The sequence below is a fragment of the bacterium genome (assembly GCA_024226335.1).
GTDB lineage: Bacteria > Myxococcota_A > UBA9160 > SZUA-336 > SZUA-336 > JAAELY01.
Window position 1 is genome coordinate 1 of sequence record JAAELY010000105.1, and the last position, 57,671, is coordinate 57,671.

52 protein-coding genes, 1 tRNA gene, 1 pseudogene and 1 other annotated feature (1 of these 55 running past the window's edge) are annotated in these 57,671 nt (G+C 60.8%); of the genes and pseudogenes, 31 read left to right on the forward strand and 23 right to left on the reverse strand.

Going from position 1 to position 57,671, the window contains the following annotated elements; translation table 11 throughout:
* From GY725_04415 to GY725_04445, 7 genes are all read left to right on the forward strand, one after another.
* Positions 1-339, forward strand: a 339-nt coding sequence (locus GY725_04415) for a hypothetical protein (protein MCP4003420.1), incomplete at its 5' end; no start/stop codon positions are given.
* 111 nt (positions 340-450) lie between these two features.
* Positions 451-1,623 (forward strand): acyl-CoA dehydrogenase, encoded by a 1,173-nt coding sequence (locus GY725_04420; protein ID MCP4003421.1) that lies wholly within the window; start codon positions 451-453, stop codon positions 1,621-1,623.
* Positions 929-978, reverse strand: a sequence feature (possible 23S ribosomal RNA but 16S or 23S rRNA prediction is too short). Its footprint overlaps the gene before it by 50 nt.
* The gene (locus tag GY725_04425; protein ID MCP4003422.1) at positions 1,623-3,263 is read left to right on the forward strand and encodes a tetratricopeptide repeat protein; all 1,641 of its coding nucleotides are present in this window, start codon (positions 1,623-1,625) and stop codon (positions 3,261-3,263) included. Before GY725_04420 ends, GY725_04425 begins: the two co-directional genes overlap by 1 nt.
* A gap of 182 nt (positions 3,264-3,445) precedes the next feature.
* On the forward strand, positions 3,446-5,020 hold the full coding sequence (locus GY725_04430; protein MCP4003423.1) for a radical SAM protein: 1,575 nt from the start codon (positions 3,446-3,448) through the stop codon (positions 5,018-5,020).
* 39 nt (positions 5,021-5,059) lie between these two features.
* Positions 5,060-5,806 carry a class I SAM-dependent methyltransferase gene (locus GY725_04435; GenBank protein MCP4003424.1) on the forward strand — a complete coding sequence of 249 codons (747 nt, stop codon included), beginning with the start codon at positions 5,060-5,062 and terminating at the stop codon, positions 5,804-5,806.
* A 137-nt stretch (positions 5,807-5,943) separates the two neighbouring features.
* Complete coding sequence (locus GY725_04440; protein MCP4003425.1) at positions 5,944-6,138, forward strand: hypothetical protein; 195 nt, start codon at positions 5,944-5,946, stop codon at positions 6,136-6,138.
* Positions 6,135-6,674 (forward strand): hypothetical protein, encoded by a 540-nt coding sequence (locus GY725_04445; GenBank protein MCP4003426.1) that lies wholly within the window; start codon positions 6,135-6,137, stop codon positions 6,672-6,674. Before GY725_04440 ends, GY725_04445 begins: the two co-directional genes overlap by 4 nt.
* A 173-nt stretch (positions 6,675-6,847) precedes the next feature.
* Here GY725_04445 and GY725_04450 read toward each other — a convergent pair whose 3' ends face one another.
* Both GY725_04450 and GY725_04455 read right to left on the reverse strand, forming a co-directional pair.
* Positions 6,848-7,513: a hypothetical protein gene (locus GY725_04450; GenBank protein ID MCP4003427.1), complete on the reverse strand. Its 666-nt coding sequence runs from the start codon at positions 7,511-7,513 to the stop codon at positions 6,848-6,850.
* Positions 7,514-7,525: 12 nt separating this feature from the next.
* Complete coding sequence (locus tag GY725_04455) at positions 7,526-8,059, reverse strand: hypothetical protein (protein MCP4003428.1); 534 nt, start codon at positions 8,057-8,059, stop codon at positions 7,526-7,528.
* Between the two features lie 183 nt (positions 8,060-8,242).
* Between GY725_04455 and GY725_04460 the strand changes: the two genes are divergently transcribed.
* From GY725_04460 to GY725_04470, 3 genes are read left to right on the forward strand one after another with little or no spacing between them, the layout of a single operon-like run.
* A complete protein-coding gene (locus GY725_04460) occupies positions 8,243-9,031 on the forward strand; it encodes a glutathione S-transferase family protein (protein ID MCP4003429.1) in 789 nt (262 codons plus the stop codon).
* A 40-nt stretch (positions 9,032-9,071) separates the two neighbouring features.
* Positions 9,072-9,836, forward strand: coding sequence for a class I SAM-dependent methyltransferase (locus GY725_04465; GenBank protein MCP4003430.1), 765 nt, complete (start codon positions 9,072-9,074; stop codon positions 9,834-9,836).
* Between the two features lie 9 nt (positions 9,837-9,845).
* Positions 9,846-10,211 (forward strand): DUF4180 domain-containing protein, encoded by a 366-nt coding sequence (locus GY725_04470; protein ID MCP4003431.1) that lies wholly within the window; start codon positions 9,846-9,848, stop codon positions 10,209-10,211.
* Between the two features lie 13 nt (positions 10,212-10,224).
* On the opposite strand, the gene GY725_04475 is transcribed toward GY725_04470, so the two are convergent.
* The gene (locus GY725_04475) at positions 10,225-11,154 is read right to left on the reverse strand and encodes a glycosyltransferase family 2 protein (protein ID MCP4003432.1); all 930 of its coding nucleotides are present in this window, start codon (positions 11,152-11,154) and stop codon (positions 10,225-10,227) included.
* 80 nt (positions 11,155-11,234) lie between these two features.
* Here GY725_04475 and GY725_04480 point away from each other — a divergent pair, with 80 nt between their 5' ends.
* The 3 genes from GY725_04480 (at position 11,235) to GY725_04490 (ending at position 15,643) form a co-directional block, all read left to right on the forward strand.
* Positions 11,235-13,370 (forward strand): hypothetical protein, encoded by a 2,136-nt coding sequence (locus tag GY725_04480; protein MCP4003433.1) that lies wholly within the window; start codon positions 11,235-11,237, stop codon positions 13,368-13,370.
* Positions 13,370-14,287 carry an NAD(P)-dependent oxidoreductase gene (locus tag GY725_04485; protein MCP4003434.1) on the forward strand — a complete coding sequence of 306 codons (918 nt, stop codon included), beginning with the start codon at positions 13,370-13,372 and terminating at the stop codon, positions 14,285-14,287. The genes GY725_04480 and GY725_04485 overlap by 1 nt, the downstream gene beginning before the upstream one ends.
* Before the next feature lie 372 nt (positions 14,288-14,659).
* Positions 14,660-15,643: a hypothetical protein gene (locus tag GY725_04490; protein ID MCP4003435.1), complete on the forward strand. Its 984-nt coding sequence runs from the start codon at positions 14,660-14,662 to the stop codon at positions 15,641-15,643.
* A 13-nt stretch (positions 15,644-15,656) separates the two neighbouring features.
* Here GY725_04490 and GY725_04495 read toward each other — a convergent pair whose 3' ends face one another.
* From GY725_04495 to GY725_04510, 4 genes are all read right to left on the reverse strand, one after another.
* Positions 15,657-17,126, reverse strand: coding sequence for a sodium/solute symporter (locus tag GY725_04495; GenBank protein MCP4003436.1), 1,470 nt, complete (start codon positions 17,124-17,126; stop codon positions 15,657-15,659).
* A 74-nt stretch (positions 17,127-17,200) separates the two neighbouring features.
* Positions 17,201-18,625, reverse strand: a complete 1,425-nt coding sequence (locus GY725_04500; GenBank protein MCP4003437.1) for an HD domain-containing protein — start codon at positions 18,623-18,625, stop codon at positions 17,201-17,203.
* On the reverse strand, positions 18,622-20,109 hold the full coding sequence (locus tag GY725_04505) for a HEAT repeat domain-containing protein (GenBank protein ID MCP4003438.1): 1,488 nt from the start codon (positions 20,107-20,109) through the stop codon (positions 18,622-18,624). Before GY725_04505 ends, GY725_04500 begins: the two co-directional genes overlap by 4 nt.
* Before the next feature lie 422 nt (positions 20,110-20,531).
* Positions 20,532-21,359: a tetratricopeptide repeat protein gene (locus GY725_04510; GenBank protein MCP4003439.1), complete on the reverse strand. Its 828-nt coding sequence runs from the start codon at positions 21,357-21,359 to the stop codon at positions 20,532-20,534.
* 286 nt (positions 21,360-21,645) lie between these two features.
* On the opposite strand from GY725_04510, the gene GY725_04515 reads away from it, so the two are divergent.
* The 7 genes from GY725_04515 to GY725_04545 all read left to right on the forward strand — a co-directional run bounded on the left by GY725_04515 (position 21,646) and on the right by GY725_04545 (position 29,412).
* Positions 21,646-24,048, forward strand: coding sequence for an MMPL family transporter (locus GY725_04515; protein MCP4003440.1), 2,403 nt, complete (start codon positions 21,646-21,648; stop codon positions 24,046-24,048).
* Positions 24,045-24,986, forward strand: a complete 942-nt coding sequence (locus tag GY725_04520; protein MCP4003441.1) for an isoaspartyl peptidase/L-asparaginase — start codon at positions 24,045-24,047, stop codon at positions 24,984-24,986. Before GY725_04515 ends, GY725_04520 begins: the two co-directional genes overlap by 4 nt.
* Positions 24,987-25,021: 35 nt before the next feature.
* Entirely contained in the window at positions 25,022-25,744 is a 723-nt protein-coding gene (locus GY725_04525) for a hypothetical protein (GenBank protein MCP4003442.1), read from the forward strand.
* A gap of 87 nt (positions 25,745-25,831) precedes the next feature.
* The gene (locus GY725_04530; protein ID MCP4003443.1) at positions 25,832-26,407 is read left to right on the forward strand and encodes a hypothetical protein; all 576 of its coding nucleotides are present in this window, start codon (positions 25,832-25,834) and stop codon (positions 26,405-26,407) included.
* Between the two features lie 29 nt (positions 26,408-26,436).
* Positions 26,437-27,309 carry a fumarylacetoacetate hydrolase family protein gene (locus GY725_04535; protein ID MCP4003444.1) on the forward strand — a complete coding sequence of 291 codons (873 nt, stop codon included), beginning with the start codon at positions 26,437-26,439 and terminating at the stop codon, positions 27,307-27,309.
* A 48-nt stretch (positions 27,310-27,357) separates the two neighbouring features.
* Positions 27,358-28,200, forward strand: coding sequence for an enoyl-CoA hydratase (locus GY725_04540; GenBank protein ID MCP4003445.1), 843 nt, complete (start codon positions 27,358-27,360; stop codon positions 28,198-28,200).
* A gap of 3 nt (positions 28,201-28,203) precedes the next feature.
* Positions 28,204-29,412: an alpha/beta hydrolase gene (locus GY725_04545; protein ID MCP4003446.1), complete on the forward strand. Its 1,209-nt coding sequence runs from the start codon at positions 28,204-28,206 to the stop codon at positions 29,410-29,412.
* Positions 29,413-29,573: 161 nt separating this feature from the next.
* Here the strand turns inward: GY725_04545 and GY725_04550 are convergent, their stop codons facing one another.
* The gene (locus tag GY725_04550; GenBank protein MCP4003447.1) at positions 29,574-30,350 is read right to left on the reverse strand and encodes an outer membrane lipoprotein-sorting protein; all 777 of its coding nucleotides are present in this window, start codon (positions 30,348-30,350) and stop codon (positions 29,574-29,576) included.
* Between the two features lie 115 nt (positions 30,351-30,465).
* On the opposite strand from GY725_04550, the gene GY725_04555 reads away from it, so the two are divergent.
* The 6 genes from GY725_04555 (at position 30,466) to GY725_04580 (ending at position 35,533) form a co-directional block, all read left to right on the forward strand.
* On the forward strand, positions 30,466-31,299 hold the full coding sequence (locus tag GY725_04555; GenBank protein ID MCP4003448.1) for an NAD(P)-dependent oxidoreductase: 834 nt from the start codon (positions 30,466-30,468) through the stop codon (positions 31,297-31,299).
* A gap of 45 nt (positions 31,300-31,344) precedes the next feature.
* Positions 31,345-32,025 carry a glutathione S-transferase family protein gene (locus tag GY725_04560; protein MCP4003449.1) on the forward strand — a complete coding sequence of 227 codons (681 nt, stop codon included), beginning with the start codon at positions 31,345-31,347 and terminating at the stop codon, positions 32,023-32,025.
* A gap of 79 nt (positions 32,026-32,104) precedes the next feature.
* Entirely contained in the window at positions 32,105-33,166 is a 1,062-nt protein-coding gene (locus GY725_04565) for a hypothetical protein (protein MCP4003450.1), read from the forward strand.
* Position 33,167: 1 nt separating this feature from the next.
* Positions 33,168-33,977 carry an enoyl-CoA hydratase/isomerase family protein gene (locus tag GY725_04570; protein MCP4003451.1) on the forward strand — a complete coding sequence of 270 codons (810 nt, stop codon included), beginning with the start codon at positions 33,168-33,170 and terminating at the stop codon, positions 33,975-33,977.
* A complete protein-coding gene (locus tag GY725_04575) occupies positions 33,962-34,720 on the forward strand; it encodes a hypothetical protein (GenBank protein MCP4003452.1) in 759 nt (252 codons plus the stop codon). Before GY725_04570 ends, GY725_04575 begins: the two co-directional genes overlap by 16 nt.
* A 39-nt stretch (positions 34,721-34,759) precedes the next feature.
* On the forward strand, positions 34,760-35,533 hold the full coding sequence (locus GY725_04580; protein ID MCP4003453.1) for a hypothetical protein: 774 nt from the start codon (positions 34,760-34,762) through the stop codon (positions 35,531-35,533).
* On the opposite strand, the gene GY725_04585 is transcribed toward GY725_04580, so the two are convergent.
* The 3 genes and pseudogenes from GY725_04585 to GY725_04595 form a co-directional block, all read right to left on the reverse strand.
* The gene (locus GY725_04585; protein ID MCP4003454.1) at positions 35,521-36,774 is read right to left on the reverse strand and encodes an MFS transporter; all 1,254 of its coding nucleotides are present in this window, start codon (positions 36,772-36,774) and stop codon (positions 35,521-35,523) included. The genes GY725_04580 and GY725_04585 overlap by 13 nt on opposite strands.
* Positions 36,775-36,791: 17 nt before the next feature.
* The gene (locus GY725_04590) at positions 36,792-38,285 is read right to left on the reverse strand and encodes a carboxylesterase/lipase family protein (protein ID MCP4003455.1); all 1,494 of its coding nucleotides are present in this window, start codon (positions 38,283-38,285) and stop codon (positions 36,792-36,794) included.
* A 149-nt stretch (positions 38,286-38,434) separates the two neighbouring features.
* Positions 38,435-38,944: pseudogene (locus GY725_04595) on the reverse strand (ABC-F family ATP-binding cassette domain-containing protein).
* A 221-nt stretch (positions 38,945-39,165) separates the two neighbouring features.
* On the opposite strand from GY725_04595, the gene GY725_04600 reads away from it, so the two are divergent.
* Entirely contained in the window at positions 39,166-40,416 is a 1,251-nt protein-coding gene (locus tag GY725_04600) for a sodium:proton antiporter (GenBank protein MCP4003456.1), read from the forward strand.
* Here GY725_04600 and GY725_04605 read toward each other — a convergent pair.
* The 4 genes from GY725_04605 to GY725_04620 are packed head-to-tail and all read right to left on the reverse strand — an operon-like array spanning position 40,398 to position 43,925.
* Positions 40,398-41,525 (reverse strand): mechanosensitive ion channel, encoded by a 1,128-nt coding sequence (locus GY725_04605; GenBank protein ID MCP4003457.1) that lies wholly within the window; start codon positions 41,523-41,525, stop codon positions 40,398-40,400. The genes GY725_04600 and GY725_04605 overlap by 19 nt on opposite strands.
* The gene (locus GY725_04610) at positions 41,516-42,559 is read right to left on the reverse strand and encodes an LLM class flavin-dependent oxidoreductase (protein MCP4003458.1); all 1,044 of its coding nucleotides are present in this window, start codon (positions 42,557-42,559) and stop codon (positions 41,516-41,518) included. Before GY725_04610 ends, GY725_04605 begins: the two co-directional genes overlap by 10 nt.
* Before the next feature lie 38 nt (positions 42,560-42,597).
* A complete protein-coding gene (locus GY725_04615; GenBank protein MCP4003459.1) occupies positions 42,598-43,326 on the reverse strand; it encodes an SDR family oxidoreductase in 729 nt (242 codons plus the stop codon).
* Entirely contained in the window at positions 43,326-43,925 is a 600-nt protein-coding gene (locus GY725_04620) for a 2-hydroxychromene-2-carboxylate isomerase (GenBank protein MCP4003460.1), read from the reverse strand. Before GY725_04620 ends, GY725_04615 begins: the two co-directional genes overlap by 1 nt.
* Before the next feature lie 147 nt (positions 43,926-44,072).
* Here GY725_04620 and GY725_04625 point away from each other — a divergent pair, with 147 nt between their 5' ends.
* A complete protein-coding gene (locus GY725_04625; GenBank protein MCP4003461.1) occupies positions 44,073-44,447 on the forward strand; it encodes a hypothetical protein in 375 nt (124 codons plus the stop codon).
* A 29-nt stretch (positions 44,448-44,476) separates the two neighbouring features.
* On the opposite strand, the gene GY725_04630 is transcribed toward GY725_04625, so the two are convergent.
* Both GY725_04630 and GY725_04635 read right to left on the reverse strand, forming a co-directional pair.
* A complete protein-coding gene (locus GY725_04630; GenBank protein ID MCP4003462.1) occupies positions 44,477-45,355 on the reverse strand; it encodes an SDR family NAD(P)-dependent oxidoreductase in 879 nt (292 codons plus the stop codon).
* A gap of 193 nt (positions 45,356-45,548) precedes the next feature.
* Positions 45,549-46,205, reverse strand: a complete 657-nt coding sequence (locus GY725_04635) for a hypothetical protein (GenBank protein ID MCP4003463.1) — start codon at positions 46,203-46,205, stop codon at positions 45,549-45,551.
* 207 nt (positions 46,206-46,412) lie between these two features.
* On the opposite strand from GY725_04635, the gene GY725_04640 reads away from it, so the two are divergent.
* The gene (locus GY725_04640; GenBank protein MCP4003464.1) at positions 46,413-48,389 is read left to right on the forward strand and encodes an ATP-binding protein; all 1,977 of its coding nucleotides are present in this window, start codon (positions 46,413-46,415) and stop codon (positions 48,387-48,389) included.
* A gap of 23 nt (positions 48,390-48,412) precedes the next feature.
* On the opposite strand, the gene GY725_04645 is transcribed toward GY725_04640, so the two are convergent.
* Together GY725_04645 and GY725_04650 are read right to left on the reverse strand one after the other, a co-directional pair.
* A tRNA-Ser gene (locus tag GY725_04645) sits at positions 48,413-48,502 on the reverse strand.
* 10 nt (positions 48,503-48,512) lie between these two features.
* Complete coding sequence (locus GY725_04650) at positions 48,513-53,246, reverse strand: NAD-glutamate dehydrogenase (protein ID MCP4003465.1); 4,734 nt, start codon at positions 53,244-53,246, stop codon at positions 48,513-48,515.
* 163 nt (positions 53,247-53,409) lie between these two features.
* Between GY725_04650 and GY725_04655 the strand changes: the two genes are divergently transcribed.
* Together GY725_04655 and GY725_04660 are read left to right on the forward strand one after the other, a co-directional pair.
* Positions 53,410-54,351: a hypothetical protein gene (locus GY725_04655; protein MCP4003466.1), complete on the forward strand. Its 942-nt coding sequence runs from the start codon at positions 53,410-53,412 to the stop codon at positions 54,349-54,351.
* Positions 54,351-55,055, forward strand: a complete 705-nt coding sequence (locus GY725_04660; protein MCP4003467.1) for a hypothetical protein — start codon at positions 54,351-54,353, stop codon at positions 55,053-55,055. Before GY725_04655 ends, GY725_04660 begins: the two co-directional genes overlap by 1 nt.
* Positions 55,056-55,067: 12 nt before the next feature.
* On the opposite strand, the gene ilvE is transcribed toward GY725_04660, so the two are convergent.
* The 4 genes from ilvE to GY725_04680 form a co-directional block, all read right to left on the reverse strand.
* Complete coding sequence (ilvE, locus tag GY725_04665) at positions 55,068-55,922, reverse strand: branched-chain-amino-acid transaminase (protein ID MCP4003468.1); 855 nt, start codon at positions 55,920-55,922, stop codon at positions 55,068-55,070.
* Complete coding sequence (locus GY725_04670) at positions 55,919-56,683, reverse strand: IclR family transcriptional regulator (protein MCP4003469.1); 765 nt, start codon at positions 56,681-56,683, stop codon at positions 55,919-55,921. The genes ilvE and GY725_04670 overlap by 4 nt, the downstream gene beginning before the upstream one ends.
* Before the next feature lie 121 nt (positions 56,684-56,804).
* Positions 56,805-57,416 (reverse strand): class I SAM-dependent methyltransferase, encoded by a 612-nt coding sequence (locus GY725_04675; protein ID MCP4003470.1) that lies wholly within the window; start codon positions 57,414-57,416, stop codon positions 56,805-56,807.
* A 22-nt stretch (positions 57,417-57,438) separates the two neighbouring features.
* On the reverse strand, positions 57,439-57,671 hold the 3' end of the coding sequence (locus GY725_04680; protein ID MCP4003471.1) for a hypothetical protein. It continues 1,027 nt past the right edge of the window; 233 of the gene's 1,260 nt are visible here — the last part of the coding sequence; the start codon falls outside the window, past its right edge — the gene reads right to left on this strand; the stop codon is at positions 57,439-57,441.

The following is a 57,671-nucleotide window of genomic DNA, read 5'->3' on the forward strand; positions in this document are numbered from 1 at the left end:
AGCACGAACGGATTTGATCGCTTCAACGACGCTCTCAAGAGTCTCGACGAGCAGCTGACCGAGATGCGCGAGAACTTCGATGACGGTCGCAAGAAGTTCGAGACCCAGATCAACAAGCAGCGAAATCGCGTCGAGACCCGCATCAAGAAGACGGATCTCTACAAGCGCACCAACAAGCTGCGCAAGGACATCGAAGGTCAGGTCGAGAGCGCCCGCGCGCAGGTCTACGACGCCTTCGGAATCGCCAGCAAGACCGAGATCGAGAAGCTCCACCGCAAGCTCAACACCATCTCGCGCAAGCTGAACGAGATCAGCCGAGAGCAGGCGCAGGCTTCCTAGCGCAGCATTGAAGTCCGTTGGCGCGGGCACGTAAGCGCCCGCGCCAACCGGTATGCTTGTCCGGGTCCTTCACTGGAACCCTGACTCCTGGACCCCTGACTTGGAGGCCGCATGCCGTTTGAACCCCTGGACTTCTATCTGATTGAGGACGAGCTCGAAGACGAAGAGCGAATCGTCCGCAATACCGTCCGCGACTTCGTCGAGAAGGAATTCCTGCCGGTCGTGGTGCAACACGTCCGTCAAGACGGTTCCTTTCCCATGGAACTCGTCCCGAAGATGGCGGAGCTGGGGCTCTTTGGGGCCAACATCGAGGGTTACGGCTGCGCCGGGATGAACAACGTGGCGTACGGGCTCGTGATGGAAGAGCTCGAACGCGGCGACTCCGGCATTCGCAGCTTCGCTTCTGTGCAGGGCGGTCTGTGCATGTACCCGATCCACGCGTACGGCACTGAAGAGCAGCGTGAGAAGTGGCTACCGCGCATGGCGAGCGGTGAACTCATCGGTTGCTTCGGCCTGACGGAGCCGGATTACGGTTCGAATCCCGGTGGCATGCTGACCCGCGCAGTGCGCAAGGGAGACACTTGGGTGCTCAATGGCACCAAGCGCTGGATTACCAACGGCTCCATCGCCGATCTGGCGATCGTTTGGGCCAAAACTGACGACGACATCCAGGGCTTCGTCGTGGAGAAGGATCGACCCGGCTTCGAAGCGCGCGACATGAAGGGCAAGTTCTCGTTGCGTGCGTCGGTGACCAGCGAGCTCTACCTGTCGGACGTCGAGATCCCCGAGGAAAATCGACTGCCTAACGTGAAGGGTCTCAAAGGTCCCCTCGGTTGCCTGAATCAGGCGCGCTACGGAATCTCCTGGGGAGTGATAGGGGCCGCGCAGGCCTGCTTCGACGAAGCGCGCCGATATTCGCAGGAGCGAGAGGTCTTTGACCGACCGCTCGGCTCGCTGCAGATTCCGCAGCAGAAGCTCACCTACATGGCTACCGAGATCACCAAGGCGCAACTGCTGTGCTTGCGGTTGGGTCGCCTCAAAGACCAGGGCAAGCTCCACCATTCGATGGTGTCGATGGCCAAGATGAACAACGTCGACATCGCTCTGCAGATCGCACGACTGGCGCGCGACATGCTCGGTGCCAATGGCATCGTCGATGACTACTGCTCCATGCGACACATGATGAACCTGGAGACCGTGCGCACCTACGAGGGCACGCACGACATTCACACTCTGATCATCGGTCGCGAACTCACGGGTCTGGACGCGTTCGGGGCGAACTGATGGCCGCAGCGCGGAGCGCGAGGTTCGCCTCCGTCGCGATCTCCGTACTGGCACTCGTTCTGACCGTCTGGGCCTACGAACCCGCTACACGTGCGCCTTTCTATCTGGACGATGCGCATGTGATCGTGGTGCCCGATGCCATGCACATGAGCGAGTTTTCCGCAGACTCCGTCAGTCGGGTGCTGAGCGAAGTGCGCCCCGTCACTCGTCCCGTGGCGAACCTCAGCCTGGCTCTGAATCATCTGTACGGCGGACTCGATCCGCGTGGCTATCACCTGGTGAACATCGGGATCCACCTGCTCAACGGGTTTGCGCTCGCGTGGTTGATCGCGCTTCTACTGGCTCAGACTCGCGAGTCACGACGCGTTCGCACTCCCGATGTTCTACTGGCAAGTATCTGTGCGAGTGCGTTTCTCCTGCATCCACTGGCCACACAGGCCGTGACGTACACCGTGCAACGCATGACCTCGCTCGCGACCCTGTTTACTCTGCTTTCTCTTTCGAGCTACGTTTTCGCGCGCGCTCCCGATCGCAGCGCTCGTGCCGTCTGGTTCATCGTCAGCGGGCTATTTGCGCTTCTGGGTGCCGGTAGCAAGGAGATTGCGTTCGTCCTGCCCTGGCTGATCGTGCTCTACGAGTTGTGTCGAGCACGTGGATTGCCGGCTTCGTTTCCGCCGATTCTGCTGATCGGGCTCGCTCTTGCGCTGGGCGCATTCGGCGTCGCCATCGAGATCTGGTTCGAACCGGTGCGCGGGCTGTTCCGATTGCACACGACACCCGAACTGGGCTTCGGCCCCGCCGAGCGAGTCCTCACGCAGGCGCGTGTCGTGTTCTTCTACCTGTCGCTATTCCTGTGGCCGGCGCCCTCCCGGCTGAATCTGGAACACGAGTTCAGCCTGTCGACGGGGTTGTTGGATCCGCCTTCTACGCTTCTGGCAATTTTCGGCTGGCTGATGTTCGCGGTCGCGGGCCTCTGGATCGTGCGCAGACACGCGATGCTCGGATTTTCCTGGTTCGCCTTTCTGTCGCTCAATGCAATCGAATCTGGACCGGTTCCACTCGAACAGGTCAACGAACATCGCTTCTATCTGCCGATGGTCGCGATCTTTGCCGCGATCGCTCTAGCTCTGGCGAAGCTCCCAAGCGCACTGCAGACGGCGGGCTCCGCGTTATTGCTCGCACTCTGTGTTCCATTGTCTCTTGCGGCTCATGCGCGCAACCAGACCTGGAGTGATCCTCTGATCTTTCATCGCGACGCAGTCGCCAAGTCGCCGAATCACTTTCGCGCCCGCTATGAGCTGGGGCGCAGCCTATGGGAAGCCGACCGGGATCTCGAAGCCGCCGAGGCCTGGGAGCAGGCGCTCGAGCTCCAGGAGAATTCTCTGGTACACGTGCTGACGGCCACGGCTTTGCTGGAGGCGAAACTGCCGACGCGCGCGCTCACCCACTACAGGCGGGCCGTCGAGATCGATCCAGATTATCCGGAGGCTCTGTACGGCCTGGCCTGGTTGATCGATCTCGGTGGCGGGTTGGACGCGGCTGCGCCTTACTACGAGCGCTATCTGAGCTTGATTCCCTCCACCGATCAGAGCCATCAGATTTCGCATGCGCGCGAGAGGCTCGCCGCGCGGGAAGACTAGTTGACCGCGCTCCCGTTACGCGATGCTTGCGGCCCAACTGCCGGTTGAAGTGTAGACGGCTTCGCCAAATAGGAGCATGGAATCGGCCAGTTGCATCGCCTGGCGCCGAAGACGCGTCAGGAACGCCCTTCGGGCACTGATAACCCTACGCGAACGTTGTGGAATCTGTCAGGATACGGGTGATGGCATTGTCCCCGACACAGCTCAACGAGAATAGTCGCGGCCTGGATTCCGTTTCGAACCCGATCCCCAGGCGAACGCTCTTGATCAGCCCGCCCCGCTTCAACGAACTGATCGGCAAGAATCCGGCGATCGTCGAGAAGCACCGCGGGTACAACCCGCCGCTGGGCGTCTTGATGCTGGCGGGATACCTCGAAAAGCATTCCGTGCACCCGGTCGAGATCATCGACGCGCAGCCGTACGAGTACACGTACGAGCAATTGCGCGAGATTCTGCGGACAAAGCGCTTCGACGTCGTAGGCATCACCGCCATGACCTTCACGCTGGTCGATGTGATCCTCACCTGCAAGTTGGTGCGTCAGGTGAATCCGGAGGCGAAGATCGTCCTGGGTGGACCGCATGTTCACCTGTATCCGAACGAGACGATTCGCCGTCCCGAGGTCGACTTCCTGGTTCAGGGTGAAGGCGAGATCGCTTTCAAAGACCTCCTCGACAAACTCGACCGGCCGGATCTCTGGCCCTCCGTCAAAGGGCTGGTGTATACCGACACTGCTGGGCAGATCGTTAACAATGGCATCGCGCCTTCGACGAATGAACTCGACACACTCGGCATGCCCGCGCGTCACCTGATCGACTATACGAAGTACACATCATTATTGGGACGTTCCGATGTGGTTACCACCATGTTTACCAGTCGCGGCTGCCCATTCCGCTGCACGTTCTGCGATCGTCCCTTCTCGCCCGTTCTTTCTGGATTTCGCTGGCGTTCGGCGAAGCACGTCGCCGACGAAATGGAGATGTGCGCCGAGATGGGTATCCGTGAGGCATTCATCTACGACGATACCTTCACCGTTCGCAAGGACCGAGTGTTCGAGTTATGCGACGAGATCGCCAAGCGCAAACTCGACTTCAGATGGGACGTACGCGCGCACGTCAATACGATTTCCCCGGAGTTACTCAAGGCCATGGCGAATGCCGGTTGCGATCGGATTCACTTCGGTGTGGAGTCGGGCAATGATCGCATGCTGAAAGTGATCAGAAAGAACAGCAACGTCGAGCGGCTGAAGAACGTCTTCAAGTGGACGCAGGATGCCGGAATCGAGACTCTGGCGTACTTCATCATTGGTCAGCAGACCGAGACCGCTTCCGACATCCAGGACTCGATGGCTCTCGCGAAGCAGCTGCATACCAACTACGCGCACTTCACGATCTTCTGTCCCTACCCGGGGACCGAGATCTATCGGAGGGGACTGGAGAGCGGCATCATCAAGGAAGACGTCTGGGGTGCGTTTGCCGAAGATCCACAATCCGGTTTCGAGTTGCCCGTGTGGGAAGAGAACTTCACGCGCGCGGAGCTTCGGGAGATGCTCGTCAAGTGTTACAAGAGTTTCTACCTGCGCCCGTCTTTCGTACTGAAAGGACTCACGCGCATTCGTGGGTTGGGTGAATTGCGCCGCAAACTCCGCGCCGGAATGTCTGTGGTAGCGATGAATCCCGACGACAAGGTCTTCGATGAGAAGATCGCCGAACAGGTCAAAGACGTCGTTCCCGATGCACCAATCGATGTCCACCGCTGAACGCGGTTTGAGAACTCAGCTGATCGGAAGGCTGAACTGATGTCCGGCGGGGTCCTGGACGCCAGCTACGCCGCCGACCGAGTTCGAAAGCCCCACATTGAATTCCGGTACCGTGTGCGCGCGCGTGTTGCTGCGCGGGCCATCGAGCGCTTCCTGCCCGCTGCACGGCGCGATGGACACGTGCTCGAACTCGGATGCGCGGAGGGGCGCACACTGACGGAGCTTCATTCCCAACTCATCGAATCCCATCTCGTAGGTGTCGAGTATTCTGAAGACCTGTTGGCTGTCGCATCGACCGAACTGCCGGAATCAATTGAGCTCCTGCAGGGAGATGCGATGCGACTTCCCGAGACGCTCGAAGCCGGGGGCTTCGATGCGGTGATCGCCCTGGCGGTGCTGGAACACCTGCCCCGGCCGCTGGATGCCGTGCGCGAGGCTGCGCGAATGCTCCGCCCCGGAGGTCTCTTCGTGGCGACCTGTCCCAATCCTCAATGGGATCGGATCGCTGAGCGTATTGGGTTACTGAGCGACGATTCGCACGAGTCCGACATCGATCGCAGCGTCTTACTCGAACTCGTGCGCGGCGCAGGCCTGGAGTTCGTGAGGTTCGAACGTTTCATGTGCGCGCCCGTCGGCTTCCTGCCCTATCTCAAGATCCCCATCCCAGCTGAAGCCGCACTGCGTATTGATGACGTTCTGCGCAAACTGCGGGTATTCGACTGGCTGTTCGTGAATCAGGCATTGGTCGCACGAAAGCCGCAAGGACGGCCTCGAGAATCCGGATGACGGCAATGGGTGGGAGACAGCCCTAAAGACCATCGAGCTTCTTCTCCAACTGGCCCACGTGGAAGCACCACTCTTCAATACCGCATCCATACACACAGAGAAGGCTGCACTCTACTCGTTGAGCGGAGAGGTCTGAGATGCTGAATCTCGAAGCCGATGTCTACGTGTCGCATCCCGGCGGCCAGGTCCAGCAGATCTCGCCTGGGAATGGTCTCTTCTATCAGTCGTGTATCCACCCGATGGATCGCGCGTCGTCTATGGAGGCGCGGCGTCTGGCCTTCCTCGAATCTGGTGTGCCAATACGTCTGGATCGACAGAAGGATTTCCCATGACGTCATCCGATTCGGGTGCGCGCCACCCGGTGTTTTCCTGGGACGGTTCGCGAGTTGCTTTTTCGTCTGACCGGAAATCGCCTGGCGCAAAACAGAGCGTCGAAGACATCACCCCGTTGGGACTGCCAGTGGACGGAGATCTGTTCGTGATCGATGCCTCGGGTGGGCAGAGTGTTCAATTCACCGAAGGTCCGTACCTGGATCAGAGGCCTTGCTTCAGCCCGGATGGTTCGACGATCGTGTTTGTATCCAATCGCGAAGATCGTCTTGGCCTGTGGTCAGTCCCGAGCGATGGCACTGCGGATCCGCAACCGTTGCCGAATACAGGCTTTGTCTATCGGCCCTGGTTTTCGACAGATGGCCGCACGCTCTTCCTTTTCCGCGATGTCGATGGGCGTCACCAGATCTGTCGGATCGGTGTGTCCGATACCGAGTTCGAACCGTTGCGCAACGATGACCGCGGGCGAAGTCACGGCCCCTTCGTCGATCCCAACGGAAAGGTGCTCTTGTTCCACTCGACACGCACCCAGTCGTGAAGCGGAAGCAGGTGGAATCGAGCAAGAGGACCGCATCCGTATCTCGATGCGGGCGGTCACTCCAAGGCAGTATGCTGTCGACCGACTCTGAGCCAACCGGTACGAGAAGCATCCGGGCTCACCTACGCGTATATCGCCGCCCCCGACGGTGTCATTGTCGAATTGACTCAGTACTAGTCGCGCTCGACGCTGTAGAAGGGAAAGATCAGAGAATCGTTCTTCTGTTCCTCGAAGCGCACGTCCGTTCTGCTGTGCAGGTGCTTGCGAACGGCTTCGGTCACCAGCGTCTCTCCACCGCGCGCGGTGTCCTCGCCGAGTTTGCTCGCGCGATTCATCTCGTCACCCATCGCTCGGTTCGGGCCAATCTCGTACACATTTCCGAAACCGATGCCGATGCAGCACCTCGCGTGATCGGGAGTATCGATTTCCAGTTCTCTTCGGACCTGCGAGCGTACGTGAATCTCGAGCGCCGCGTCGAGCGCTGTGCCGGGTTCCGAAAACAGCGCGACGATATCGTCCGCAAAGGTTCGGATGTACGAGGCCTGCAGCTCGCGCAGGACCGGGATGCACGTCTTGTGGGCGTCGAGAATCTGCAGGAAACTCGCAATAGGGCCCCCCTTGATCGTCGTTTCGGTGAAGCCGGTCAGATCGAGTACCAGGATTGCCCGTTCGAAAAGATAGCGGGCATCAAACTCCTGCGGAGTCATCTCGCCCTGTTCGATCGCGAGCAGGTCGCGGTAGACCTCTCCCCGCCAACCGTGGTGCCTGGCCAGCTCGATCGGATCTTCGAGCAGAGGAAACGGTGGGCTGTGTTTCGAGCGCATCTGATGCCTGGCCAAAAGCGACCCTCTCTAGTCTGAATCGGCCGGAGCCATCACGAGCCGCAGAAATACCGTCAGCAACGTTCCCCCGAGACCCAGAAGGCAAAGGCTCGCTCCGGGGATCGCGATGAATTCCAGGGCCTCCTTTGCGGCGTGAGTACTGCCGAGGGATGGAGCGCTGAGTCCGGCCACGAGCCAGAAGATGGAGTACAGAAGAGCACCTCCACCAAAAGACGCCGCAGTGATTCGCTCGATCAGGCCCGGGTCTCCGATGAGGCCGAGGAGGAGGATTGATGCCAGAGCTACCGCACCGATGGCACCCCCGTGAAGATGCGCTCTTTTCAAGTAGCGCCATGACTTGCTGACGACCGCATCCCGCTTTTCCGCATCGCTGTTGTAGACCGTTTCGAAAACGGCATCCGCCGATGAGCGCAGGTGATCTTTGATGGAGCTCTCAATCGCGCCAAAGGAACTCCCGAGAAGAAAGCCGAACGAAATCGCCAGCAGCGCAAGAATGAGACCAGGAGCTAGTGGCTTCAAACTGGATACGGATTGGTTCGACATCTTTTCTCCTACTGGAAATCATTTTCTTTCACGGACTGGTGGCGTCTCTTCGTCCGGGCTCGCCGTTTCAGGCCGGGTGCTATTCTAGCCCAGTCTCTGGATCGTTCGCCCGGTGGACGCAACGCACAATCGGCCCATTCTCCAACTGGATGACGAGCATCTCAAACTGCCCGAGGGTGTTTCGTGCTCACTCTATACGACAATCCGTTCAGCCCCTTTGCCCGAAAAGTCCGCATGGTGCTTCGGTTCAAGGGACTGGAGTATCGATCGATCGACGCCCTGGCTCTGAGCGAGCACGAACGTCTCGCGAGCATCAACCCGCGAGCGGAGGTGCCCGTTCTGGTCGATGGACCGGTCGCGGTGGCCGATTCGGCCGATATCGTCGCCTACCTCGAGGATCGATTCCCCGAACCGACGGTTCTTCCCATCACCCCGGAACTCCGCGCCAAGGCGCGTCGCTGCCAGCGCCTCGCCGATACAGTGCTCGATGCAATCGTTCACGATATTTCCATCTGGGTATGGCCGACTCACCATCGCTCGGATCCGCCCCCCGAGGGTCTGCTCGAGGAGGGCCGCCGGGAGTTGCGAGAGATCATCAACGATCTGGAGGGCACGATCGGAGAATCTGGTTTCTTCTGCGATCGGCTTTCGATCGGCGATTTCTCCCTGTTCCCGCACCTCTCGTCCCTGAAACCACTTGGCGTGCACTTCGATGAGATTGCGCATCCGAAACTCATGAAGTGGAATCGACACATGCGGGCACAGTCCTGCGTGAGGGAGGACCTCGAGTACGTGAAGCGAACGGCCATAGAGAAGTTTGGCTCGGGTTCGTCTCCTTACGAAGCAGAGAAGATCGTCTGGCGAGGGGATCGAATCGAGTGGCTCATGGCCCACGGTTTCCAGGACTGGTTCTACTCGGAACTCACGAACGGTCGCGCCGAAATACCCCGTTCCCTCTCGCGGCGGCCCTGATGCCACTATTCTTCACGACCTCGAGCGAGGTGCACGAGCCGTGAATCTGGAAGTATTGATGGAACTGCATCAGGGCCTGCTGCAGCAGGGCCCGGGTTCGGATGTCGAAACACGTCGTGCGCTGGAGTGCATTCCCCCACTTGATTCCGACGCACGGATCCTGGACGTGGGCTGCGGTCCGGGGCGTCAGACGCTGGTTCTGGCCAGGGAGACCGAAGCGGCGATCGACGCGATCGATCTGATGCCCACCTTTCTGGAACAACTCGAGCAACGGGTCCGGACTGCGGGCTACGCCGATCGGGTTTCTGCACATCTCATGAGTATGAGCGCGCTCGATTTTCCCGAGCGCGTCTTCGATCTCATCTGGAGCGAAGGTGCAATCTATCAAATGGGTTTCTCTCGCGGTCTGGAGTCCTGGAAGCGTCATCTGGTACCCGGCGGGTATCTGGCCGTCACGGAACTCTGCTGGTTGAGCGATGAGCGTCCCGTTGCTGCCGCCGAGTTCTGGGGCGCAGCCTATCCGGCCATGACCCAGGTCGAGACCAATATCGCAACCGCCGAACGGGCCGGCTATGAATGCCTCAACTCATTCAGCCTTCCGGAGTCCGCATGGTGGAACGATTACTACGATCCGATCCGCGCGCGACTTCCAGCGCTCTTCGACAAGTACGCCGGAGATGATGAGGCGCTGAAGCAGTTGCGAGAATCCGCAGAGGAGATCGATCTCTTCGAGCGCTATTCGCAGCAGTTCAACTACGTGTTCTATGTATTTCGCTTGCGCCGCCGTGTAGAGGCAAAAAACTGAAGCTGTCCTTTGGGTTCGTCCCTTACTACACTTGCATTCATGTCAGGAGACTCGACCTTCGTTATCGCATCTGAAGTCGATCTGCGGATCGATTCGGAGTCGGATCTGATGGATGCGATCGGGCATTGCTTCGGAGGGACGGGTCTATTGCTGATCGAGAAGGACGTATCTGCGGACTTTTTCGATCTGCGTACGGGACTCGCCGGAGCGGCCATGCAGAAGTTCATCAACTACCAGGTCCGCGTTGCAATCGTAATCGAGAACCCTGCTCGCTATGGAGAGCGTTTCGAGGAGTTGGCCTACGAGCACTCCGCGCATCCACAGGTACGCATCACGACTTCCCGAACCGAAGCCGAGGCGTGGCTCTCAACCTGAACATTACAGGACGCTAGGGGAGGCGGCGATTGATCACGTCGGCGATCATTCCCAGCGCCAGAAGTTGTACGCCCGTCACGAACAGAAGCACAGTCGTCACGTCCATGAAATGATCCGTAAATACAATACTTCCGACGGCAACGCCTAGCGAAGACAGCATGAACCCCAGCGATACCGGCAACAGTACCCGCATGGGATCGAAAAACATGATCGTGCGAACGATCAGACGCAGGAAATTCAATGTATCGGGAATTGGACGGATCTTGGAGCGGCCTTCGCGCACGCGATACTCGATGGGAATGTACTTGAGACGGTAGCCCGCCGAGAGCAGTGCCAATGTGATGGTGCTTGTGAAGGAGAATCCGTCGGGCATCAGGTTCGCGAAGCGTTCCGCCAGTTCCCGAGGGAAAGTCCGCATCCCCGAGTTCAGATCGACGATCTTCTGACGGCTCAGATACGAAGCCAGCACCTGCAGCGTCCACTTGGCCGGCTTGCGGATCAGTGGGATGTGCGCGTCTTGACCGATGCGCGCGCCGATCACCATCTCGAAGTCCGCACGTTGTTCGAGCAATTCCGGGATGTGACGACACGGATAGGTCCCGTCCGCATCTGTAATCAGAATCCACGGATAGATCGCACTGTGGATGCCCGTCTTCAGCGCTGCTCCATAGCCGCGGTTCTCGTCGTGCGAGATCAGGCGAAGCCGAGGTCCGACAAACGGCTTGATCGCCTCCGCAGTGCCATCAGAAGACCCGTCGTCAACGACTACGATCTCCCAGGGAATTTCCGACTCCAGCCCGTCCATGAACTGGGTTAGTTCGGGGAGGGTGATGCCGACGCCAGCCGCTTCGTTATACGCCGGAATAACGATACTGACACCGGCGGACTTTTCCGACGGCCCAGCGATTTTCGTAGACGGCTCGGGTGTTTCCACAGTTTTCATATCGGAAACAAGGATAACAGACTGTCATCCTGTCGGCGCACTGGTGTAGGATTGCGAGAACCGAGTTAGGAGGGAGAAGAGTGCGATCCTGGCCGAGTTGGCTCTCACTGGCGTTGCTTCTGGTATTCGCTTCGGGTCTCCCCCGACTCTGCTCGGCGCAGGATTTCGATCGCGATGGCATCCCCGACCTGAGCGACAATTGCTCGGCGACCTTCAATCCCGACCAGGCAGACAACGGCGGACTGCTCAGCCTGTCACCGAACGGTCGCGGAGATCGCTGCGAATGCGGGGACGGAAGCAATGACGGAACCGTCGATCTGATCGACTACGTGCGTCTGGCCCAGGGCCTTGCAGGTGCGGAATTGACTGCGGCCGGTTTCGAGAAATGTGGCGTCAATGGCGACTTCGTCTGTAACGGTGCAGACGTGACGCGCCTGCAGGAAATCATCGCGCAGGTTCCAGTTGCGATCGAGCAATCTTGTGAAGGATCGATTCCTCCTGCAATCAACATCACGGATCCACTGCAGGGTGCGTTCACGACTCTTGTCTCGCTTCTCGTTTCTGGAGTCGTGACGAATGCAGCGGCTTCCGGTGCCACGGTTACGATCAACGGGGTTGCTGCGCCGATCCAGCCGGACCTCACATTCTCGGCGACCGTCCCGCTCGACCCGAACCGGATTTTTCAGCCGCTGCGAGCGTTATTGAGCATTCCGTCAACTGGTTTCACTTCGCAGGATTACCAGACTGCGGTCCTGGGTGACTCGATTCTCGATGGCGACTTTTCTCCCATGGGTATCGGGCTTCGGATCACCGACCCGGGCTTCGACCAACTGGAGCCGGTGCTGACCACGATGGTGCCACTAGATGCGAACACCTTGATCCCGCCTGGCACTGTGTTGATCGAAGACTACTGCGCGTTGAGCTTGTTTGGTATATGCACGATGTGGGTCGATGTCGTTGCGACGTCGACCAGTATTGGGTCGTTCGGAATTGATATTGATTCGATGGCCGATTTCGTCGCTGGCGACGTCGTCGTCGACAATCTGGTTCTGAACGCGGATGTGGTCGGAGCTGGCTGCTCTGTGCAATTGAGCGCGGCGACGACCACGATCATCAGTGATTACGATCTGATACCCGATGCGACCGATCCGAACACGATCGACGTCAACGCAGACGGACCGGTTTCTGTGAGCCTGGGTAGTTTCGATGATAGTTACGATTGCGGATTTTTCCTGATCGATCTGCTCGTGGGCCTGATCGTCGGCAACATCGAGTCCCAGGTCGTGCAGGGCTTCGAGGATTTCCTGAACGATCCCGACGGCAGCGGACCGCTCGATGCGCCGATCGCAGAAGCGATCGAAGTCGCATTGGCTGGCATACAGCTAGCCGGTCCGATTGGCGAGGCCATCGGTGTGAATCTAGACACACCGATCTACGACATCTTCGAAGATGTGGACGGAATCACGCTGGACAATGACGCCCGTGTGACGGCATCTCTGCCGGATCCCAATGCACCCGATCTGCTGGCTTCTTATCACGTGAGCGAGTCCTTTCCGGTGTTTGGCCCCCTGACACCCGGGGGGTTTGGTTACGACGTGGGTCTTTGCTTGTCGACGTCGGCGTTCAACCAACTTCTGAAGGCAGAGACTGAAAGGGGGCTGCTCGCCGCTTCGATAACTGAAATCAATCTGGGCGTGCCAATGCAGATCACCGCCGCTCTATTGGCCTTCTTGATTCCGGAGTTCGCACAGGTCGATCCGGCGACCATCATGCAAATCCGAGTACGACCCGAACTCGCGCCCATCCTTACCGGGGATCTCGGTCCCGCGGGAGAGATCGCCGAGCTGGCACTCGACAACTTGATTTTCGAAGTCGTACCGCTCGCACCGCCAGATGTTCTCTATATGTCAGCTTCGGTGAGCTTTTCATCGGGGCTCGAGTTCATTTTCGATCCCAATGGTGCGCTCGTGCCGACTCTGAATCCACCCGCCAGCGGTGATATTCGAATCGCTTTGCTCGACAATCCGCTAGGTGCGAGCGAGGCACAGGTGCAGACGACTCTGAGTACTCTGCTGCCGCCGCTCTTGCCGGAAGTAGCGGGTGTGTTGGCGGCGATTCCACTCGTTGATTTCGTGGGCCTGAATTCCAGTGGAGTCGAGATCGCGCGCGAGGGTTCGTTCATGTCGGTTTACCTTGAACTCTCTCCTGGGCCGTGATGCAGGACCAGAAGATCTTGATCACCGGTCCCACCAGCCAGGTGGCATTGCCCATCGCGCGGGAGCTGGCCCTGCACAACGATGTCTGGGGTCTGGCGCGCTTTAGCAACCCGCGGGATCTCGAACGGGTCGAAGCTCTTGGCGTGAAGTGCATTGCTGCAGACCTCGCCGTGGATCCGCTCGACTCCGTTCCCGACGACCTGGATTTCGTATTGCACTTCGCCGTCGTCAAGGGAGGAGACGGTGACTTCGACTACGATCTGTCGGCGAATGCCGAAGGTGTCGGCCGGCTCATGTCGAGCTGTCGCAACGCGAAGGCCTTCCTGCACTGTTCGTCCACAGCGGTGTACCAGCCTGCCGGTCGCAAACCCCTACTCGAGACGGATCCACTCGGCGACAACCACCGAGTGATCATGCCGACCTACAGCCTGTGCAAGATCGCGGGGGAAGCCGTTGCGCGTTTCGGTGCGCGCGAGTTCAATCTGCCGACCACGATCGCACGGCTGTGTGTCCCCTACGGCGACAATGGAGGCTGGCCGGCGATTCATCTGGCGTTCATCGTGGGAGGCCACAAGATCGTCGTGCATCCGGATGCGCCAAATTTGTTCAACCCCATTCACGAGGCCGACATCCTGGCGCATATTCCCAGACTGCTCGAGGCGGCGAGCGTTCCCGCGACGATCGTGAACTGGGGCGGCAGCGAATCGCTAAGCATCGAAGACTGGTGCGACTACCTGGGCCGCCTGACCGGACACACGCCGGAATACGCCTCCAGCGACCGCACGATCGGGAGTGTCACTATCGATCCGACGCGTATGCACGAGCTTCTCGGACCGACGAGTGTCGATTGGCGCGACGGCCTGCGACAGATGGTGCGGGCGAGATACCCGGACCTGACCTTGGCTGAGGCAGACTGAAGGGTTCGAATCAGTTGGTGAGGATCTCGCTGACGCACGAGAGCAGGTGCTCGGGCAATCACTCCGAAGCAGGCCCAATTGGCGACACCGGATGCTCTCGGGAGAGTACACCGAACCGGTGCGTGTTCCTCATCTGAGGAGAGAAGTCCAACAAGGCGACTTCATCTGGCTACTGCAGGATTAGTATAGCCAACGCCTACTATGGGCAGACCGAGTGCATCCAAAACTGGATGAGAACCATGACGAAAAGTGGCAGTCAGCGTCGTCCAGTGTTACGCCGAGCGGGAAATATTGGCGCAGTCCAGGACATCACTCTTCGCGGTCTGAGTGAGGCGGGCGCGGTTTCTGCCGGGTCCCGGTATCATCCAGAGCGTGACACGATCTCAGCAACTGGAGAAGATGCTCGCCTCGCTGAGTGCAATGCGCGAGGCACCTCAAAGCGAGCAGGCCCGAGCGGAACTCACTCGCGCGCTGGAGCACCGGAGTTCTGCCATCGTTGCACACGCGGCCCGCATAGCGGGGGAGGTCGAGAGCGTCGCGCTGGTCCCGGCGCTCGTCGAGGCCTTCGGCCGTTTGATGGTGAACCCCTCGAAGCGTGACCCGGGCTGCATCGGCAAACGGGAGATCGCCAATGCCCTGTACCTTATCGGTCCGCGCGATCCCGGGGTGTTTCTCAGCGGCATCCGCCACGTTCAGATCGAGGGGCCCGGCGATGTGGCGGCGGATCTGCGGGGGATCTGCGCACACGGCCTGGTTCGGATCGGCTATTCGGATGCGCTCGAGGAGCTGGCAGAGCTACTGGTCGATCCGGAGGCATCGGCGCGTCGGGCAGCGGTTCGCGCGCTCGCCTACCGAGGGCACCAAAGCGCGGGGCCGGTATTGCGCCTGAAGTTGAAACTCGGTGACTCGGACGCCGAGATTGTTAGTGATGCGCTGGTCGCGTTGTTGAAGCTCGGGGGGGATTCTGCGCTAGCTTTCGCTCGCCGCTTCCTGAAAGACCCGTCGACCTATCTGGCCGAATCCGTTGCGCTGGCCCTGGGCAGCGAGCGAGTCCCGGCCGCTCTCGAGATTCTCCAGCACCTGCTCCGTGGGGCCCGAGATTCCGAGTTGCGTCAAACCATCATGACCTCGATCGCGAATCTGCGCGATGACGAAGCGATCGATTTCCTGATGGACCTGATTCGCGAAGCACCGGGGCCCTCCGCCCGAGAAGCGATCCGGGCGCTAGGTGCGTTTCGCGAGAATCCTGCACTGGCGCAACGCGTGCAGCAGGTCGCGCTTTCACGCGAAGAGCTGGCCCTGGCAGAGGCTGTAAAGGCGGAGTTTCCCGACCTTCCGTTCCCGGACAGCCGCTAACTCGCCTGCTTCATCACAACGCCGGTCGCCTGGCACGAGCCAGTGCTGCGACGCCAAACGCCGTAGCGGCCCCCAGTGGAACCCAGAACGTCCACGCGAGCCAGACCTTGCCCAGAACGATCGGGTGCAAGAACAGGCACAACCCCACGAAGCTACCCGCCGCCAGGCCGGCGACGGCGCTGGCGTCGTTGCCCCGCTGACGCCATACGAATCCCAGGCCAAAGACCCCGAGCAGACCGCCGTATAGAATCGTCATGGCCGAAAGCGCAAACTCCACCAGGTTCAGCCCTCCCTCCGCTCCGCTGATCGCCCGTTGGTAGGCCGCCATGCCGACCGCCGCCACCGTGAGCATCAGGCAGAAGCCGACCGATGCGGCGCGGGTCCTCCGCGCGAGTTCTGATTCGCTGGCCGCGCGGCGATCGACATCGACCACCCAGGTCGTGGCGATTGCACAAACAGCGGAGTCCAGGCTCGACATGGCCGCTGCGAACAGGCCTGCGAACAAGAGACCCCGCAGTCCGGTCGGCAACTCGTGCAGGGCGAAAATCGGCACGATCTGGCGCGCATCCGCAATCTCGTAGCCCGGAGCCTGGGAGTAGAACAGGGCGAGCGAAGTTCCGATGAACAGGAAGAGCAGCGACATCGGAAAATTGATGAGTGCAGACCATGCGAGCGCCTGGGCTCCCGACCGTCCGTTTCGCGTGCTGAGCAGGCGTTGCACCATATCGTGGTCGGTCGCGTGCGTAGCCAGGGTCAGGAAGAAGCCTCCGATCACACCGACCAGGAAGGGCCGCGACTGGGAAAGAGAGAAAAGCGGATCGAAGTGGAATACGCGCGAGCGTTCGGCCTGTTCCGCCCAATCCAGAATGCCTGAAATTCCGCCGGGCATCTGGGCCGCGAGCACCGCGACTACACTGAGAGCCGATATCAGAAAAACGGCCGCCTGGAAGGTATCGGTCCAGATGACCGCGCGGATTCCTCCCGCTCGCGTGTACACACCCGCGATCAGCCCGGCTGCCACGATTGCTGTTTCGACGCTCCAGCCCGTCACCGAGGAAAACGCGAGCGCCGCGATGAAGAGACGCACGCCCGATGCGAGTACTCGCCCTGCAACGAAGCACAACGCGGCCACACGACGGGCCGTCGGGCCGAAGCGCTGCTCCAGATAGCCGTACACCGTGATCACGCCCATTCGGTGGTACAACGGAATGACCCGCCACGCGAGCAGGAGCTTTCCGCACAACGCGCCGAATGCGAGCTGAATATAGGACCAGTCACCGGTATACGAAGCGTGTGGAACTCCGATGAAGGTCGCTGCCGATAGCTCGGTCGCAACCAGCGATAGCAGCACGGCCCAGGTAGGCAAGCTGCGCTTGCCCAGTTGCAGATCGTCGGCACTGTCGTGCCCGCGTGCGGAGCGCAGACCGATGAGCAGCACCACACCGGCGTACGCCGCGATCGCCAGATAGTCCAGCGCCGTCAAGACCCGTTTTTCACCCTCTCGATTCGCGCCGCGAGAGCAGCCGCGATGGAGAGGAGCTTACCTGCTCGGGAACTTCAGGTCAGGTGTTGAGCCGGATCGATCTGGTATTCGGCCGTCTCCAGGACTTCAACGATGTGCACACCGTCGGGGTCCTTGGCGGTCGCGGACAGATCCCGGACCTCGCCGGAAACCCGCTCACCGTGCTCGTCGATCGCGATGCACACCTTGGGGAACTTCCCGTGCTCGGAATCAGCCGCGGCCTCCATGACCACGGCAATGGAGCTGTCCGAGAGCCGGACGGCGCCGCCTGGCGGGTAGGGACCGAGCATGTTCATGAAGTAGCCTAAAAGAGTGCGGTCTATCTGACTGCCCTGTGCGTGATACATCAGAGCCAGCGCGCGCTGGGGCGGTATCGGATGTGCGCGATAGATGCGCGCGCTCGTCATCGCGTCGTAGCGGTCCGAAATCGCGATCAGTCGACTCAGAAACCCCGGCGGCCTGCTCGTCGCCTGCGCGGGATAGCCGGTACCATCTACGTTCAGATGGTGCTCGTAGGCCGCCATCGCGATATCGATCGTGTCGGAGTTCACGCCCAGGCGGCTTGCGATCGAGAACAGGCCTTCGACAGGGTGGTCGTGCAATAGCCTGCGCTCTTCGGGACTCAGTGGATTGAGCTTGTTGAGTACGTGCCTGGGAACCGAGAACTTGCCCAGATCGTGCATCAACGCCGCCTGGCCAACGCAGTAGAGACGGCTTCGCGACAGTCCCACAGCCCGACCCAGAGAGATCGCTAGTAGTGCCACGTTCACCGAGTGGTTGAACGTGTACTCGTCGTAACCCTTGATGCAGGTCAGACGCAGAGCGTACAGCGGGTCGTGGTGAACCGAGTCGATCAGTTCCTGGACCGTGCGCTTGAGACGCTTCGCGTTGATTCTGTTCTTGGTACGAACTTCGTGAAATACACTCTTGACTACACCGATCGCCGAAAAGTACGCTTGCTTTTGCGATGCGTTTCCGGTTTCGGGAATTGCACTCTCGTCCCGGGGGCTGCCGATCACGACCTCGATGGCCGACTCCCCGCCTGGCTTGAGACCGGCCACGATCTCTTCTCGAGAACCGCGACCTTCAGCAGCTCGCAGCAGTCGCTCGGCAAAACCGAGCAGCTCACCGAGTTCGACCTGAGATCCGATATGAAAGGCGCGCACGCGAGAGATCCGCATTAGGCGCGCGAATGTGCGATAGGCCGTCGCCCGTGGCCCACACTCGGGAATCACCGCCCCGTCGAAGTAGATCGTTCCGCCTCGAATCGCGAAATCCGCACCACCACGCGCACTGCAAACCTGTCCGAGCAGCGATCGCACTTGTTCTCCACAGGAGATCACGTGTTCACTGCGTCCTTCCGACTCGCGAAAGGAACGGAACAACTCACTCCACAGACTGATCAGCGCGCGCCCGTGATCCAGGTTCACGGCGTCGTTCTCTTCGATTTCTCGATTCATCGGGTTCCCACCGGAGTGTATCGCAGAGCGTCTTGACAGACGGAAGCCAGCTTTCCGCGACCGTCCGCGTGTGTGTTCAGTACCTGCAGAGCTTCCGGACTGTTCATTGTGGCCAAAGCCATTGCAGCGCGCCGCCAGGTGTCGAGTTCGGAACGACCGGGCATCCATTTGCCTCGCAGCGTATTGCTCAGAAATCCAATGGCCGGTAGTCCGCCCCCGGCGCCGAGCGCCTTGAACAGCAGGTCCTTTTCCTCGTCACCGATCTGCTTGAGATCTGCAGATTCGAGCCGTTCGATGATCCGAGCACAGTCGAACTCTTTTCGGTCCTCGATCATGCCGGCGAGCGCTGCGATGCGCACGCTGGAGTCCTGATCGTCAAGTGCCAGACTCCAGAGACGTGGGCGGATATCGTCGTCGACCTGCAACATCAGCCCATCGATCGCTTCAACACGCAGAGCGGCGTTGTCTGAATCGAGACAGGACACGAGTGCTTCTTTTGCGTTTTCGTCTTTCAGGCGTCCGAGAACGCGCGCGAAGTAGCGATGATTGGCCCGAGCCGCGTGGAGCAGGTGTGCCATCACCGGTTCCAGAGCGCCGCTGCCTACCTTCACGAGCATATCGACGTAGAAGCGTTTGAGATGCTCGCCTTTGGAACGGGAAAGCAACGCACTGAGTGATTCCGCCGCCCAGTCTCCAAATCCCAAAAAGAGTGCCTCGGCCTGGTCTTCCTGGCACGTCCCTCGTTCCAGTGCAGTGGCGATCAGCGCGAGCCTGTCTGGATGGGCCATCCGTTCCAGGCTCTGTCGTACCGGGTACTGCGCTTCCAGTGGAAGCGAGCCGCGCATACCCACGAGTACGCGCGCTGCATCGTCGAAGCGTTCTTCGATCAGCAACCGTTCGAAGGATCGCTCGAGCAAGCGAGTGATTTCCTCTGCCCGGTCGTGCCGCTGCGGTCGAGTGAGGTTCTCGACCAGTGAGCCGATGAAGCTGGACCAGGCTGGATTGTCCTCGAACTTCTGGATCTCGCCGCGGATGTACACCTCGTCGACCGTGCTGATCTGGAAGGCTTCTTCATCGGGTACCGGAACCGCGCCAGTGGCCTGGCTCTCTTCCGCGGGGAACTGGAGTGCGGGAGTGGAGTCGCCTTCCAGGACCTCATCGGGTACCTCGAGATCCAGATAGGGATCCGTGGCAACAAAACGCACGTTCTGCAGGTCAGCCTCCCAGAGCAACGTGACGTAATCGCGCCCGGGATCCCCAGGTTCCATCCGCGTGGCGATCGCGCACAGGAAGCGGGTCAATTCCTCCAGGTCGAGTCCTTCTCCGAACATCAATCTGCGAATCCCTACGCGATACAGACGGGCGGGAAGGTCCGAAGTATCGTTCGGATGGAGCACAGTTTGGGATTTCCACAGCAACTGGTCGGGAAGCACCTCCAGGTCGAGTGGCAAGAGCGCGCCGAAGCGCGGTTCGAGTTCTCGCAAGAGGGTCTCGCAGATTGGCTCATCCGGCGAGTACGTACGAAAGGTCCGCTCAGTGCGCAGCAAGGCGCGAACGACAGATGAAACTCCACCCAGTTCCGGTTCTGATGGGGTGACCGTCGCCGGTTCCGCCTCTGAAACGGAAGTGCACTCGACGCCCAAGGGTTCCGAACTTGCGTGCTCATGAAAGCTGTCTTCTGTCGCCATTCTCCGCCGCCCAATAAGAGTACAGGCAAGAGAATCGGCGCGAGCTAGAGCGGTCTTTATCAGTGCGGGTCCAAAGACGACACGAACGTCGTATTGCCTGTCGCTGGTGGACCGCCTGCCTCTCAATGACCGATCTGACCGGCCTGACTCGAACTCGCTATCCGCGCAGCGGCGGAATCCAGGTTCGCCAGTTGCCGCTTCTGTTCACGAAAAGGCAATCAGCCTTCGGTGAGCTTCTTGTAGGCGTGGTAGTGACGCAGCGCATCGTTGCTCCGCCCGAGCAGTTCGCACAGACCCGCGAGATTGAAATGGGCATCTGCGAAGTCCGGGTCCAGTGCGACCGCGCGCTCGTAGTGGACGATCGCTTGAGACGCCCCCTGGGCGTCTTCCAGCGCCAGGCCCAGATTGAAATGCACGACTGGATCGTCCTCACTGTGTTCCAGGGCAGCCTGATACAACTGAATCGCCGAACCGGGATCTCCCGACACGTGAGCGAGCCGGCCCAGATTCACGTAGGCGTCGACCAGTTCCGGATCGAGTTCGAGCGCTCGCGCGTAGGCGTTGGCGGCACCTTCGTGGTCATCGTCCTCCAGATCGAGAGCGCGGCAGAATTCCCGCTCGGCCAGAGCTCGCCGCGACTCGCTCGAACGAGCCGCAGCTGCGCTGCGCAGGTCTTCCACCCGATCCGCCAGTTCGTCCACGTCGAAGTTGAACAGGGTCTGGCCGGTTTCGGGTTGCCAGGCCGCATCTTCGGAGCGCACCGCCACATTGCGTCCGTCCGCGAAGATGCGCAGGCCCGAGAGCGGCTGCTCGAGCGCCAGATCATCGGCCAGCGCCGCCAACGCTCGTTGAACTCGCACCCGCGGCACATTCGCCTGAAACAGTCCCTGGGCGGCCCGAAGTACCACCAGATCCTGGAAAGAGAAGGAGTAGCTCCGGCCGTCGCGGACTGGACGGCAGAGTCCCGAGCGCACCAGCTCCCGGACCTGCAATTCCTTCATGCCCAGGATCCGCGAGACCTCCGCGGTGGACAGATTTCGACTCATGGCGTGGGCCCCCCCCAACGATCCCTATTCTACTGGGAAGCTACCTCGATTGTCGGGTTCGCCCATTCCGGCTCGCTTGCCAGTTCCCGGCCGCGAAATTCCTCCGACTGGACCCGGAGGTCTGGAACATCCAAACTGGGTCCTCTGGTTGGATCCGAGTGAGGGTACACCGTTGAGTGTTTTGTGGGGACATTGGAGTACTCCGTCTTTCGTTTACCGTCACCCGTTCGTTTTCCCGGTCGTTTTCCCGTTGGGGCGTTGATTTGCACAGGGAGTCTATTTCGCCTTGACGGTACACGAGCGCATCGAACTCGGTTTCGAACGATGGGGCCATTTCGTATTCCGGGCGCGCTGGTATGTGATCGCGTCGGTGTTGGTCCTGACCGGCTTTCTGGTTTCCTTTCTCCCGCAATTGGAAACGGATTTCTCGGGTTTGGGCTATCTGGACAAGCGGGATCCCTCTCGCGTGGTCTACGAGAAGTTTCGCGAGCAGTTCGGCACCGAGGGGCGGATCCTCATCGGGTTGAATCCGCCGGAGGTTTTCGATCTGGGTTTTCTCGAACTCTTGCGAGAACTCCACACCGATATCGAGAAAGAGGTTCCACACCTCGATGAAATCAATAGCCTGATCAACGCCCGGCATACCCGCGGCGAAGGGGATCGGCTGATTGTCGAAGATCTGATGGAAGCCTGGCCCGAGAGCGAAACTGATCTCGAGAAGTTGCGCGAGAGGGTCTACGCGAATCCACTGTATGTGAATACCGTGATCTCCGAGAGTGCTCGCTTCACCTCGATCAACGTGTCGGCGAATACCTATTCGTCGGCCGGAGCCGAAGAGTCTGAGCTCGAGGGTTTTGACGAGGACGACGGTCGAGGAACGCTTCGCACCGGCGAAGAAGAGAAGGAACTGCTCGCCGCGCTCGAGTCGGTCGTCAATCGCCATCGAACGGGTGACTATCCGATCTACGTGATCGGCGACATGATCATGAAGCACAGGCTCACGGATACTTCGCGCCGAGACATGACTGTGTTCAGCTCGATGACGATCCTCTCGATCATTCTTCTGCTCTTCCTCCTGTTCCGTCGCACTAGTGCAACTCTGCTTCCGATGTTGGTGATCCTCGCGTCGGTGCTTGCCACCCTGGGAGCGATGGCCATGCTCGGCTATCCGTTCACGGCCACCATGCAGATTCTGCCTTCGTTCTTGATTGCGGTCGGTATCTGCGGATCTGTCCACTTGCTGGCGATCGTCTATCAGAATCTGGGTCGCGGTCTCGAACGCGAAGACGCGATCGCCGCGGCGCTGGCGCATTCGGGTCTGGCGATCGTCCTGACGAGTGCGACCACCGCCGGGGCGCTCGGTTCCTTTGCCTCGGCGAGCGTAGCCCCGGTAGCCCATCTGGGGATCATCTCCCCGATCGGCGTATTCCTGGCGTTGCTGTACACACTGACGCTATTACCGGCTCTGCTCTCCCTGGCAAAGCTCCGCCCGCCGTCCGTCGGCTCCGAGGTTCGCCAGCGCACGAGCGACTGGCTGGTTCGCATCGGGGAGTTTGGTACGCGTCGCCCCGGATTCGTATTGGGTTTCACCGGCCTACTCCTGCTGGTTGCAATCGCGGGGCTCACCCGGATTCACTTCGCGCACAATGTGATTCGCTACCTGCCGACGAGCGATCCTTTGCGAATGGCCACCGAGCTCCTGGACGAGGAACTCGGCGGCAGTGAAACTCTCGAGATCCTGGTCGACGCAGGGAGCGAGAACGGATTGCACGATCCGGGCCTGCTGAAGAACCTGGATCGCATCATGGGCATGGCGTCAGACTACGAGGGATCGATCGCTGTCGGCAAGGCGACTTCGATCGTCGATGTGCTCAAGGAAACCCACCAGGCTCTCAACGAAAACCGCTCTGAGTTCTACACGGTGCCCGAAGCCAGACCTCTGGTGGCGCAGGAGTTGCTGCTCTTCGAAAACAGCGGCTCCGATGATCTCGAGGATCTAACCGACTCTCAGTTTCAGCTGGCTCGCGTGACACTTCAGGTTCCCCAGGGAGACGGCGTCGACTACTTGCATCTGATCGAAGATCTCGAACCGGCCTTTCACGATGTGATCGGTGAAGGAGTAGAGCTGACGCTCACCGGTATGTCGGTTCTTTCGTCCCGGGTGTTCCTTCAGATGTACACCAGCATGGCCAATTCCTACCTGATCGCCTTCTGCGTGATCACCACACTGATGGTGCTATTGATCGGGCGTCTGGGCCTCGGCTTGCTCAGCATGGTTCCGAATCTGATTCCGGTCGTGTTCGTGCTCGGGGCCATGGGCTGGTTGGATGTACCGCTGAACATGTCGACGCTACTGATCGGCAGCATTGCAATCGGCCTGGCCGTCGACGACACCATCCACTTCATGCACAAGTTCACGCGCTACTTCGAAAAGACTCGGAGCGTCAGTGCGGCAGTACACGAGACATTGGTCACGACAGGATCAGCCATGCTGATTACCTCCGTCGTATTGTCGACCAGCTTCATGTTCTTCGTGTTCGGCTATCTTACCAGCATGCTCACATTCGGGTTTCTTACCGCTTCAGCGACCATGATGGCCTTCTTTGCCGATATCCTGATCGCGCCTGCGCTCCTGACGCTCATCTATGGGAGAGATGCCGCGGTTGAACCCGGTGCGGGTGCGGCGTGACTGAGATCTCTCTCGCGGTACACGGCGGGGCCGGGGGGCCGTCACGGGCTCCCAGTGAGAGCGAGCGCGATGGGTTGCGTCGCAAGGCGTTGGCCGCTGCCCTGCGCAGCGGTCACGAGATCCTGAGTCTCGGCGGTTCCGCCCTGGATGCGGTCGTTGCGGCTGTCGTCGTGCTCGAAGACGACGAGGTATTCAATGCGGGACCCGGGAGTGTGCTGCGTTCCGATGGCGGTGTCGTCATGGATGCTTCGCTGATGGACGGGGCGACAGCTCAGGCCGGTGCCGTCGCCGGAGTTCGTCGCATCCGCAATCCGATTCGCGGAGCTCGTTGTGTACTCGATGATGGACGATACGTCTTGCTCTCGGGAACCGGTGCCGAGGATTTCGTCTCGGACCGCGGAGTGATGCTCGCGGATCCGCAGAGTTTCGTGACCGAAGCGCGCGCGCGGCAGCTCGAGTCGACCCGCCGTCGCCAGAGTGTTCTGCTCGATCACGACGCCGAAGGCCTTGGTACCGTTGGTGCGGTCGCACGCGACGCGAACGGCCACCTGGCCGCTGCAACCTCGACCGGAGGTATGACCAACGCACTGGCTTCGCGTATTGGTGACTCGCCACTGATTGGCGCGGGCACCTGGGCCGATGATGCGACGTGTGCGGTTTCCGGTACCGGCGAGGGGGAGATCTTCATGCGCTCCGCCTTCGCGCACGAGATCGACGCTCGAATACGTCTGGCTGGTGAGAGCATCGCTGAAGCCTGCACGGGCGCGCTCGCACGGGTTGTCCGGCTCGGCGGTGTCGGAGGTGGCATCGCTCTCGCCGCCGAAGGCCAACCAGTACTCGATCTGACCACGTCGGCCATGCCGCGAGGCGCGATCGGTGCAGACGGAGTCGCGCGCATCGCTCTGCTGGCCGGGGAGCCGCTGCGCCCTGCATCCTGATCTGTGGTGATATGCTGCGTCGCGAGGACGAAGCGTTGGAGAAGCTCATCTATCTGATCTGGTCGCCGAAAGAAGGCGATCCCGATCGAATCCAGAAACAGCTCTTGCAGGACTGCGCGCCGCGCCTTCTGGAGCTGAACCCGCGAGGGCTCTCGATGAACATCGACGATTCGCAGTCGATCGTCGCCAGCCCCACGCCGTGGCCAAAGGCCGAAACTCCATTGGCTGCGGAGGTGTGCATCTGGCTCGATTGTTGCGATCGTCGCGCATCCTTTGAGCGGATATTCTCGGAGGTTGGCAGTGAAACCGCGGGTTATCTGGTAACCGAGTCGCTGTATACCGACTACGGAGGCAATCGGCACGGCAAACCACGGGACTGGCCAGACGGGCAGCGTTCACCCGGAGTGCTGACGGTGACTCTACTCGAGAAGCCCGCCTCCATGTCTCATGACGACTGGATTGATCACTGGCACGGGACCCAATCGCCAGAGTCCGAGGCCATCCAGCCGCGTGCTCGCTATGTTCGCAACACCGTGGTCCGAGCACTCACCTCGAATGCTCCTCCTTATCTCGGTATTGTGGATGAAGCCTGGCCCTCGGCCGAGCACATCAGCGACCCCATGCTCTTTTTCCAGGCTGAAGGCTCTCGAGAACAGATGACGAAGAACATCGAGCGCATGATGGCCAGCGTCAGTGGATTCCTGGAACTGGATCGTATTCGCAACGTAACGATGAGCGAATATCTGTTGAAGACCTGAAGACCTGACGATCGGCGATGACGACGAAAGTCGAATGGAGCCCGGCCGGCCAGAACGCTCAGTAACCCCATCTATTAGAGGAAATCAATGTTCCACAGCATCTACGTCGGACGGTATGCGATCGTTGCGCTACTGGCTTTCGGCTTGACCGGTTGCGGCAGCGCAGAAGAGAAGGTCCCGAGCCAGGTCACCGTCCCGGATCAACCCGCAGCTCCCAGTGAATCCGAACCGAAGGACCAGCCCGTCCCCACCGAAAAGCCCGAACCGGCCCCGACACCCGTCGTCAAGACTCCAGCGCCCGCGCCTCCGCCCGTTACCAAGACTCCGCCACCGACATCCCAGCCTGTCGCCAAGACCCCGGCCGCGGCAAGCCTGCGCGGCGACGCGGCGGCCGGCGCGTCGCTTTATCAAACGTACTGCTCGTCCTGCCACGGCGACGGCATCACTCTGGGACCGCTGGGCAAAGCCCTGCAACCGCCTCCGCCCATGCACGGCGATCGCGCCTTCATGTCCACTCTTTCTGACGAGCAACTGTACAAGGCGGTCAAGGAAGGCGGAGCCGCGGTCGGGAAGTCGCCATTGATGGCTCCATTTGGTGAGCTCATACCGGACCAGGGCATCAAGGATCTGATTGCTCATATGCGCAAGATCTCGGGAACCTGATCACAGCCGACCAGGAAGGAAAACGCAAAATGAAGCTAGCCACGTTCACTCATGCCGGAAAGACACGCATCGGTGTCGTGATCGGAACCGAGATCGTCGATCTCGCTACGGTCGCACCAGGCCTGCCGACCGAGATGATTGCGTTTCTGGAAGCTGGGGAACCGGCGCTGGATGAGGCGAGCAGCGCGTCTGAAGCAGCGCGTTCGCGCCTGCCGCTGGCCGAGGTGAAGCTCGAGGCCCCCGTTCTCCGACCGCCCAAGATTCTGGCCGTGGGGTTGAATTACAAGGACCACATCGCAGAGGCGGGCATGGACACGCCGAAGGTCCCCATGATCTTCAACAAGCAGTCCACCTCCGCGCACGCCCCGAACGAAGCGTTTCACCTTCCCAAGGTTTCACATCGGCTCGACTACGAGGGTGAACTGGGCTTCGTAATCGGTCGGCGCTGTCGCCACGTTCCCAGGGAGCGGGCACATGAGGTGATCGCCGGTTACTGCGTGGTAAATGACGTGAGCGTTCGCGACTGGCAGATACGCGTACCCACCTTCACGATGGGCAAGTCCTTTGACACACACTGCCCGTTCGGTCCCTATATCGTGACCCCCGATGAAGTGGGAGATCCGCACTCGCTCTCGATCCGCACGTGGGTCAATGGCGAAGAGCGCCAGAACTCCAACACCAAGGAACTGCTCTTCGATTGCTACACCCTGGTGGAGCATCTCTCGACCGCCTTCACACTGGAGCCGGGCGATCTGATTCCGACTGGCACGCCTGGTGGAGTCGGGGGTGTTATGAAGCCTCCGTCCTGGCTGGTCGAAGGCGATACCGTGCGCATCGAGATCGAGCGGGTCGGGGTACTCGAGAACGGCGTCATCGCGGAGCCCGATACCGCTCTCATCTAAATCACGCGCGGCCCTATACTAGCTGGGAGCCCACCCAAAGGAGACTTCATGAGTGATCGCCGTCGTATCGAGACGAATACCGACCATCTGCACGCGCACGTAGAAGACCGTGTAGCCGTGCTGACCATGAACCGTCCGGAACGCCGCAACGCACTCTCCGGCGAGATGCTCAGCGGACTGGCCATCGCACTCAGGGAGGCGGAGGTCTCCAGTGACGTCGGATGCGTAGTGCTGACCGGCGCCGGGGGCGGGTTCTGCTCCGGCGGGGACGTCAAGGGCATGAACGAACAGTACAGTGGTTCGGGCGGCACGGGCCGGCGGATCGGTATCGACGAGTCGATCCATCTACAGCGCCTGCAGCAGCGCGAGACGTCGGGGCGCATCTACGAGATGCCCAAACCCGTGATCGCCTCTCTACCCGGTGCCGCAGCGGGTGCCGGTTTCGGACTCGCACTGGCGTGTGATCTGAGGATTGCTTCGGAGAAGGCCATCCTGACTACGGCGTTTGCCAAGGTCGGATTCAGCGGCGACTACGGCGGCACCTTCTTTCTGACGCGGCTGGTCGGTCCGTCTCGCGCGCAGGAGCTCTACTACCTGTCGGAGCGCATCGATGCGAAGGAGGCAGAACGCCTGGGTCTGGTGAATCGCGTGGTACCCGAATCTGCCCTCGAGGAGAAGACGCTCGAACTCGCGCGCCAGCTGGCTCACGGCCCGGCCATCGCCTACCGCTACATGAAGGAGAACATCCAACGCGCAGCGGGAGGTGCCGAGATGGGTGAGTGTCTCGATCTCGAAGCAACCCATCACCAGCACACCGGGCGCACCGAAGATCACAAGAACGCCGTACGGGCATTCGTCGAAAAGCGCACGCCCAAGTTCGAAGGGCGTTAGTAGATGATCTCCCTGCTCTTTCTCGGCGTAAGCCTGGTGGGCGCCGCGTTCAGTGCGAGTTCACTGATTCAGGTAAGACGGCTCTGGTATTTCACCTTTCCCTATTTCATGGGAGCGTGGCTCACCAGCGAATTGGCTCTGCACCATATCGCCTGGCAGGCTGCGGCGACGATTGGCTTTGTGGCTTTCGGAGCGCTGGAGCAGTGGCAGGGTGTCCTGGGGCTGGTGATCACATTCGCGTCCTGGGGAGCTTTGCTGATTGCGCATCGCCGCGCGGGTCATGCTGGGCCCATTCTCAGCCAGGTACTCGACGATCCCGAGTTCCAGCCGCTACCCAAGATTCCCGTATCGCGTCTGACCAACCCGTTCAGCATGAAGCTTCCGGGTGTCGAGCACGTGCGCGACATCGCTTATTGCGATGTGCAGGCGGACGATAAAGGTCGGCGAAATCTGCTCGACGTGATCAAGCCAGCTGCGCCGGGTGAGAACCGTCCGGTGCTGCTGCACATCCACGGTGGCGGCTGGGTGATCGGTGAGAAGGAGCAGCAGGGCCAGCCGCTCATGAACTACATGGCCTCGCGGGGTTGGGTCTGCGTGGCGTCGAACTATCGACTCAGCCCCAAGGCGACCTTCCCTGCGCACATCATCGACGTGAAGCGCGCCATCGCCTGGATCCAGGCCAACATCCGCGAGCACGGTGGCGATCCGAGTTTCATCTGCATTGCCGGTGGCTCAGCCGGTGGGCATCTTTCATCGCTTGCGGCACTGACGCCCAACGATCCGGCGTTTCAGCCGGGCTTCGAAGACGTCGATACGAAGATCGCTGCAGCGGTTCCGTTCTACGGTGTCTACGATTTTCTGGATCGCCACGAAATCCGCGGCAGCATGTCGATGAAGCCGATGCTCGAGCGCATGGTTCTCAAGTGTTCGCCGGAGGAGAGCCGAGATGTCTGGGAGAATGCCTCGCCGATTGCGCGCGTATCGGATCAGGCCCCGTCATTCTTCGTCATCCACGGCACGCACGACTCGCTCGTGTTCATCGAAGAAGCCCGAGTATTCGTCGACGCCTTGCGGGAAAAGTCGAAGAACCCGGTGCACTACGCCGAGATCCCCGGCGCCCAGCACGCCTTCGAGATCTTCAACTCGAGGCGAAGCGAACGCACGGTAGAGGCCGTTGGCGGGTTTCTCGAGCGGGTCTACAGGGAGAGGTAGAAATCCCGACAGGAGCGGTCTTCTCGGCGAGTCTGCCTAGCGGGCTTCTTCGGCCCAGGTGAGTGTACCGTTCATGTTGGCGATCATCTGGCCCCGATTATCGTAGGCCGATACACCGCCGGACTCACGCACGGAAATGTAGGGGACCTCCCCCTGCGTTTTCAGGGGCCGGCGGCGACCGGGGCCTGGACGCGAAACAATGAATCGCTCAGCACCGGATCCTGTTGCGAACTGTCGACCAGGATCATGGTCGAGGTGCCGTCCCTGAGATCGGTCATGAGGGTGACCTGCGGGATCCACGCACCGCCCTTCTTGACGACACGCGACGGGTTCAGCGTCAATTCCTTGCGCAGCCCCTTGCCCGTCTCATAGATCTCTGACTTCACGATTACGCAGCGTTCCTTGTCGATCGATGTGATCACGCGATCGTAGTTGGAATCATCGCTGCGAGTTTCGATGACGAACACGGGTCGGTGACGGTATTCACTGTCTTCGAGACGCTTGACCTCTTCGGGCCGTTTCATGCCGACCAGAAGTTCGAGATCCTCGTACGTGAAGTCCGATCCCAGAAGTGCCAGCGAGCGAGCACTGCCGCTGATCCGTTTGCTTTTTGCGCCATCTTCGGTGCGGAAGTACATCTCGTTCTCGCCGTCCCTTTCGAGCATCAGGAACGAACTGCCCTTCACGTCTTCCGGTTCGATGAACTTCAACAGGAGTTCGCGCTGTCCGGCTTCGTTTCGCCGGCCGTAGGCCATCACGATCGTCTCGCGCTGCGCGCCCGTTCGATCCCGGGAGCTGACCCGCAGCCCGCGAATCGTACTGGGTTGGGGCAGATTCCGAGCCAGGCAATCGGCTTCGTTGTGTAGAGTCTCTTCCGCACCCGCGGGGACGGGTCCGAGCATCAGCAAGACGACGAGGAGGCCTAACGCGTTTTTCATATTCGGGATCGTACCAGTCACCGCACTAGCCGTAAAATCCCGATTTTTGCTCAGAAAGCCCGAACCTCCGGGACCCGCATCGGGAAAACCGCCGGAACCGGTCTACAATGCGCCTGTGAAACTCGGAATTCTGCATCCCGGCGCCATGGGTTCGACCGTTGCGGCTTCCGCGGCCTGCAATCTGTCGCACGTGTTATTCGCTTCCGAGGGGCGGAGCTCCGCTACCATCGAACGCGCTGAGCAGGTCGATCTGGAAGATGTGGGAAGCCTCTCGAATCTGGTCGAGCGCAGCCAGATCCTGGTCAGCGTCTGTCCACCGGCCAGTGCAATGGAGCTGGCAAACCGGGTTGCGTCCCTGGGCTTTCGCGGCATCTACGTCGATGCGAATGCGCTGAGCCCTGCCACTGCCCGGAAACTCGAGCAGGTGTTCGCCGGTCAGGCGGACTTCGTCGATGGTGCTCTGATCGGCCCACCGGCGCATCGCCCGAATACGACCCGACTGCACCTTTCCGGAGCCCGTTCCGAAGAGGTGGCGCGTTGCTTTGCAGAGGGTCCTCTGGAAGCATGCGTGATCGACGGGCCCGTCGGCGCTGCGTCAGCCCTGAAGATGGTCTTCGCCGCCTACACGAAGGGCAGCGCAGCTCTGCTCGCGGCGATTCACGCGGTTGCCCGCGTCGAGGGTGTCGATGCCGAACTCATCCGGGAATGGCAGCAGTCGATCCCGGACCTTCCCGGTCGACTGAAGGTCGGCTCCGCGAGCATCGCACCCAAGGCCTGGCGATTCGTGGGCGAGATGCACGAGATTGCGGCCACCTTCGAGGCCGCGGGGCTTCCTCCCGGTTTCTTCGAGGCGGCTGCAGAAGTCTACGAGCGCCTCGCCGAGTTCAAGAACGTCGATCCGTCTCCTGGGCCCGACGAGGTCGCGGAGCGTCTGCGCAGGGGGCGTTGAGTTCTGACAGAATGGGTTCGTCTCCCATCAGCTGGAAGGATCCCCATGATCGACCTGTACACCGCGCCGACTCCCAACGGATGGAAGGCCTCGATCACGCTCGAAGAACTCGATCTTCCCTATGAGGTCTGTGCGATCGACCTCTCGAGCAACGAACAGAAGACACCCGAGTTTCTGGCGATCAACCCCAACGGGCGAATCCCTGCGATCGTCGACCGCGACTCCGGAGATTTCGCCGTTTTCGAGTCGGGCGCGATCATGCTCTACCTGTGTGAGAAGGAAGGCTCCGGTCGCTTGCTTCCGAAGGACCCGAAGGGGCGCTCACAGGTCATCCAGTGGCTGATGTTCCAGATGGGCGGTGTCGGACCCATGCAGGGACAGGCGAATGTCTTCTTCCGCTACTTCCCCGAGAAGATCCAACCTGCGATCGATCGCTACCAGAACGAAACCAAGCGCCTCTACAGCGTGCTCGATGCTCGTCTTGCCCGTTCCGAATACCTGGCGGGTGAATACAGCCTGGCCGACATCGCGAACTATTCCTGGGTGCGCATCCACGGCTGGTCGGGTGTCGACATCGCCGATCTGCCCCATCTGCAGCGCTGGCTCGATGCGGTTTCGAGTCGACCCGCAGTCGAGCGCGGGGTGAACGTGCCCAAGATGCCGGAGCAGGCCGAAGCAACGGAAGAGAAGCTGAAGGCGGCCGGCGCGAAGATGATCCAGAAATAGCGACGGGATCGCGGCGCCCCGTGGGTGCCGGAATTCCCGGCACAGGCCGTTCCCGGCCCGACTCGCCGGAGGAGTATTGATGCGAGGTCTACTTCTCATTTTGCTCGGACTCTTGATCCTGGCCGGAGGCTTTTTCTTGAAGCTGGCCAGTGACTCGGGTGCGTTTGCGGAAATCGATCCGCACTTCAGCGGTTCGTGTCGCCTGGTGAAAGGTGCACTGGGTACGGAAGACGTAACCATTCATCCCGATACCGGGATCGCCTACGTTTCCGCGTCCGACCGTCGCGGCCTTCTCTCAGGCTATCCGCTGAGCGGTGCGATCTACGCCTACGACCTCGCCGATCCCCAGGCGAAACTCCTATCGCTGACACCCGAAGCCGGACCGGAGTTTCAACCGCACGGGATCAGCTTGTGGCGCGGTCCCGAGGGGCGCGAGCGTCTGTTCGCAATCAACCATCCACCCGACCAACCCGACGAAGTGCAGATATTCGATCTGGTCGGCGGCCGACTCGATCACGTCCGCACGGTGACGGATCCCGGACGGCTCTTCATGCCCAACGATCTAGTGGCCACCGGACCCGAACAATTTTATGTGACCAGTACGCACGTCAATCCACCGGGAGGCGCGCAGTTGCTCGAGAACATCCTGAGCCTGAAGGGCGCGAAGATCCTGTATTTCGACGGCAAGGAAATTCACACAGCCGTCGGGGACCTGGTCTTTCCGAACGGGATCAACATCGCGCCCGACGGCCTTCGCGTCTACGTTTCCACTACCACGCTGGGAGATCTTCTGGTCTTCGACCGCGATCCCGAAACCGGAACGCTCAGCCATGCGTGGACGCTGCCGGTCGGCAACGGACTCGACAATATCGAAATCGACGCGACCGGTGCACTCTGGATCGGCGCCCATCCGAAGACGCTTGATTTCCTGGCGCACGCTGGCGATCCGGACGCTCTTTCTCCTTCGCAGGCCCTGCGCATCACACCTGACGAGATCCATTCGATCGTCGATGAGGTATACCTCGACGACGGTTCGCAACTCAGCGGAAGCTCTGTCGCTGCGCGCCGCGGCGAGCGGCTTCTCATCGGGCAGGTTTTTGGGGATGGGATTCTGGATTGCACTATGAAATCGGAGAGTTGATATGAGCCGGCGATACCTGGAAGTGAATAGGCGGGGAAACGTTCTGGACGTGTGCATTTCGAATCCGCCGACCCACACGCTTACTGCGGGCGGTGTTGCGGAACTGAGTCAGTTGCTCGATGAAGTCGAGGAGGACCCGGGCATTCGCGTTCTGGTTTTCACCGGAGGTGGCGAGGGCGTGTTCATCGCGCACTACGAGGTCAATGAACTCGCCGACTCGGCCGACCGCAGTCCTGAACAGATGGGAGAATCCGACGATCACCCGGAGCAGCTTCACGCGATGCACCGGGTCTGTCTGCGTCTGGAGGCGCTGCCTGTCATCACCGTCGCCGCCGTGAACGGAAACGCCGCCGGAGGGGGCTGTGAGCTGTCACTTGCCTGCGACTTTCGATTGATGGCCGACGGTCCTTTCGTTTTTGGTCTGCCGGAGACCAGTGTGGGAATCATTCCAGGGGCCGGGGGTACGCAACGCTATGCGCGCCTGCTGGGAACGGCGCGCGCTCTCGATTTGATCCTGCACGCGCGCCTGCTCAATCCCCTTGAAGCGCTCGAACTCGGACTTCTGCACAGGCTCTTCCCGGTCGAATCGTTCAACGATGAAGTTCGGGATTTCGCCGACGATCTGGTGAGCCGGGCGCCGATCGCTCTGGCTGCAGCCAAAGAGGCGATCCGCCGCGGCGCGGAAGAACTTCTGGAAGACGGACTCCAGATCGAGCAGTCGTGCTTCAACCGCACGATGCGTTCGCGCGACGCCGCCGGGGCGATGCGCGCCTGGCTCGAAGGCAAGACCTACGAATGGAAGGGGGAATAGTGGCGGGCAGCGAAAACGAGATCGTCTTCGACCACATCGCGCTTGCGGCGCCGGAGATTGCCTGTGCGCCCGAGTTTCTGGTTGGCCAGCTAGGGGGGCTTTCCGGTTTCGGTGGGCCGAGTCCCGAGTACAGCTGGTGGCATTGGGATTTCGATGGCGGGGGGCGCGTCGAAGTGCTCGAGCCGAGAGGAAAGCCGGGTGGTTTCATCCATCGCTTTCTGGACAGTCGCGGGCCGGGAATCCACCACGCAACTTTCAAGGTGCCCGACCTCAAGAAGGCCTGCTCGCGCGCAGAGGGACTCGGCTACACGATCGTCGGTTTCAATGATTCAGAGCCCAGCTGGAAGGAAGCTTTCCTGCACCCGAAGCAGGCGATGGGTGTGGTCGTGCAGCTCGTCGAAGCCGGGCCCGGAAGCGGCGATGATTTCGCGCAGCGCTACCCGTCTCCCGCGCCCGCCGAACCGCGCGATCGACCCGCTTCGGTGTCGATCGTCGGGCTGCGCATGCGCAGTGGCAACCCCGAGGCCGTGCAGCGCCAGTGGTCGGGCGTCCTCCAGGGCAAAGCGACAGAAAACGAGAATGAGATCGTCTTCACATGGCCCACATCGGGCATGCGGGTTGCGGTGACGATCGAGGATCGCTCCGACGATGTCTCGGAGTCCATTGAAGTCCGATCAGACAGAACACTGAGCCTGCCGAGTGAGGCGTTACCTCTTCTGGGCGCACGTTTCGTTCAGGTCTGACGCTTCTCGTCGTAACTCAAAGAGCATCGGGGAGGTCCTATGTCGATTCGACTCCGCCAACTCTGTTTGGTGACCGAAAACCTGGATCCGGTTCTGGAAGACCTGAAACAGGTTCTGGGCCTCGGGGTCTGTTTCGTCGATCCAGGTGTCGCGACCTTTGGCCTGGAGAACTCCCTATTACCCGTCGGTAGCAACTTCCTCGAAGTTGTGGCTCCGACGCGAGAGGGAACCGCAGCCGGTCGTTATCTGCAGAGGCGCAACGGCAATGGCGGGTATATGGTGATCTGCCAGTGCGATGATCACGCGACTCAGATCGAACGCCGCAAGCACGCGCTCGATCGCGGAATCCGCATCGCCTTCGAGCACGAAAGCCCCGCCTATCACATCCTTCAGTTGCATCCGGGTGACACCGGAGGGAGTTTTCTCGAGATCGACTGGGATGCGCGGGAAGAACCGGAGGGGCACTGGGAGCCGGCCGGTGGGGATGGCTGGACCACAGCGGTGCACACTGGGGTAGTGAGCGAGTTCCTGGCCGTGGAAATCCAGTCCCCCGACCCTCAGGTGCTCGCCGATCGCTGGAGCGACATCGCGGGTATCCCGTTGCGCAAGGATGTACAGGGTCGCTGCGAACTCCCACTCGACAATCTCCCCGTGCGCTTCGTACAAGCCAGCGATGGCCGGCCCGAAGGGCTGGGCGGAATTGACCTGAGGGTGGTCGATCGCGACCGCCTGCTACGCGTCGCAAGCGAACGCGGTTGTCGCGTTTCCGACGAGCAACTGTTGATCTGCGGAACTCGTTTCTACTTGCGCTGATCCGGGTCCGGGATGGCTCCGCTGATCGTGTAGTGCCGTAGTTCGGGCATGTACACGCTCACGATACCCAGGATGCCCAGGCAGGCGAAGCCGCCCGCCACGACCGAGAATGTCGCGCTGGTCAACGCAGCCAGGAACCCGGATTCGGCCGCTCCGAGTTCGTTGCTCGCACCGATGAAAATCATGTTCACCGAGTTCACCCGCCCGCGCAGACTGTCGGGTGTGGAGAGCTGCAGAATGATCGTGCGAGTCACCATGCTCACCTGATCGGCCATGCCCGCGAGCACAAAGGCTGCAACCGAGAGCGGGAATGAGCGCGAGAGGCCGAAGATGATCGTCGCGAGTCCGAAGAAGAGCACCGAGATCAGAAGTGCGCGTCCGGGTCGTTCGATCGCTGGGATCATCAGCAGAAGGGCGGCCATCGAGACCGTTCCAATCTGCATCGAAGCGCTGAGCAGGCCGTAGCCGAACTCACCGACGCCCAGGATCTGGTCGGCGTACACCGGCAAGAGGGCCGTTGCGCCCGCGAAGATGACGGCGAACATGTCGAGTGTCATCGAGCCCAGGATTGCCGGTTGCGCGCGCACGAAGGTGATTCCCTCGCGGATGGCCTTGAAGGATACGTCGCGTTCTTCTGCGCCCGGAACAGGTGGCAGAGTCACGCGCCGTAGAGCCAGGAGGGATATCGCCAGGCAAGTAACTGTGGTCGCGTAGGCTGCCGAAATACCCAGGCTCCCGCTCACGATGCCCATCAGTACGGGTCCGCTCACATTGGCGATGTTGCGAAAGTTCGCGTTCACTACGGTCGCGGCAGGGAATAGCGCGCGAGGCACCAGATTCGGCAGGATCGAGGCGCCCGCGGGATTCTCGAAACAACTCGACATGGCCAGCACGAAGGCCGCGACCAGTATCAGCTCTCGCTCGAAACCGAAGGCACCGGTTCCGAGCGCTAGAGCGAGTGAACCCAAGAGAGAGACCCCCTGAGTCGCCAGGACGATGTTCCGCCGATCGTGAGTATCTGCGACCGCGCCCGCGTACAGCGAAACCGGAATCACCGGAAGAAACTCGACAAAACCGATTACACCCAACCAGAAGTAGGAGTCGGTTACCTTCCAGATGTGCCACGCGATCGTTGCGTGCAGCAGAGAACGGCCCAGGCTGGAGAAGAACCGGGATACCAGGTAATGACGCACCGCGGGAATGCGCAGCACTACCCGGGTGGGGTGCGCAGACTCAGGCACGATTCAGTTCACAGGCGCTATCGCAGGCCGTGCCAGCAGCGTCGCTCGGCTGCGAACGGGTCGGAGTGAAGCTCCGATTCATCTCCGAATACCAGGGTACTGCGCGCCGCCGCATCGTAGGCTGGCCAGTTCGGAATTCCCTCGTGATTTGGATCTCCGTTTCGTATGAAGGAAACCCAGGCCGCGTGCATGGCGTCGGCGACGTGTTGTGGTTGGGGTCCTTCGCCCAGAAACGCTCCGACTCCGGCGCGGTCCAGATTGTCGAAGACGAATGGGATCTCGAGTGCATGGGTGGCGCCGAGCTTGCCTCCGAAACCGCGCGATTTCCAGTCGAAGAGGTACATATGGGTGGTCGAGCTCTGGGGGAATCGCGCTTCCGCCAGCCGGATTGCCGGAATGCGGAACATATGATCGCTGGAAACCGCGACCGCGAGTTCACCGCCACTCGCACCGGGACGAGACTGACGGTAGGCATCGAGCAGTTCATCGCTCCCGCCCAGTCCGGCAACCATCCGCGAGAGCTTCGTTTCGTCGAGTTCTCCAAACCCGAACAGAGTGGCTTCATCGGAATTCGTTCCGATCAGCACCGGAACTTCCGAGTTCAGGCCAGAGCGGATGGCTTCGAGCGGATCCCGGTCGATCACGCGCCCATCGACTGTCGGATACAGCGGCGCTACTGCGACCCCCAGGGCGTTAGTCCGACCGATCCCTTCGTTCATCTCCTTGTCGATTTTCGCCTGCGCATCGAGAATCTCGGGCACCGTCAATCGCTTCAGATCCGCAGCGGAGCGAATCGAAAGCAGATCACAGAATAGATCGGTCACCTTCTCCGAGGCCGAGACCGGCAATGTGTGATGGGCTGCACCGCTCTGGGCGATGGCTCGCTTGAACAGTCCGGTCGCACGCTGATTGCCGAGTAGAGTGCCAATACTGAAACCACCGGCAGACTCGCCCGCAATCGTCACATTCTCCGGATCTCCGCCGAAGCTTGCGATATTGTCGCGCACCCATTCGAGCGCAAAGATCTGATCGAGAGTTCCGTTCGCTCCCGAAGAAGCAAACTCGTCACCAAAACGCGCCAGATGAGCGAATCCCAATGCCCCGAGTCGGTAGTTGATGCTGATCACCACGATGTCACTGTTTCGAGCAAACTTCGAACCGTCGTACCAGGGGATGGCTCCCTGCCCGGTGCGGTAGCCGCCGCCGTGGATCCAGACCAGTACCGGTCGTCGCGCGTCGTCGAGTGCGGGAGTACTGATGTTCAACGTGAGGCAGTCCTCGTCCCAACGGGTGTTGGCGACGCCGGTCAAGCCAGTACCGGGATTCTGCGGCGAAGCCGGGCCAAAACGCTTGGACGGTCGCGTTTCACTCCACGGTTCGTGGGACTGAGCCGCACGGAAACGCAACGGTCCAACCGGAGGGGCCGCGTAGGGAATTCCGGCAAATAGCAACACGTCGTTCTTCTGGCGGCCTTCAACTCGGCCCTGGGCGGTTCGCGCGATCGTCGTCATGGATTCCTCCGCATCTACATGCTGATCTTACCGGGTCCCACGAGTTCGTGCCGAAGCTCGAACGGCCGGAATCAGCGCTTCCGAACGGTCAACTCTCCCACGTCGTCCGCTCCTACGCGGTCCAGTCGCCACACCCACTGCGTACAGCGCTACGCAAAGACCTCGTCGTGGCTCACCAGGAGCAACGCGCCTGGATAGGTCGCCAAAGCGGCTTCGAGTCGTTCGACCCCGGGCAGGTCCATGTGGTTGGTCGGTTCATCGAGCACAAGAGCCCAGACCTGGCGTCCAAGAGCGAAAGCGAGCATGAGCTTGCGCGCTTCCCCGGGTGAAAGACTGCGCGAGGCCAGAAGTCGGTCGGGATCTACTCCCAGGGCCGCGAGCACGGTCAGGACGCGACCGCGCATATCTGGGAGGAGCGCTCGCACTCGATCGAGCAAATCGAATTCCTGTCGCGCATCCAGTTCCTGCGGCAGCTACAACAATCGCTCCTCAGGGATGCGCATGCGACCGACCAGTGTCTCCAGTAGCGTGGTCTTGCCGGAGCCGTTTGCACCCACCAGGCCGGTCCAGCCGGTGGGAATCCGGAAATTGAGATCGTTCGATAGAGGTGCTGCGCCGGAATAGGAGAAGGCAGCACGCGAAAGCGCGATGGAGAGCATGGGGACATCCTCTGGGCGCGCGATACTCCGAGAACCCGGAAACCGAAAGCTCGAGTGAACTCGCGCGTGGGTTCGAGATCAGGCGATGCCAGGATCGCCGGGAACCGTCAGGTCTAGAGGATGTGGTCTATCACTCCGCTTCTCCGATAAATGGGGAATCGTGAGATTCCTCCGCCAGCAACGGGTCGCAGCTTAGTCCTGAAAACCGCAAGATACAAGGCATGGATCTCTTCGAAATTCTCGGTGCACTGACCACCCTCGCCGCATTGTTCAGTTGGGTCAATTTCCGTTTCATCGGGTTGCCGACGGCGATCGGCTTGATGCTGATTGCCCTGGTCTTTTCGTTAGTGCTGATCGCGCTGGGTCGCATGGGTTTCGGAATCGAAAACGAGGCGCGGGCGATTCTGAAGGCGATGCCTCTGGACCAGGCGCTCATGCACGGAATGCTCGGAGCATTGCTATTTGCGGGTTCGTTGCATGTGAACCTGAACGAACTCGCTACCCAGGGTCGCGTGATCGGAACCCTGGCCACAATTGGCGTGGTGACCTCGACTCTGATCATCGGAATCGGCGCCAGTAGCATCGGCGGCTGGCTCGGGATCGACATCCCCTTCATGTACTGGTTGCTCTTTGGCAGTCTGGTTTCTCCAACGGACCCGATCGCGGTGCTGGCCGCACTCAAACGCGTGCACGTGCCCAAGACGCTCGAGGTCAAGATCGCGGGCGAGTCACTTTTCAATGACGGGTTTGCCGTCGTGCTTTTCCTGGTCCTTCTAGCTGCGGCCACAGGCGCCGACAGTGGAGAAACGATCAGTTCAGGCGAAGTCGTGAGGCTCCTTCTGCAAGAGGCGATCGGCGGGGTTCTGTTCGGCCTTGTCATTGGCTGGGTCGCCTATCTGATGCTCCGCAGCATCGACGACTATCAGATCGAGATCCTCATCACACTCGCCGTGGTGACGGGCGGCTACGCACTCGCGCACGCTTTGCACACATCGGGTCCTCTCGCGATGGTGGTCGCGGGCCTGCTCATTGGCAACCACGGGCGATCGTTTGCGATGTCGGATCGGACCCGAGAACGACTGGACGACTTCTGGGAACTGATCGACGAACTCCTGAACGCTTTGCTGTTCATGTGGGTGGGATTCGAAGTGCTCATCATGAGCTTTGAGCCCACTCGACTCACCTTGGGACTGCTGTGTATTCCTCTGATGCTGCTCGCGCGCTGGCTCAGTGTGCGAATTCCGGTTCTGGTATTGTCGCGCTCGCGTACCTTCAGTCCGCACGCGACTGCGATGTTGACCTGGGGTGGTCTGCGCGGTGGGATCTCGGTCGCGCTTGCGCTATCGCTTCCTGAAAGCGAGGCGCGTCCCTTCCTCGTCGTGGCGACCTACATACTGGTCACGTTCTCGGTACTCGTCCAGGGACTGACGCTCGAGACCGTAGCCAAGCGTTTCTACGGCACGGAAGACTGATCTCGCGCGCGTTCGTCCAGTTTCGGATCGCTTTCGGCGAGGGCTTTCTCGATCGCCTCGATCCGGTCTCGCGCAGTGTCGCGTCGTGACTTGATTGCCCCGCGCTCTGGACCCTCGGGTGCGGCCTCGAGTTCCACGTCCAACTCTGCACACTTGCGCTTCAGTTCCTGACGCTCTTCGAGCAGATCGTTTTGTGCGGCGGCCGCTTCCGCTTTGTCGAAAACGATTTCCTCCGGCGCCGGCTTCGCCGTCCTCGATTTGAGGGGTGCCGTCTCATCCGGTTCTGCGATCACCTGCTGGTTGCGATCGAGGAGGCGCTGGTTGACGAAGGCCGGGGATACGATCTCGATGCCATCTGCGTGCAGGGAGTCGAGGATTGCCGTTCGCAAACGAGTGCGCGCGCTCAACAATTGCTTGACCTCGGAGAGAAATCCGCACACGCGATAAGAGATCGAGAAATCCCCGAGTTCCAGTAGTTGCACATAGGGGTCTTGAAGCTCGGCGGCGTGCGCTGCTTCGATCAGCCGCTCCTCGACCCGATCGTGGGGGATGTCATAGCCCAGCGAAAGTGTTGCGGAGATGATCGTGCCCGAAGAACGAACGACCTTCATCGGGTTCGAAACCAGAAAGAGATTGGGCAACGTGACCAGATCGCGATCCTCGGTCTGCAGTTCGATATGTAGCAATCCGCGTTCCGTAACACGACCGAGTCGATCGGCCACCTCAACGAAGTCGCCCGGTCGGAAGTTGCCCACGGCCCGCAGCATGAGGCCTGCCATTGCGTTTCCGATCAAGGTCGTCGATGAGAGTGCGATGGCCGCCGATAACACGATTCCCAGGAGGCTCAGCAGCTGTCCGCGCATCGTCTCACCTACAGGCAGGCTCAGTACCACGGCGATCGCCCCAGTTGCAGTCAGCGCGACCATCAACAACTGCTTCGTTATGCGACTCGTCGCTTCGAGTGAAGTCTCGCGCCTGAAAAGGAGGTAGTTCGTCAGGGCCAGAATCACCAAGACCAGGCTCGAAGTGATGATCAGTGGCAGAAGCGTCCAGAACACCTCGATGATTCTGGAAACGAAGTCAGCGTCGAGGAGATTGCTCAGGGACATTCCTCTCGCACGATTTCAATCGCTCGTCCGAGCGTGTCGAGTCGCTCGTGCGCAGAATCTCCGCGCGCGTGCAGCATCATCTGACCGACACCGACATCCCGGTACATGCGGATCCGCTCGCGGATGCGCTTCTCGTCGCCGATCAAACTGGTCTTGAGTACCAGTTCGTCCGGGACACGCTGGATGGCTTCCTGGCGCTTGCCGGCCTTCCAGAGTTTCTGGACCTCGATCGCCGCATCTTCGAAGCCGCCTCGGCGATAGGCCTCGTTGTAGAAGTTGGTCTTGGCGGAACCCATCGCACCCAGTGAAAACGCGACTCCCGGCTTTCCCTTCTCGATCAATGCTCCCAGATCACCGAACTCCACCGGCGCGCCAACGCCGATTACCAGATCGGAAAGCTCGCGCCCGGCCTTCTTGGCTCCTGCGCGCAGATACGACAGATGGGCTTCCGCCTCTTCCGGAATGAAAGACGTACCGAGCCAGCCGTCAGCCGCCGCGCCTGTGTACTCCAACGCCTTCGGACCCAGCGTCGCCAGATAGATGGGGATGTCGGGGTTTGCGGGCTGGCTCAGGCGCAGCGCCTTGCCCTCGCCGCCGGGTCGTGGGAGCTGAAATTCGCGCCCGTGGTATTCGAGCTTTTCACCCGCGAATGCTTTGCGCACGATTTCAACGGTCTCGCGCATCCTCGTCAAAGGTCGTGCGAAAGACTGGCCCTGAAGGCCTTCGACGACCTGAGGACCGCTGGCGCCCAGCCCCAGGATGAAACGCCCGCCCGAGAGCCGCGACAGGGTCAGCGCAGTCATCGCAGTCATGGAAGGCACGCGCGCGCTGATCTGCATGATCCCGGTACCCAACTGTATGCGTTCCGTACGCGCAGCCAGAAAACTCAGGGAGGTGACTGCGTCTTCGCCCCAGGCCTCGGCCGACCAGGCCACGTCGACTCCGATTCGCTCGGCTTCGACTGCAAAATCAATCACTGCAGTGGGATCCGTCCTTCCAGAGTCCGCACTGCCGATTCCGATCCCGATCTTCATCTGATTTCCTTCACGTGGTCCCGTTGCCGGGTTTCACCCTACCAGGGCTCGACCCAGGGGCGCAGGTCGAGTTCATGAGTCCAGGCGCTGCGCGGTTGTTTGTGCAGCATCCAGTAGTTCTCCGCGATGTCATCGGGTCGAAGCAGGCCATCATCGGGTCGAGACTCCGCGAGTTGCGGGAAATTCTCTCGGATCCAGGGCATGTCGATTGGTCCGTCGATGATCGTATGTGCCACGTGGATGCCTTCGGGTCCGAGTTCTCGGGCCATGCTCTGAGCGAGCGCGCGAAGCGCGTGCTTGGCACCTGCGAATCCCGCAAGCCCCGTTCGCCCACGCAGACTTGCAGTCGCGCCCGTGAATAGGATCGTTCCCTTCCCGCGGGGCGTCATGCACCGAGCGGCCTCGCGGCCCAGCAGGAATCCCGAGAAACAGGCCATCTCCCAGATCTTGTAATACTTGCGGGTGGTCATCTCGCGAATCGGAATATTCACGTTCGCACCGATGTTATGTACGGCGATTTCGATCGGGCCGATCTCGTTCTCGACGCGTTCGAAAAGCCCGACGACCTCGTCTTCTTTTCGCGCGTCGACGCCCAGAGGAGTGACGCGCCCACCCGCAGATTCGATCTCGCGGACCAGTTCACTCAGCTGGTCCGCCTTGCGCCGGACAGCGCACACGTGAAAGCCCTCTCGCGCGAAGCGTCGCGAGATCGCACCGCCCAGACCATCACCCGCTCCCAGGATCACTGCTGCCTTCTGATCGGCCATCAGCCTTGTTTCCGGGCGGCCTTTTCCACGAACATGAGTCGATCTGCGCCGAAGAACATTTCATCGCCGACGAAGAACGTCGGGGCGCCGAACGCGCCGCGTTCCACCGCTTCTTCGGTATTGCTGCGCAACTCGTTCTTGATCTCGGCCTCGCTCGAACGCTCGAGCAGTCGCTTGGCATCGAGCCCGGCCCGATCGAGTACACCGGCGATGACTTCGGGATCGCCCATGTTCTGACCGTCGACCCAGAAAGCGGGGTAGACGGCCCCGTGGAACTCCTGGAACACGCCTTCGTGTTGAGCTGCCACACACGTGCGCATGGCCAGAAGCGTGTTGATCGGAAAATTCGGATTGCTGTTGAACGGCACCCCGTAGTGTTCCACCCAGCGTCGGGTCTCTGCACCGAAGTAGCGGAGCTTATTCTGCACCGTTTCCATGGCTGGAGACTGGTTCCCCGTGGCCTTGAACACGCCACCCAGAAGCATGGGCCGGTATTTGATCGCGGCACCCGTGCGTTCGCACAGGTCGGCCAGTTGGGTGTCCGCCAGATAGCTGTACGGACTTCCATAGTCGAAGAAGAACTCGATCCTGGGGGACATGGGGGCCTCGAATGGGTGATTGGGTGAATGGACGCAATGAACTCGTCAACCATATTCCCGACGAGCGAGGATTTCAATTTCGACGAAATCCGGTTCGCGTCAGCGGCTCGTGTTCCAGACTCGCCAGCCTCGCGGTATGCTTGCTCGATGGCCGAACTTCCGCCTCCACTGAGCCGTCAGGAACTCACGAGATTCCACAAGACCTTGTCGAACTGGGGCCGCTGGGGTGAGAAGGATCAGCTGGGAATGCTGAATCTGATCACCCGAAGCAAACGAGTCGACGCGGCCCTTGGCTGCGACGGAGTAACCGACGTAATCCCATCGCGTGTCCCGGAAGTTCGCCTGCCGATCCACTCTATCGCGATTCCGATCCTGGGACTGCATCTGATCGACAATCTGCAGCTCGACGATCTGGCTCGGGTCTGTCGAGAGGAAGAGCGCATAGAATTCCAGCTGACCATCGCACCTCTGGTACTCGAACGCGGCACTGCATCGCCCGTCAACCCGATCGCACTCTTCTAGTTTTCGGGAATGGGTTTTCCCGCGGCAGGTCAGTCGCTGGTCGGAAGTTTCAGGTCTTCCATGCCCGGCGGTGGTACCCCGATCGGGTCCTTGCCTTCGACGATGTTCTGCATACGGCTCTCGATCATATTCATCCAGTGTGGATGGGTCTGGACGTAGAAGCTCTCGTTGCGAATCGCATCCACCACGATGGATCCGACTTCAATGGGATCCAGTCCCTTGGCGAGCATGCCCTCGACGATCTTGCGCATCAGCGCAAGCTGTTCAGTCTCCTCACTCGGGGCCGGGCGAGGTGCTTCGGGACGGTTGCGCTCCGACTCGAGGATGCGCGTATTCACCCAGCCGGGACACAGAACCGATACCTTGATCTTCGAGTCGCGATTCCCCAGCTCGTTGAACAGGCTTTCCGACAGCGCGACGACCGCGTGCTTGGTAACGCCGTAGATACCGGATCCCTGTACGAGACCCGCGATCGAAGCCGTGTTGACCACGTGTCCTTCGTCGCCTTGTTCGATCATGAGCGGCAGGAAACTGCGTACACCGTGAACGACTCCCCAGAGGTTCACGCCCATGACCCATTCCCACTCGCCCAGTGGCTGCTCCCAGCTTGTGCTTCCGCCTGAACCTGCGACACCCGCGTTATTGCACAAGACGTGTACGGCCCCGTAGGCATCGAGGGTCCGCCCGGCCAGCGCTTCGACTGATTCGGGCTTCGACACATCGCACTCGACGCCGATCGCTTCAAATCCCTTCGCAGTGAAATCGGCGACTGCTTCATCCAGAGGAGCGCGCTCGACGTCGGCCAGCACGAGCTTCATGCCCTGTGCAGCCAACTGGTTCGCAATGCCCTTGCCGATTCCACTCGCGCCACCAGTTACGACCGCGACGCGGCCTTCAAAACTCTTCATGTCGATGCCTCTACTCGGGAGATCTGGGATTTCCAATTCCGGAAAATGACTTTCGGGGTGCCGGGTCCACCGCAGTCTGGATTCGCATCATACCCGTTTCCCGATGGAACAACGGACGATCTCGGACCGCGGAGGGCGCAAGCCAGTCTTCGGAGTCCTGCAGCACTTCTATCGCGAGTGAAGCCGGCCCAGCTCAGCGAAGGTCATGCGGATGCAGGGGCTGGGCCAGGCCGAGGATTGGACACACTCCCAAACCCGTACTCAGCTGGAACACCGACAAACCGGACTTGCGAAACGCCATCGTCGCTCGCCCGCTGGCCATCATCTGTATGCAGACATCGGTTGCGGGAACGACTGCTACCAGATCGTGTCCGAGCCAGCCCAGTTGTCGGGCCAGTGGAAAGCGGCCGCGCGCCATGATCACGTCCGCATCGCGGTGCACGATGTGAAACGCGATGTTCGGTCGCGGGTTTGGCCTGGAGGCCACGAGCGGACTGTCATCGATGAGCGGTCTGGGGCCAGCATCGCGCAGCCGAACCAGCGAGAGGCTGCCGACGGGTGTGCAACGCCCCGCGGCACCTTCCAGATGACCCAACGGACTTCCCGGGTAATAGGCGACGGGTGACCGATCCTCTGACAGCGCCCGACAAATCCGTGTCGGAGGCAGGTAGAAGCCAGTCGGCCCATCGGCTGTCTGGAATGTGACTTCCAGATAGCCGCCGCGCGGCTGAGACGAGATCGCGAAGACCCTGTCCGGTTCTCGAAGGCCGATACATGCGAGCATTCCCCAGGCGAGTGTGGCCAGGAGCGCAGCCTGGCGAGCTGAGTACGGAATTCGCAGTCGACTCATCCGGCCATTCTACGCTGGCGGCTACGTGCGTTCATGACTCGGGATGTGTGTATGCGGACGTAGATCAAGATTGCTCGACGGGTGCCGATCTCCTCATTGGCGACTGTGTCGCAGCTGCCGCCGTATCTCACGCAATCCCTCAACTTGCGCGATCGTACGGCCGAAGCGCCTTGAGGAATCGCACGAGAGCAACGTGAGGGGTCCAGAATGAAGCTCGAGAAGTTTCGCGTTACGAATTTCCGCAGCATCAAAGACAGCGGTTGGGTCGAAACAAGACATCGCACGATCCTGGTCGGACGCAACGAAAGCGGCAAGAGCAATATTCTGCTGGCTCTGCGCACGTTGAAGGCTTCGAGCATCGTCGAGCCTCTCTCGCTCATCTGTGACTTTCCGGCCGACGTACCTCGCTCGCAATACAAACCCAGCATGGACGTGATTCGGACCGTCTGGTCGTTGAGCGATACGGAACGCGAAGAACTCACACGAATCTTCCCCAGAGGTCGCAACCTCGAGACGGTGGAAGTCGGGCGGGGGTACGAACAGGATGCCTGGGTGCATTTTGAGGGGCTGTCCGAGGAGCCGGAACCACTGCCCGCATCTCCTGCGCCCGTCGCGGCCACAGCGGATTTCAATTCCGGATCGACGATGAATCCAGTCGGAATGCCCGGGGAGGAATCAGCTCCGGAAACCGGTAGCGCCGTCGCTGCCGAGGCGACCATGGACGAACTGCTGAGCAAGATGCACGGTCACACAGCAGGCGTGACCAACGATCTGCTCAGCGGCGGCTCTGCTATGCAGACGTTCTCACAGTCCGAAGAAGCGAGCGCTGATCTCGATGGTGGCGACTCTGACAAAGTGGCGCGCGAGTGGGTCCTTTCACACCTGCCGTCGTTTTCCTTTCTGGAAGAGTATCCAGACATCAATGGACACCAGAACCTCACGGCTTTCATGGACCGGCAGACCAGCAAGACTCCGTTTCCCGGCGATGAGTACTTCGAAAAGCTGCTGATTGCCGCTGAGATCGATCCCCACGGCCTCGATCAGTTGCTGACCGCCGATCCCAATGCGCGCCGCCAGCAGATGAGCCTGGCCGGAAGCGTCATCACCCGAAAGATGCGCGAACTCTGGTCGGATCGCGCGCTGAAAATCCGCTTCGATCTGGACGGAGACAACTTCCACACAATGGTTTCGGATCCGAACTCCATTTACGACGTGGAGATCAATCTCGGTGCTCGCAGTCGCGGTTTCCGCTGGTTCTTTTCTTTCTACGTGTGCGCAGCAGCGGATTCGAAGACGGGAGTGAATACCAATAGGATCATGTTGCTCGACGAACCGGGTATGCATCTGCACCCGCTGGGACAGCGCGATCTTCTCGATCATCTGGCGAATGACTTCGAGAACCAGGTGCTCGTAACCACCCAATCGCCCTTCATGGTGCCAGCCGACAATCTCGCCGAGGTGCGGACCGTCAGCATCAGCGAGGATCGAGGTACGACCGTCAGCAATAACCTGTCCGGTGATCAGAAGACCGTTTTTCCCGTCATGCACGCCCTGGGCGCGGAGGTTTCCTCCAAGCTCCTGGACGGCGGCTGCGGTCTCGTGGTCGCGGAGGTCTCGGACCTTTGGTACCTGCGCGGAATCTCGAACCTGATTCGCGAGCGCGGTGGAACGGGGCTGCCCAGCAAGCTCGCGATCTATCCCGCCGGGGGAACGACCGAGGTTCTGTACATGATGGCGCTCCTGTCGCCGAAAATGGGCGGTGCGCTCGTACTGCGATCAGAGCATCCTTGCCCCGATCTATTGAAGGACCCGACTACGGCGGGCCTGATCCCGGACAATAACGTCATCTTCATCGGGGACCCCGGTAGCAACACTCCCGGCTTCAGCGCTGAAGTCGAGGATCTGCTCGAGCCGGGCATCTACGACCAGCTTGTGCGCAACGCCTACAAGGCCGACCTCCGGGGCCGGGAGATGGTCATCGACGATTCCGAGCCGTACATCGTGCGGCGCTATCAGAACGCGCTCGAAGAGCACGGGCTGGAATTCTCGCGCGAGAAGGTCGCGCGGGTCTTCCTGCGCGCCATGTCACAGAGCCCCGAGGCCGTGGTCCCCGAGGCCAGTCGAGAGCGCTTCGAGACCCTGTTCAGGGCAATCCGCTCCAAGTACGAGGCCCTGAGCGGCTAATAACGGCGCCTCCGCCGAGATCCTGGCGGAGAGAGGGGGATTCGAACCCCCGGAGGGCGTGAACCCTCAACGGTTTTCGAGACCGCCCCGTTCAACCACTCCGGCATCTCTCCGCCGCGCAAGCTAGCACAGGCGGCGAATCTGCTGCGAGAGGACAACCAGCGGAGCCAGGGCGCAGCCTTCGGCCTCGATCAGCGAGATCGCATCCTCGATCTGTCGCAGGCGGCCCTGGATCGACTGCTCAAACGCCGCGGGTTCGCCTCCGTCGATCAGCCCGGCCGTGAGCCCGCTCTGCGTCTCCAGCATCTCCAGATACAGGGCTTCGGCGCACATGCGCGTCCAGCCGTCGCCCAGATCGATCCCGGTCAGGTGCTCGAGCAACCAGCTGATCCGGGTGATTTCCCCGACGTGTGAGTGGAGTTGTACCGTTTCCTGCAGGTCAGCGCCGCTTTGCATCGCCAACGAGACGGCCTCGAAGCAGCGCACCACGCCTGGCAGGACTTCGATCGAATGGGCGAGACCAGCCTCCAGGCCGCGCTGAACCAGCGAATCCGACTTGGATTCCAGGAGTGTTGCATCGCTGGTCGAGAGGCAATCGGGCACCAGCCCCAGAAGCTCGCGGGTGTGCTCGACCCACTGCGGCAGATTCTCCTGTTTGAGCAGGTCGCGTCGCTCGAGCCCGAGACAGACCGTCGTTGCGAGCCGCATCGCCTCCTCCAGCCGAAGCCAGGCGCGCAATCGCAGACCTTCGGGCAGTTGCAGCGCTTCGATCTGCTCGCGCAGAGGCTCGGCACCCAGGATCGTATCGGCCAGATGGTAGGCCGCGATCACCTCTGCTGGATCCACACTGAGACTGCGCACGAGTTCGGGAATCAAGGTGACTCCGGCCCGATCGATCACGCGATTGGTCAAAACGGTAGCGGTGATCTCCCGACGCAACGGGTGCGCATCGACTTCTTCACCCATGTGTTCGCGCAATTTCCCGGGAAAATACTCGTAGAAGGTTCTGGTCAGGATTTCGCGATCGGGTACTTCCGACGCCACGAGCGCCCGCTTCGAGAGCATCTTCGTGTAACCGAGCAAGACCGCGAGTTCGGGTCGTGTATAGGCGGCTCGTGTGCGGGACTGAGTCGCGCGGGTACGCATTGTGTCGCGATCGGGCAGGAACTCGATTGCCAGATCGAGATCGGCGTTCTCGACCAGGAAGTCGCTCGCGAGGGCTATGCGCTCCGGGTCTCGCCAGCTGCGCACCTGGTCCATCGATAGGCAACGGCTTTGCCAGAGGCTGTGCTCCAGCACCACGCGATCCGCGTCTTTCACGCAACTCGATAGGATCTCGTTGCGCTCTTCGAGACTCATACGACCCTCTCCACAGCTGCGTGCTACGAGGATCTTGAAATTGACTTCGTGGTCCGACAGGTCGACGCCACCGGAATTGTCGATCGCGTCAGTGTTCACACGCCCACCGCACGAGGCGTACTCGACCCGGGCCAACTGAGTGAAGCCGAGATTGCCACCTTCGCCGACGACCCGCGCACGCAGTTCGCAGGCATTGATTCGCACATTTTCATTCGCGCGATCTCCAACGTCGGCATCTGACTCTGCGGAGGCCTTTACATAAGTTCCGATCCCACCATTCCAGAGCAGATCGACAGGCATCTTGAGGATGGCGCGGATCAGCTCATCTCCGCTCATGTGCTCATCGCTCACGTCCAGCACCTGACGCACTTCGGGCGAAAGCTCGATGCTGCGCGCGTTGCGCGAGTAGATTCCTCCACCCGCGCTGATCAGTCCAGAGTCGTAGTCCTGCCATGTCGACCGCGGTAGTTCGAACAGGCGTTTGCGCTCCGCCCAGGAGGTCTCTGGATCGGGGTCGGGATCCAGGAAGATGTGCATGTGGTTGAACGCCGCCTGCAGCTTTCCGCGACGTGCGAATAGAAGACCGTTTCCAAAAACGTCCCCTGACATGTCACCGACGCCGGCCACCGTGAAGGTTTCTTTCTCGACGTCCGTCTCCATCTCCAGGAAATGACGCTGAGCGCAGATCCATGCACCCCAGGCAGTGATGCCTTCCACCTTGTGGTCATAGCCACTGCTGCCTCCACTGGCGAAGGCGTCGCCTAGCCAGAAATCCAGCTCTTCGGCGACGCCATTGGCCACATCGGAAAGATGAGCAGTGCCCTTGTCGGCAGCCACGACGAGGTACGGATCGTCGCCGTCGTGGCGTACCACGTTATCCGGCCCTCGCGCTTCGCCGGCAACGATGTTGTCGGTCAGGAGCAGTAGCCGCCTCGTGAAGCGTCGGTACTGACGATCGGCGTGTGCGCGTGCCTCCGCCGGATCGTCAAAGCTGCGCCGCAACGCGAAACCACCTTTTGAGCCCACGGGTACGATCAGGCCGTTCTTGACCATCTGAGTCTTCATCAGACCCAATACCTCTGTTCGCACATCGTGCAGTCGGTCGCTCCAGCGCAGTCCGCCGCGGGCAACTCGCCCGCCTCGCAGATGTACGCCGAAGAATTCCGTGGAGTGCACGAAGATTTCCGCAAACGGTCGGGGTCGCGGCATGGAATCGATCTGTGAACTGTCGATCTTGAAGGCGAGCTCATGCACCTGGTCGGCTTCGCACTCCTGGTAGAACGAGTGTCTCGCGGTGGCATGCACCAACATCGATAGCAACGAGAAGACTCCATCTTCAGCTGCGGTCCCGATTTCTCCTCGTTCGCGCTCCAGTTCCTCGTCCCAGTGCTGGAACCCAGCATCTCGCGAGTCGCCGAACGAGGGATCGAAACGTGTCACGAAGAGTTCTGCGAGTGCGCGGGTGGCTTTGGGGTAACGGGCCAGTACTTGTGCCGCGTACTTCTTGGTTGGACCGAGGCCTAGTTGTGCTGCGAAGGCCAGGTACGCGCGCAGCATGTCGATGAGTTGCCAATCGAGTCCCACTGAGAGTATCAGCCGATTGAGCGCGTCGTTTTCTACCTGCCCGCGGAAGACCGTGCATAATCCGTCGAGCACCCGAGCCTCGGCGTCCAGGCGATCTTCCTCTTCGACGCCGAGGCCTTCGAGGCGAAACGTGACGATCCAGCGAGTCGAACCGTCCGCACAGGGGATCGGCGTAAGGGATGCATCGATCGCGCGCAGATCCAGGTGATCGAGTACCGGCAGCAGATCGGTCAGGTAGGGCCGATCGTTCTGGAAGAGCTTCAGCCGGTAGCGTTCGGAATCGCCCTCCGCCTCGTGCCACTCCATACGCAGGTCTGCAACGCCAGTGTGGCTGACGCGTTCCAGACAGTCGATATCGCGCGCTGCCTCGGACGGGTGCGTAGCTGCCCGGTACTCCTCAGGAAGAGCTTCGCAGTAGGACTGGATCAGACGACGGCTCTCGCTGGCTTCGTGCATCTCGAACAGGGCCTGTTCGAAACGCTCTTCCCAACTCGTGACCCGAGAAGCGGCTTCGCCTTCTAAACCCTCGAGCAATTCCAGGTCGACATCTTCTGGACAGGTGCAGAAGAAGTGGATCAGCGCGACTTCATCGTCGAGAAAGGAGGAGCGATGGTCGACGAAACCTGCGCCATAGCTCTCGGTCATCAGTGATTCGAGTTCGATACGCAGGTGCTCATCGTAGAGCGGTCGCGGCAAGATGACCGAAACGAAAAACGATGAGTTCAGTGGATCGGGAACGACCAGTGTCTCGACCTGTCGATGGTCTGCGGAGTTCAGGATCCGGCGTACTGCTCTCGTAGTGTCAGCGATGTCGGCGGGGAAAAGAAACTCGATCGGAAGAGCATCGAACGCCTCGGTCGCCGCCTTGTATGTATGCGAACCTGGCTCTGCTTCGATGTTCTCGAGAACGCGTTGCCGTCGCTGTTCGAGCAGTGGCACCTGTGACGGACGCGTGCGAATCGCCAGATGCGTCAACAGGCCGACGAATCGAGCGAAACCGGTCACCTGGCCTTGATCGTCGAAAATCTTGATGCTGACGCTGTCCAGTCGGCCGTTTCGGTGAATACGCGACTCGGTGCGCGCCTTGTCCAAAAATACGAAGCGCGGATCAGCCAATCGCGTGCGCACGAGGACGGGCAGTGTGTCACCGCTCGTCACATTGGCGAAACGAGATCCTTCGCCAGAGCGCAGTACGCCCAGGCCAGAGTCTTCGTCCAGTTCAACTTGCCAGCTGTCCTGTTGACGGCGCGCGTGATAGCTGCGGTAGCCGAAGAACACGAAGTTGTCACGACCGAGCCATTCCAGGAAAGCGGCGATATTGGCGGTCCGCTCAGCACCCCCCTCTACGTGATCGGATATGGCCTGGATGTCAGTCACGTGGTGGCGAAGTCGTTCCAGCATCGACTGGTGATCGCTGACGACGCTTCGCGCTTCGGAGATGACCTCTTCGAGTTCGGATCGCAGGACTTCGCGACGTGCCTGATCGTCGATCAGCGGAAGCTCTGCGTATACGAAAGACTCGCGTGTCTGAGTTACGTCAGTTCGGCCGCAACGCGCGATGCTTCCATCTTCATCTCGCTCGACCGCGAGCAGGGGATGCAGTAGCAGTTTCTCGCGCAATCCGAGCCGCTCCAGGGCGAGTCGGATCGTGTCGACCAGGAACGGCTGATCAGCAACCAGAACCTCTACGACGCTACGTCCCTGGCGGCGTCCGCCCGGTGCCGATACGCGGACCTTGATCTGGCCGGGGCAAAGGCTCTCGGCGAAGGACGCTGCATCTTCAGCCATCTCGTGCAGGCTGCCATCCGAGCGCACGCGCAATTCTCGCACGCTGAGCGCGGATTCGAATCCTCTGAGCAGCAGGAAGTGCAACTCCTGCTTGTACGATCCGGAAGCGTCCTGGGAGCCATTCATGGAAGGGGCACCTAATTGAGTGGGGTGTACTCCCGTCGTATCGGTGAGAAGCCGTAGAAAAGGTGAGTGGAATGCCATCGACGCATGCACCCAGATAAGGCCGGGAGCGCCAGCTCAATCTCTGGCCGAGACCGAGAGCCGTCTTCCGGTGTAGTCTGCGTTTATGACACTGCGAATCGCTCTCTTTGGTCAGGCTCAGTTTGGTCTCGATTGTCTCAGCGGACTGCTAGAAGCGGGTCACGAAGTGGTTGGTGTTTTTGCTCCGCCCGAAGCTGGCCGGCCCGACCCACTGGCGGAGCGTGCGAGTGAACTCGGCATTCCACTGGTTCGCCGGCGCTACTACCGCAAGAAGACAGGAGCGGCCATACCCGCCGCACTCGAGGCGTATCGCGAGCTCGATGCTCAGTTGAACGTGCTCGCCTCCGTGCAGGTTTTTCTGCCGCCGGAGATCGTGGACGCACCGGTTCACAAGAGTCTCTGCTTCCACCCCTCCTTGTTGCCGAAGTACCGGGGCGGTGCTGCCATGCAGTGGCAGATCATCGAAGGTGTCGAAGAAACCGGCGTCTCGATTTTCGTACCCGATCAAGGTGCGGACACGGGACCGATCGTCGTGCAACACGGCGGGATTGCGCTCGACCCGAATGAAACTACGGGCACGCTCTTCTTCAAGAAGCTCCACCCCGCCGGTGTGGCCGCCACGCTCGAAGCGGTACGACGGGTCGATTCGGGTACGGCTGAGCCGCAGAAACAGGACGAGGGCCAGGCCAGTGAGCAGCCGATGGTCGACGACGAGGTAGCGGCCATCGACCTGAAAAGACCGGCGATCGAGATTGATCGGCTCGTGCGCGCTTGCGATCCCCAGCCGGGAGCCTTCTTGCGCCAAAAAGCCGAGATCGTGCGTCTGTTCGATGTGTCGCTCATAGCGGAGGAAGCGGGTTCGCCCGGCAGCCTCGTGTCCGTGAGCGAGTCTGGAATGCGGATCGCACTCGTGGGTGGAACCTTGTGCGTGGGCCGTGTGCGCGCGGACGGGAAAAAGGAAGCAGCGCAGGAATGGATCGCGCGTGTCGGTTTGAAACCCGGAGATCGCTTCGAGAGCGGAGCTTGATGTCGCGACCCCTGGAAGTCGAACTTGCGGCCAGGGGTTTCAATATCACGGGCTCACTGCCACGCGAACTCTACGACTCGATCGCGCCTCCCGCGTGGCGGGCATCCGAGATCTCTCCAGACATCTGTTCGGTATTGATCGTCGGTCACGCTGGCCGAGGCTTCTGGGAGCGCTTTCGCGTCTCGCCGGAAGCGGAACTGGATGAAGATCCGCTCGATCGCTTTGCACAGCGGAGTTTCGTCGAAATCCGCCGCGATTTTCCTGCGGTGATCGACATCGCTTCCTACACCGCGAAGCGGGATGGCGCGTACCTGCCGCTGCAGAAGCTCGGTTCGCGCGCCGGTTTTGGCACGCCTGGCCGACTGGGTCTCTTGATCCACCCCGAGTTTGGTCCCTGGCTGGCGATGCGCGCGGTGTTCTTCCTGAGTGAGGAAACTCCTCGTTCTGGATCCGGAGATTCCGGCCACAGCGACTTCGAGCCCTGCGTCGACTGCCCGGCCCCGTGTGCAACGGCCTGCCACGGAGGCGCCATTTCCGCCAACGGTATCGACCTGTGGGTGTGTACGCGCAGCAAGACCTCGCATCCCCCCTGTACACGCGGGTGTGATGCTCGCCGGGCCTGCGTCGTTGGTTCCCGCTACGCCTATGGTGACGAACAGCTCGAGCACCACTCGATGCTCCCGTGGATCAGGTCGAAAGACTGAACCGAGCCGAATTCAAATTCTTTCCACGAGTTCGTCGAACGCAGCCATGAGCTTGCTGGTGACCGGACCCGGCACCTCGGTACCGATGTCCTGAGAGTCGAAGCTGCGCACGGGTACAATGCGGGCGCCCGTGCCCGTCAGGAAGATCTCGTCTGCGCTCAGCAGGTCCATGCGCGACAGCGACTGCTCATGTGCGGGAATTCCCAGTCCACCGGCCAGTTCGATCACGGTCTCGCGCGTGATGCCTTCCAGCGCACCGTCGCAGGTCGGCGGTGTGCGCAGGGCTCCTTTGCGATGGATGAAGATGTTCGCGACCGTCGCTTCCGCCACCAGCCCGGCGGCGTTCAAGAGCAGTCCTTCGTCGGCGCCGCGAAGTTTCGCCTCGCGTTTGGCCATGACGCTGTTCAGGTAGTTCAAGCTCTTGACCCGGGGGTCGAGTGCGTCGAGTGCAGGCCGGCGCAGACTCGATGTGACCAGTGTCAGACCCTGGGCCAGGTGCTCGGGATCGTATAGCTCTGCATCACAGCAGATACAGATCAGTCGCGGTTCCGGACAACGCGTGGGGTCGACACCGATCGTACCGTCACCGCGGGTGAGCAATAGACGGATGTAGGACTCGTGGCTGCCAAAGGCCGCCGCCGTTTCGTGTACGACTGCACGCACCCGATCGATTCCACCGGGGATCGCGAGTCCGATTGCACTCGCGGAAAACTGCAGACGCGCTAGATGCCGATCCAGACGAAAGACCTTGCCCCCATACACGCGGATTCCCTCGAATACACCGTCTCCGTAGAGCAGCCCGTGATCCGTGACGGGGATGTGCGCCTCTTCGGGGCCGACGATGCGACCGTCGATCCAGATCTTCATTGTTCGTTTCCTCCATTCTCACCCGGTCCACCCGCGAGGCGTTCGCCAATCTGCCGTGCAGCGCGTGAGATCTGCTCGCGGATTCGTGCACGCTGCGCTGGTTCGAAGCGCGCGCTCGGTCCCGTGACCGCGATCGCGCCCGCGATGCGTTCGCGCAGACGGATCGGTGCTGCGACACCGGAGAGACCTTCGATCCACTCATCGTGGTTCTCGGCCAGGGCTTCGGCGCGAATCGTCGCGAGTTCGCGTTCGAGCGCCGTGGGCGAAAGAGTCGCGTCGGTGAAACGCTGGGCCGCGGCGCCGGGGTCGGTGACCTGTTCAGGAGCGAACGCCATGTACAGCTTGCCGATCGCGGTCGCGTGCACTGGAATGCGTTCGCCAACGCGCGGTGCGGCGCGCAGGAAGCCGCTGCCCTCGCGCTTGGCCAACACGTACAGGCGCGAACCGCGCGCGCCCGCCAGGAAGATGGTCTGCTCCAGTGTTTCGGCCAGCTCTTCCATCACCGGCTCGGCGGCGCTGACGACTGGTTCCCGTTCCAGGATGCCGACCCCCAGCGCGACCAGGGCGATGCCGGGTCGATAGCGCCCGTCCGCGCTGCGCTCGACCATGCCGCGTCGTCCCAGCGCCGCAAGAAGGCGATGGGCGGTCGCCTTGGGCAGATCCAGAGCCCGCCCGATCTCGCTCACCCCCCGGGGTGCACCGGCGCTGTGGAGATGCTGGAGGATGTCGAGGGCCTTCTCGACGGTGCCCAGTGCGCTCACAGGAGCGACTTTCGGGATGTTTCATATAGTGGAACGATGTTCCTCATATCGAAACAATCATACCGCGAGCACAGCTCACCTACAAGCGGGTATCCCGCGGCGACCGGGTGAGAGATCCCGTCTAATGACCGGCGACACCCCGGTACATGGATCCCAGGATTCGCGGTGTCTTTTCGCGCTCGAAGCGCTCCAGGTGCTGCAGCCGAAAGCCCGATTTCTCGATCACTGCGTCGATGGCACGGTTCAGATTGCAGCCGCAGCCGATGACCTTCTGGATCGGGTTGAGGCGATCCTGCCAGCGCGCGACGGCGTCGTCGTCGCTGCGGCCGTGCTCGACAAAGAGCATCTGGCCTTCCGGTTTCAGCACGCGTCGCATTTCCAGCAGCGCAGCGACCGGGTCGGGAATCGTGCACAGCGTCCAGGTAACGGCGACCGTGTCGAAACGGGCGTCATCGTAGGGTAGGTGCCGATCGGCCGGAAGCGCGTGGCGCTCTACAGGAAAACCCGCTGCCTCGATGCGTTTTTCAACCACCTCTTCCAGCGCATCCATCGGGTCGAGTGCGGACAATGATCCTACCGTATCGGGGTAGTACTTCAGATTCAGTCCCGTTCCGAAGCCGATCTCCAGCACGTCGCCGCGAGCCAGTGCCAGCGTTTCGGCGCGCAGGTCATTCATGCCCCGCATCGCGGCGTCGAGGATGTGCGGGAAGATGCGTCGTTCGTAGAATCCCATGCGGGAATTCTATCAGTTTTCGCTATTCCGCTTCCTCGCGCGAACGCATCTCGAGTCCGATCACCGCGGCGGTAAATCCGTCGCTGCCGTTACTCAGACGAGGGTCTCCGCTCAGTGCGTCGTAGAACTCGTGAAAGCCCTGTGCGAGGGCCAGGTCCTCGATCTGTTCGCGTGCGGTGCGCGCGTCGCTGGTCCGATCGGCTCGCAAGAGCGCCAGGTGTGCCCAGCCGTGAGAAAGCGGAGAAATCGCATTGC

Bases quoted from the DNA above. Each gene is read 5' to 3' on its own strand.
- GY725_04500 (MCP4003437.1), bottom strand. From the start codon at position 18,625: ATGAATCGAGAAATCGAAGAGAACGACGCCGTGAACCTGGATCACGGG.
- GY725_04625 (MCP4003461.1), top strand. From the start codon at position 44,073: ATGGCCGAACTTCCGCCTCCACTGAGCCGTCAGGAACTCACGAGATTC.
- GY725_04640 (MCP4003464.1), top strand. From the start codon at position 46,413: ATGAAGCTCGAGAAGTTTCGCGTTACGAATTTCCGCAGCATCAAAGAC.
- GY725_04535 (MCP4003444.1), top strand. From the start codon at position 26,437: ATGAAGCTAGCCACGTTCACTCATGCCGGAAAGACACGCATCGGTGTC.
- GY725_04620 (MCP4003460.1), bottom strand. From the start codon at position 43,925: ATGTCCCCCAGGATCGAGTTCTTCTTCGACTATGGAAGTCCGTACAGC.
- GY725_04610 (MCP4003458.1), bottom strand. From the start codon at position 42,559: ATGAAGATCGGGATCGGAATCGGCAGTGCGGACTCTGGAAGGACGGAT.
- ilvE (MCP4003468.1), bottom strand. From the start codon at position 55,922: ATGAAGATCTGGATCGACGGTCGCATCGTCGGCCCCGAAGAGGCGCAC.
- GY725_04590 (MCP4003455.1), bottom strand. From the start codon at position 38,285: ATGACGACGATCGCGCGAACCGCCCAGGGCCGAGTTGAAGGCCGCCAG.
- GY725_04635 (MCP4003463.1), bottom strand. From the start codon at position 46,205: ATGAGTCGACTGCGAATTCCGTACTCAGCTCGCCAGGCTGCGCTCCTG.
- GY725_04510 (MCP4003439.1), bottom strand. From the start codon at position 21,359: ATGAGTCGAAATCTGTCCACCGCGGAGGTCTCGCGGATCCTGGGCATG.
- GY725_04660 (MCP4003467.1), top strand. From the start codon at position 54,351: ATGTCGCGACCCCTGGAAGTCGAACTTGCGGCCAGGGGTTTCAATATC.
- GY725_04550 (MCP4003447.1), bottom strand. From the start codon at position 30,350: ATGAAAAACGCGTTAGGCCTCCTCGTCGTCTTGCTGATGCTCGGACCC.
- GY725_04425 (MCP4003422.1), top strand. From the start codon at position 1,623: ATGGCCGCAGCGCGGAGCGCGAGGTTCGCCTCCGTCGCGATCTCCGTA.
- GY725_04570 (MCP4003451.1), top strand. From the start codon at position 33,168: ATGAGCCGGCGATACCTGGAAGTGAATAGGCGGGGAAACGTTCTGGAC.
- GY725_04545 (MCP4003446.1), top strand. From the start codon at position 28,204: ATGATCTCCCTGCTCTTTCTCGGCGTAAGCCTGGTGGGCGCCGCGTTC.
- GY725_04605 (MCP4003457.1), bottom strand. From the start codon at position 41,525: ATGTCCCTGAGCAATCTCCTCGACGCTGACTTCGTTTCCAGAATCATC.
- GY725_04615 (MCP4003459.1), bottom strand. From the start codon at position 43,326: ATGGCCGATCAGAAGGCAGCAGTGATCCTGGGAGCGGGTGATGGTCTG.
- GY725_04575 (MCP4003452.1), top strand. From the start codon at position 33,962: ATGGAAGGGGGAATAGTGGCGGGCAGCGAAAACGAGATCGTCTTCGAC.
- GY725_04445 (MCP4003426.1), top strand. From the start codon at position 6,135: ATGACGTCATCCGATTCGGGTGCGCGCCACCCGGTGTTTTCCTGGGAC.
- GY725_04530 (MCP4003443.1), top strand. From the start codon at position 25,832: ATGTTCCACAGCATCTACGTCGGACGGTATGCGATCGTTGCGCTACTG.
- GY725_04655 (MCP4003466.1), top strand. From the start codon at position 53,410: ATGACACTGCGAATCGCTCTCTTTGGTCAGGCTCAGTTTGGTCTCGAT.
- GY725_04565 (MCP4003450.1), top strand. From the start codon at position 32,105: ATGCGAGGTCTACTTCTCATTTTGCTCGGACTCTTGATCCTGGCCGGA.
- GY725_04650 (MCP4003465.1), bottom strand. From the start codon at position 53,246: ATGAATGGCTCCCAGGACGCTTCCGGATCGTACAAGCAGGAGTTGCAC.
- GY725_04420 (MCP4003421.1), top strand. From the start codon at position 451: ATGCCGTTTGAACCCCTGGACTTCTATCTGATTGAGGACGAGCTCGAA.
- GY725_04630 (MCP4003462.1), bottom strand. From the start codon at position 45,355: ATGAAGAGTTTTGAAGGCCGCGTCGCGGTCGTAACTGGTGGCGCGAGT.
- GY725_04435 (MCP4003424.1), top strand. From the start codon at position 5,060: ATGTCCGGCGGGGTCCTGGACGCCAGCTACGCCGCCGACCGAGTTCGA.
- GY725_04455 (MCP4003428.1), bottom strand. From the start codon at position 8,059: ATGTCGAACCAATCCGTATCCAGTTTGAAGCCACTAGCTCCTGGTCTC.
- GY725_04600 (MCP4003456.1), top strand. From the start codon at position 39,166: ATGGATCTCTTCGAAATTCTCGGTGCACTGACCACCCTCGCCGCATTG.
- GY725_04540 (MCP4003445.1), top strand. From the start codon at position 27,358: ATGAGTGATCGCCGTCGTATCGAGACGAATACCGACCATCTGCACGCG.
- GY725_04475 (MCP4003432.1), bottom strand. From the start codon at position 11,154: ATGAAAACTGTGGAAACACCCGAGCCGTCTACGAAAATCGCTGGGCCG.
- GY725_04560 (MCP4003449.1), top strand. From the start codon at position 31,345: ATGATCGACCTGTACACCGCGCCGACTCCCAACGGATGGAAGGCCTCG.
- GY725_04440 (MCP4003425.1), top strand. From the start codon at position 5,944: ATGCTGAATCTCGAAGCCGATGTCTACGTGTCGCATCCCGGCGGCCAG.
- GY725_04485 (MCP4003434.1), top strand. From the start codon at position 13,370: ATGCAGGACCAGAAGATCTTGATCACCGGTCCCACCAGCCAGGTGGCA.
- GY725_04430 (MCP4003423.1), top strand. From the start codon at position 3,446: ATGGCATTGTCCCCGACACAGCTCAACGAGAATAGTCGCGGCCTGGAT.
- GY725_04675 (MCP4003470.1), bottom strand. From the start codon at position 57,416: ATGGGATTCTACGAACGACGCATCTTCCCGCACATCCTCGACGCCGCG.
- GY725_04580 (MCP4003453.1), top strand. From the start codon at position 34,760: ATGTCGATTCGACTCCGCCAACTCTGTTTGGTGACCGAAAACCTGGAT.